At 51.0% G+C, this 57671-nt stretch carries 56 protein-coding genes (2 of these 56 running past the window's edge); 27 read left to right on the top strand and 29 right to left on the bottom strand.

Annotated elements, in window-relative coordinates; genetic code table 11:
- Positions 1-188 carry the 3' portion of an N-formylglutamate amidohydrolase gene (locus BLP47_RS00620; RefSeq protein WP_091849375.1) on the top strand. 100 nt of this gene lie to the left of the window's left edge, so the window shows 188 of its 288 coding nt (coding positions 101-288); its start codon lies beyond the left edge, outside the window; the stop codon is at positions 186-188.
- A gap of 99 nt (positions 189-287) precedes the next feature.
- Here the strand turns inward: BLP47_RS00620 and BLP47_RS08615 are convergent, their stop codons facing one another.
- Positions 288-431 (bottom strand): DNA cytosine methyltransferase, encoded by a 144-nt coding sequence (locus BLP47_RS08615; protein ID WP_371325803.1) that lies wholly within the window; start codon positions 429-431, stop codon positions 288-290.
- A gap of 339 nt (positions 432-770) precedes the next feature.
- Entirely contained in the window at positions 771-917 is a 147-nt protein-coding gene (locus BLP47_RS08365) for a hypothetical protein (protein ID WP_157671268.1), read from the bottom strand.
- A gap of 1268 nt (positions 918-2185) precedes the next feature.
- On the opposite strand from BLP47_RS08365, the gene BLP47_RS00600 reads away from it, so the two are divergent.
- The 8 genes from BLP47_RS00600 (at position 2186) to BLP47_RS00570 (ending at position 11713) form a co-directional block, all read left to right on the top strand.
- On the top strand, positions 2186-5182 hold the full coding sequence (locus BLP47_RS00600) for a hypothetical protein (RefSeq protein ID WP_091849367.1): 2997 nt from the start codon (positions 2186-2188) through the stop codon (positions 5180-5182).
- A 245-nt stretch (positions 5183-5427) separates the two neighbouring features.
- Positions 5428-5796 (top strand): hypothetical protein, encoded by a 369-nt coding sequence (locus BLP47_RS00595; RefSeq protein WP_091849363.1) that lies wholly within the window; start codon positions 5428-5430, stop codon positions 5794-5796.
- Positions 5797-6187: 391 nt separating this feature from the next.
- Entirely contained in the window at positions 6188-6976 is a 789-nt protein-coding gene (locus BLP47_RS00590) for an N-formylglutamate amidohydrolase (protein ID WP_091849362.1), read from the top strand.
- Between the two features lie 145 nt (positions 6977-7121).
- Positions 7122-7265 carry a hypothetical protein gene (locus BLP47_RS08360; RefSeq protein ID WP_157671265.1) on the top strand — a complete coding sequence of 48 codons (144 nt, stop codon included), beginning with the start codon at positions 7122-7124 and terminating at the stop codon, positions 7263-7265.
- Complete coding sequence (locus BLP47_RS00585) at positions 7262-8503, top strand: tetratricopeptide repeat protein (protein WP_091849361.1); 1242 nt, start codon at positions 7262-7264, stop codon at positions 8501-8503. Before BLP47_RS08360 ends, BLP47_RS00585 begins: the two co-directional genes overlap by 4 nt.
- Positions 8500-8838, top strand: coding sequence for a hypothetical protein (locus BLP47_RS00580; protein ID WP_091849360.1), 339 nt, complete (start codon positions 8500-8502; stop codon positions 8836-8838). Before BLP47_RS00585 ends, BLP47_RS00580 begins: the two co-directional genes overlap by 4 nt.
- Before the next feature lie 393 nt (positions 8839-9231).
- The gene (locus tag BLP47_RS00575) at positions 9232-11010 is read left to right on the top strand and encodes a tetratricopeptide repeat protein (RefSeq protein WP_091849359.1); all 1779 of its coding nucleotides are present in this window, start codon (positions 9232-9234) and stop codon (positions 11008-11010) included.
- A 334-nt stretch (positions 11011-11344) separates the two neighbouring features.
- Entirely contained in the window at positions 11345-11713 is a 369-nt protein-coding gene (locus BLP47_RS00570) for a hypothetical protein (protein ID WP_091849358.1), read from the top strand.
- 425 nt (positions 11714-12138) lie between these two features.
- Here BLP47_RS00570 and BLP47_RS00565 read toward each other — a convergent pair whose 3' ends face one another.
- Entirely contained in the window at positions 12139-15702 is a 3564-nt protein-coding gene (locus tag BLP47_RS00565; protein ID WP_172807159.1) for a TM0106 family RecB-like putative nuclease, read from the bottom strand.
- A gap of 134 nt (positions 15703-15836) precedes the next feature.
- Between BLP47_RS00565 and BLP47_RS00560 the strand changes: the two genes are divergently transcribed.
- The 3 genes from BLP47_RS00560 (at position 15837) to BLP47_RS00550 (ending at position 18806) form a co-directional block, all read left to right on the top strand.
- Positions 15837-16313, top strand: a complete 477-nt coding sequence (locus BLP47_RS00560; protein ID WP_157671262.1) for an NYN domain-containing protein — start codon at positions 15837-15839, stop codon at positions 16311-16313.
- Between the two features lie 36 nt (positions 16314-16349).
- Positions 16350-17363, top strand: coding sequence for a GIY-YIG nuclease family protein (locus BLP47_RS00555; protein WP_091849352.1), 1014 nt, complete (start codon positions 16350-16352; stop codon positions 17361-17363).
- Positions 17364-17576: 213 nt separating this feature from the next.
- A complete protein-coding gene (locus BLP47_RS00550) occupies positions 17577-18806 on the top strand; it encodes an MFS transporter (RefSeq protein WP_197672378.1) in 1230 nt (409 codons plus the stop codon).
- A gap of 35 nt (positions 18807-18841) precedes the next feature.
- On the opposite strand, the gene BLP47_RS00545 is transcribed toward BLP47_RS00550, so the two are convergent.
- From BLP47_RS00545 to BLP47_RS00515, 7 genes are all read right to left on the bottom strand, one after another.
- Positions 18842-19747, bottom strand: coding sequence for a carbohydrate ABC transporter permease (locus BLP47_RS00545; RefSeq protein WP_249883349.1), 906 nt, complete (start codon positions 19745-19747; stop codon positions 18842-18844).
- Positions 19717-20601, bottom strand: a complete 885-nt coding sequence (locus BLP47_RS00540) for a carbohydrate ABC transporter permease (RefSeq protein ID WP_091849348.1) — start codon at positions 20599-20601, stop codon at positions 19717-19719. Before BLP47_RS00540 ends, BLP47_RS00545 begins: the two co-directional genes overlap by 31 nt.
- Before the next feature lie 65 nt (positions 20602-20666).
- A complete protein-coding gene (locus BLP47_RS00535; protein WP_091849346.1) occupies positions 20667-21965 on the bottom strand; it encodes an ABC transporter substrate-binding protein in 1299 nt (432 codons plus the stop codon).
- A gap of 2 nt (positions 21966-21967) precedes the next feature.
- The gene (locus tag BLP47_RS00530) at positions 21968-23356 is read right to left on the bottom strand and encodes a protein O-GlcNAcase (RefSeq protein WP_091849344.1); all 1389 of its coding nucleotides are present in this window, start codon (positions 23354-23356) and stop codon (positions 21968-21970) included.
- On the bottom strand, positions 23356-24111 hold the full coding sequence (locus BLP47_RS00525; protein ID WP_157671259.1) for a sugar isomerase domain-containing protein: 756 nt from the start codon (positions 24109-24111) through the stop codon (positions 23356-23358). The genes BLP47_RS00530 and BLP47_RS00525 overlap by 1 nt, the downstream gene beginning before the upstream one ends.
- A gap of 15 nt (positions 24112-24126) precedes the next feature.
- Complete coding sequence (locus BLP47_RS00520) at positions 24127-25053, bottom strand: BadF/BadG/BcrA/BcrD ATPase family protein (protein ID WP_091849340.1); 927 nt, start codon at positions 25051-25053, stop codon at positions 24127-24129.
- Positions 25050-25841 (bottom strand): GntR family transcriptional regulator, encoded by a 792-nt coding sequence (locus BLP47_RS00515; RefSeq protein WP_249883347.1) that lies wholly within the window; start codon positions 25839-25841, stop codon positions 25050-25052. The genes BLP47_RS00520 and BLP47_RS00515 overlap by 4 nt, the downstream gene beginning before the upstream one ends.
- Before the next feature lie 200 nt (positions 25842-26041).
- Here BLP47_RS00515 and BLP47_RS00510 point away from each other — a divergent pair, with 200 nt between their 5' ends.
- Positions 26042-26620: a GNAT family N-acetyltransferase gene (locus tag BLP47_RS00510; RefSeq protein WP_249883345.1), complete on the top strand. Its 579-nt coding sequence runs from the start codon at positions 26042-26044 to the stop codon at positions 26618-26620.
- Positions 26621-26734: 114 nt separating this feature from the next.
- On the opposite strand, the gene BLP47_RS00505 is transcribed toward BLP47_RS00510, so the two are convergent.
- The 3 genes from BLP47_RS00505 to BLP47_RS00495 form a co-directional block, all read right to left on the bottom strand.
- Positions 26735-27769 (bottom strand): NAD(P)-dependent alcohol dehydrogenase, encoded by a 1035-nt coding sequence (locus tag BLP47_RS00505; protein ID WP_091849336.1) that lies wholly within the window; start codon positions 27767-27769, stop codon positions 26735-26737.
- Between the two features lie 158 nt (positions 27770-27927).
- On the bottom strand, positions 27928-28821 hold the full coding sequence (locus tag BLP47_RS00500) for a nucleotidyl transferase AbiEii/AbiGii toxin family protein (RefSeq protein ID WP_091849327.1): 894 nt from the start codon (positions 28819-28821) through the stop codon (positions 27928-27930).
- 105 nt (positions 28822-28926) lie between these two features.
- On the bottom strand, positions 28927-29607 hold the full coding sequence (locus BLP47_RS00495; protein ID WP_091849325.1) for a type IV toxin-antitoxin system AbiEi family antitoxin domain-containing protein: 681 nt from the start codon (positions 29605-29607) through the stop codon (positions 28927-28929).
- A gap of 55 nt (positions 29608-29662) precedes the next feature.
- Here BLP47_RS00495 and BLP47_RS00490 point away from each other — a divergent pair, with 55 nt between their 5' ends.
- Complete coding sequence (locus BLP47_RS00490) at positions 29663-30178, top strand: winged helix-turn-helix domain-containing protein (protein WP_157671256.1); 516 nt, start codon at positions 29663-29665, stop codon at positions 30176-30178.
- A gap of 339 nt (positions 30179-30517) precedes the next feature.
- Entirely contained in the window at positions 30518-31213 is a 696-nt protein-coding gene (locus BLP47_RS00485; RefSeq protein ID WP_091849316.1) for a hypothetical protein, read from the top strand.
- Here BLP47_RS00485 and purL read toward each other — a convergent pair.
- From purL to BLP47_RS00465, 4 genes are all read right to left on the bottom strand, one after another.
- A complete protein-coding gene (purL, locus tag BLP47_RS00480) occupies positions 31161-33464 on the bottom strand; it encodes a phosphoribosylformylglycinamidine synthase subunit PurL (RefSeq protein WP_091849309.1) in 2304 nt (767 codons plus the stop codon). The genes BLP47_RS00485 and purL overlap by 53 nt on opposite strands.
- Positions 33464-34159 (bottom strand): phosphoribosylformylglycinamidine synthase subunit PurQ, encoded by a 696-nt coding sequence (gene purQ / locus BLP47_RS00475; protein WP_091849308.1) that lies wholly within the window; start codon positions 34157-34159, stop codon positions 33464-33466. Before purQ ends, purL begins: the two co-directional genes overlap by 1 nt.
- A 5-nt stretch (positions 34160-34164) precedes the next feature.
- Positions 34165-34413: a phosphoribosylformylglycinamidine synthase subunit PurS gene (gene purS, locus BLP47_RS00470; RefSeq protein ID WP_091852747.1), complete on the bottom strand. Its 249-nt coding sequence runs from the start codon at positions 34411-34413 to the stop codon at positions 34165-34167.
- 125 nt (positions 34414-34538) lie between these two features.
- Positions 34539-34826 carry a hypothetical protein gene (locus BLP47_RS00465; protein WP_091849307.1) on the bottom strand — a complete coding sequence of 96 codons (288 nt, stop codon included), beginning with the start codon at positions 34824-34826 and terminating at the stop codon, positions 34539-34541.
- A 466-nt stretch (positions 34827-35292) separates the two neighbouring features.
- On the opposite strand from BLP47_RS00465, the gene BLP47_RS00455 reads away from it, so the two are divergent.
- A complete protein-coding gene (locus tag BLP47_RS00455) occupies positions 35293-35550 on the top strand; it encodes a type II toxin-antitoxin system Phd/YefM family antitoxin (RefSeq protein WP_091849298.1) in 258 nt (85 codons plus the stop codon).
- Complete coding sequence (locus BLP47_RS00450; RefSeq protein ID WP_091849296.1) at positions 35550-35930, top strand: PIN domain-containing protein; 381 nt, start codon at positions 35550-35552, stop codon at positions 35928-35930. Before BLP47_RS00455 ends, BLP47_RS00450 begins: the two co-directional genes overlap by 1 nt.
- On the opposite strand, the gene BLP47_RS00445 is transcribed toward BLP47_RS00450, so the two are convergent.
- Together BLP47_RS00445 and BLP47_RS00440 are read right to left on the bottom strand one after the other, a co-directional pair.
- Positions 35895-36779 carry an arginase family protein gene (locus BLP47_RS00445; protein ID WP_091849294.1) on the bottom strand — a complete coding sequence of 295 codons (885 nt, stop codon included), beginning with the start codon at positions 36777-36779 and terminating at the stop codon, positions 35895-35897. The genes BLP47_RS00450 and BLP47_RS00445 overlap by 36 nt on opposite strands.
- Entirely contained in the window at positions 36772-37542 is a 771-nt protein-coding gene (locus BLP47_RS00440; RefSeq protein WP_091849292.1) for an IclR family transcriptional regulator, read from the bottom strand. The genes BLP47_RS00445 and BLP47_RS00440 overlap by 8 nt, the downstream gene beginning before the upstream one ends.
- A gap of 81 nt (positions 37543-37623) precedes the next feature.
- On the opposite strand from BLP47_RS00440, the gene hutU reads away from it, so the two are divergent.
- The 5 genes from hutU (at position 37624) to BLP47_RS00415 (ending at position 42667) form a co-directional block, all read left to right on the top strand.
- Positions 37624-39285, top strand: a complete 1662-nt coding sequence (hutU, locus tag BLP47_RS00435; protein WP_091849290.1) for a urocanate hydratase — start codon at positions 37624-37626, stop codon at positions 39283-39285.
- Positions 39286-39287: 2 nt separating this feature from the next.
- Positions 39288-40451, top strand: coding sequence for an imidazolonepropionase (gene hutI / locus BLP47_RS00430; RefSeq protein ID WP_371325786.1), 1164 nt, complete (start codon positions 39288-39290; stop codon positions 40449-40451).
- Positions 40452-41951 carry a histidine ammonia-lyase gene (gene hutH / locus BLP47_RS00425; protein WP_091849288.1) on the top strand — a complete coding sequence of 500 codons (1500 nt, stop codon included), beginning with the start codon at positions 40452-40454 and terminating at the stop codon, positions 41949-41951.
- A gap of 138 nt (positions 41952-42089) precedes the next feature.
- Complete coding sequence (locus BLP47_RS00420) at positions 42090-42290, top strand: hypothetical protein (RefSeq protein WP_157671252.1); 201 nt, start codon at positions 42090-42092, stop codon at positions 42288-42290.
- Positions 42287-42667, top strand: a complete 381-nt coding sequence (locus BLP47_RS00415) for a type II toxin-antitoxin system death-on-curing family toxin (protein WP_091849284.1) — start codon at positions 42287-42289, stop codon at positions 42665-42667. Before BLP47_RS00420 ends, BLP47_RS00415 begins: the two co-directional genes overlap by 4 nt.
- A 34-nt stretch (positions 42668-42701) precedes the next feature.
- Here BLP47_RS00415 and BLP47_RS00410 read toward each other — a convergent pair whose 3' ends face one another.
- From BLP47_RS00410 to BLP47_RS00375, 8 genes are all read right to left on the bottom strand, one after another.
- Positions 42702-44072: an aldehyde dehydrogenase family protein gene (locus BLP47_RS00410; protein ID WP_249883343.1), complete on the bottom strand. Its 1371-nt coding sequence runs from the start codon at positions 44070-44072 to the stop codon at positions 42702-42704.
- 84 nt (positions 44073-44156) lie between these two features.
- Entirely contained in the window at positions 44157-47006 is a 2850-nt protein-coding gene (gcvP, locus tag BLP47_RS00405; protein ID WP_091849282.1) for an aminomethyl-transferring glycine dehydrogenase, read from the bottom strand.
- Positions 47007-47378, bottom strand: a complete 372-nt coding sequence (gene gcvH, locus BLP47_RS00400; protein ID WP_091849281.1) for a glycine cleavage system protein GcvH — start codon at positions 47376-47378, stop codon at positions 47007-47009.
- A 7-nt stretch (positions 47379-47385) separates the two neighbouring features.
- Positions 47386-48477 (bottom strand): glycine cleavage system aminomethyltransferase GcvT, encoded by a 1092-nt coding sequence (gene gcvT, locus BLP47_RS00395; protein WP_091849280.1) that lies wholly within the window; start codon positions 48475-48477, stop codon positions 47386-47388.
- A 28-nt stretch (positions 48478-48505) separates the two neighbouring features.
- Positions 48506-50041 carry a SulP family inorganic anion transporter gene (locus BLP47_RS00390; protein ID WP_091849279.1) on the bottom strand — a complete coding sequence of 512 codons (1536 nt, stop codon included), beginning with the start codon at positions 50039-50041 and terminating at the stop codon, positions 48506-48508.
- A gap of 71 nt (positions 50042-50112) precedes the next feature.
- Positions 50113-50964, bottom strand: a complete 852-nt coding sequence (locus BLP47_RS00385) for a phosphoribosylaminoimidazolesuccinocarboxamide synthase (RefSeq protein ID WP_091849278.1) — start codon at positions 50962-50964, stop codon at positions 50113-50115.
- Complete coding sequence (gene purD, locus BLP47_RS00380; protein WP_091849277.1) at positions 50965-52188, bottom strand: phosphoribosylamine--glycine ligase; 1224 nt, start codon at positions 52186-52188, stop codon at positions 50965-50967.
- A gap of 18 nt (positions 52189-52206) precedes the next feature.
- The gene (locus tag BLP47_RS00375; RefSeq protein WP_157671250.1) at positions 52207-52512 is read right to left on the bottom strand and encodes a type II toxin-antitoxin system prevent-host-death family antitoxin; all 306 of its coding nucleotides are present in this window, start codon (positions 52510-52512) and stop codon (positions 52207-52209) included.
- A gap of 166 nt (positions 52513-52678) precedes the next feature.
- Between BLP47_RS00375 and BLP47_RS00370 the strand changes: the two genes are divergently transcribed.
- Positions 52679-53011 carry a sterol carrier family protein gene (locus BLP47_RS00370; protein ID WP_091849275.1) on the top strand — a complete coding sequence of 111 codons (333 nt, stop codon included), beginning with the start codon at positions 52679-52681 and terminating at the stop codon, positions 53009-53011.
- On the opposite strand, the gene BLP47_RS00365 is transcribed toward BLP47_RS00370, so the two are convergent.
- A complete protein-coding gene (locus tag BLP47_RS00365) occupies positions 53008-54291 on the bottom strand; it encodes a HAMP domain-containing sensor histidine kinase (protein WP_157671247.1) in 1284 nt (427 codons plus the stop codon). The genes BLP47_RS00370 and BLP47_RS00365 overlap by 4 nt on opposite strands.
- Positions 54288-54968 (bottom strand): response regulator transcription factor, encoded by a 681-nt coding sequence (locus BLP47_RS00360; protein WP_172807158.1) that lies wholly within the window; start codon positions 54966-54968, stop codon positions 54288-54290. Before BLP47_RS00360 ends, BLP47_RS00365 begins: the two co-directional genes overlap by 4 nt.
- Positions 54969-55104: 136 nt before the next feature.
- Between BLP47_RS00360 and BLP47_RS00355 the strand changes: the two genes are divergently transcribed.
- The 4 genes from BLP47_RS00355 to purM all read left to right on the top strand — a co-directional run.
- The gene (locus BLP47_RS00355) at positions 55105-55437 is read left to right on the top strand and encodes a hypothetical protein (protein ID WP_091849272.1); all 333 of its coding nucleotides are present in this window, start codon (positions 55105-55107) and stop codon (positions 55435-55437) included.
- Positions 55438-55772: 335 nt separating this feature from the next.
- Positions 55773-56054 (top strand): hypothetical protein, encoded by a 282-nt coding sequence (locus tag BLP47_RS00350; RefSeq protein ID WP_091849270.1) that lies wholly within the window; start codon positions 55773-55775, stop codon positions 56052-56054.
- A gap of 32 nt (positions 56055-56086) precedes the next feature.
- Entirely contained in the window at positions 56087-57553 is a 1467-nt protein-coding gene (gene purF, locus BLP47_RS00345; RefSeq protein WP_249883342.1) for an amidophosphoribosyltransferase, read from the top strand.
- Positions 57546-57671: the beginning of a phosphoribosylformylglycinamidine cyclo-ligase gene (purM, locus tag BLP47_RS00340; RefSeq protein ID WP_091849268.1), read on the top strand. It continues 981 nt past the right edge of the window; the window shows 126 of its 1107 coding nt (coding positions 1-126); it begins with the start codon at positions 57546-57548; its stop codon lies off the right edge, out of view. The genes purF and purM overlap by 8 nt, the downstream gene beginning before the upstream one ends.

Here is a 57671-nt window from a genome sequence, read left to right as displayed (position 1 = left end):
TGCTCTCAGCCAATGAGCTGCAGCAAGAGTTAGATCTGATGACCGATGGGCTAACCGATCAGTTGGCAAGACTCGCTTCTCAAAGAGCCAGGGCGAAGCCTTGGATCTTTGAGAACAAGCTTTCTCGTTTGGTTTTTGACCCGGAACGATTCCCAGATGACACCGAAGTTATGAACCAGGTGAATTGAACCCCGAAGTTCAGACTTTAATTCCTCGTAAAAGGCTCGATGGCTTGAAGTTCGCCACAAGCCCTTCACGTTCTCAAAGAGGAAGAAGTCTGGCCTGGCTCAAATCGTCAGGTCAAGATAAGACTTAGACAGCCTCCCAGTCTCATCCTCACTTCCTGCATTTTTGCCAGCAACGGAGAAATCTGGGCAGGAAGGCCCTCCGATGAACCCAGATAATTCGCCAGTTCTTCTCACATCTTGAATCTGACCCTTTAGCTTGGAAAGTCTTTTAGTCTCGAATTGGTTTCGATTGAGCCAACATCAAGTCCAAAAGGCTGTGGAGAGATTTGCATAGCTTGCCGTGATCTTTCGTATGCATTTGCGAAGGGTTCGTAGATTTCGTTTAGCTGCCACAATGAAGCCTTTGGATTCAAAATCAAGGTCGAGGAATCCTGCCCCTGAAAAAAACGAGAATAGATGAGAAGACATCTTCTAACTGCAACCCCCTTTGGGCGCCGCCTAAATGTGCAGAAAATCTTCTTTCGAATTGACCAGTAGGAGCTGCTCCATTGGCCCCTCCTGCCGATTCAAAGTTTAGGAGTCCTAGGGTGCTTCAGAAACGTAGTACTCAACGAATACAACATCATCGTGCTTCTCGCCGCTCAGGAACTCTGCGACTTTGTCGCACGCCTTGTCAATGTCTTCGGCCTCAACCTCATAGATATCAGCACTCATAACCAAAAACTTCATTCCGCCCCTTTACTTAGTCTGGGCTTCATTATCACACGCAAAACAAGCAGAGAACCAGTGGCTTTTCTAATTTGTCAAGACCCTTTCGCAGCCCTGGAGCTGCGAGATCGCCAGTCAGTTTTTCGCAGTAGAGATGAATGGGAGCAGCAATACAAGTTATTTTGGCGCAGGGCTCAAGCCCCCGAAATGCTTTTATTCGGAATGTCAGCCCCACTCCTAAAAAGTGACTGCGCATTGCGACTTGCTGTCCTCCCGACAGTAGTCAACATCGCGGCCCCATCACAAACCCTTGGATAACTTTAAATAGTCACCTAAAGCTCCTGTCATAGTAAAAGGCATGGATAGAGAAATTTGCTCGCTGTGTGACGCATACTTCACGTATTCACCCTTGGGTATATCTGACAGTCCTTCAAACTGGAAAGTCTGTAAGGTTTGTGCAAGCTCAAGAATTGATCATAAATATTCGAACAATGAGTTTTTCAGATGGCACCTGGCAATTTCTAGGCAAATGGCCAAGGCGCGCTCTTGGCCCGCGTCGATTTTCGTCAAGAGCCGACCACTGCCTCAGCCTCCGCTCAAGTAACCATTCGACCGGCCTACCAGCCTGGATGGGTCAGGCGATGATAATTGATTTGCACTCATACCCAGTTGCGCCAACTGATTACGAGCCTTAGAAGGAATCAGCCAGACCAGCGCATTGTCTGGGGGTTGATAATTTTCGCACCTCAGACAATTTGGTTGATTTGGCAAGAAATGCTTTTTCTGCGCTTGGAGAGGTAGGCATCAACACACTGTTTGTGTGCACCTATGCCCCACTTGCCTTCTATGGAAAAGATCAACGCGTGCAGTCAGCCATGTTGGAAATAAGAAGAGAAACCTTCTTGACCGCTGGTAGACCTGCTCAAGGCTTTGAGCCAAAAACGGCTGCAATTCCGGACCTGCTTGATGCGCTTTCACTCAAATCGGATGAAGGGGGTTCAGAGAGATGATCTCAGTTCAGCCTGGGTCAAACCAAAAATGTCAGCCCCCTCTTCTGCCGTCTAGCTTCAATCGAAATTGGGGGTTCAAATGAATAGCTATCGAGTAAACCCAAAGCCAGCCTAACTACCCTGCCAGGCTTAACTCACACAGCCCCCAACTCACCTAGTCATTTGGAATGCTGATAGCGGGCTCGCAGCTTTTGAGAAAACACAGGGACTAAGTTCATCCAGTCAATCGCGAGGGCGTATAGAATTAAAATTGCGGAACACAACCAACTTGGGGGCATTTTGGAAGACGAATCATTTGCGAGGGAAGAATCAAAAAAGCTTCTCCTTAGCTGGATTGACATTGAGACTGAGTTCAATCCAGCGTCCTCGGATCGTCTATTCGGATACCTCGATGTTTCAATTGACGGCCATGTCTATTCGCGACCTCTCTACTTGACGTTTACAGCGAAGTCTCTTTTTATCGATGCTCCCGTTTGCGAGATGGACCAAGTTGAAAACTTGGCTGCTGAATTGGGTGCAATGGGAATTGGCAAGATGGGAGTTGCCATGACTTACCACAATGTGTTGAATTACAGCCAGATAATTGCGAACCCCGAGGCTTCCAAATTGTTGCTTGAAATGATTGTTTCACAGGCTGGAAAGCGCGAGTTTGAAATTCTTGGTACGCGCCATTTTCTCAAGAAGGAAGAACTTACCCAAGGCTCCGCCTCATCCGTCGAATCTAATCACAGCATCCAAGTTGAGCCAGTGAGCCGAACCTTAGACACAGCATCCAAACAAGGAGAGACAATAACATCGGATGAGCAAGAGCCCAGTGCAGAAAATTCGACGTGGTATCGACAGAACCTAGTGCTTGTTGATGCGAATGCTGATGCGTGGTTTGAGCTTTTTGTCCCAAAGCCAGCATCAGAAGTGCACCAGCATCGCCTCTCAGCCATGGGTGACGTTGCAGGCCGCCTTTCTCATGTGGCAGCTCAAGATCTGAAGATGGTTTCGAAATTTGAGATTGACGAGGCCGAGCAGGGGGACATTCAAAGTATTCCAGAAACTGCCATTGGCAAAGAGTTCCTTCGGGCACTGGAGTCGGAGGAATTGAAGGCCAGCTACAAAACAACCTGGGCAGCCTCTCACGAGAGTCAGATTGAGGTAGACAACAAACACCGCCTTCAGGGTCAGTGGGTGACAGCTGCAGGGACACCGTTTTATCAATCGCTTGAGGTTCACATCAATAAAGAGGGTCAAGAAACCGCCTACTGGTTTGTGGATCTTTTGGCCACCACAGTCCCAATCGATGGGGTGGATTATTTTGAGGTTGAGGACGAAGACGGCAAGATCTCGACCATCAACCTGGATACAAAAGCAGGGGGCTTTAGTCTGGGTCAGCTTTCAACCAAACTCCAGCTGCCAGTATTCATGAAGCAGCTTGCGTTCATGTGCGAGACGCCATTGCCCGGCAGTCAGCTTATGACTTTGAGCAGGGACTTGGCGTTTCCGCAAATCCCACATGAAGCCAGACCGGTGCCGTTTTTCACCATAAAGAACCATGCAGAGGCAAGCGGTTTTTCAAGAATAAATGGTTCTCAAGGTGCAGGCAGTTCAAACGTTTTTGAGAGCACCATATTTCCTCAGGTTGTCCAGTTTGGTTGGAAACTGACGCAAGATTCACTTCCATTTTTGAGCCAGATCCTCCCTTTGCTTGTCAACGGCTGCACCGCAGCGGCAACAACTGTCGAAGACGGTTATGTCAATTTCCGGGATCCGAACTTTACCGCCCCTTGGGACGATGCGCTCGGGAATCCGTGCGCCAAACTTGTAGAGGGGGCATCAAGGAGCAGTCGCGTGGCAGCACCTCAATGGATTCCGGTTACTCAGGTGGGTGGCCTCATGGATCAGACCAGACAGCTTCTCGTTGAGGTGGGGGAGTTTTTAAATGTCGAGAATGATGTAGGTGCGCGTGAAAAGCTAGTCCAGCTAGTTAGAGACGGTGCCGGACCATTTTTGGTGCATGGGATAAACACTTACATATACAGGTTCTTGATTCCTGAGCTGTCTCAAAACCCCGAGTTAATCCGAGAGATTGAATACTTCGCCCACCAGGCTGTCGACCAAAGAATGCTAAATCAGTCAACTAATGCGCTTTCCAACCTCGGGGTGGCCTACTACATTTTGGGTGAGCTTGATTCAAGTTCCAAAGCATTCACGTCTGCCCTCGCGCGCGAAGACAAGTTTTCGGATAGAGAAGCCAGTTTTTTCATGAGCCTCATAGAAAAGGGCCGAGGAAACCTTGAGCTCTCGAAGAGCTTCCAAGAGCGCTGCGTGCTAGCCGGTGGTTATCAGCTCGGCCCGGGACTTCTGGGTACGCCAGCAAATAAAACAACTACGCACCAAACAAACCAATTTCTTGAAGAAAACAATTTAGATGCGGATTTCTTGGCGGGACCCTCCGAAGTGAGCGAAACTCTGAGTTTTGGTCGCGTCTTCCCAGCGATCCCTGAGAATTCCATTCTTAGACAGCTTGTGTCTAACTTTGGGGTCAAGCTAAAACTGGCTCAAAACCTTTCTACAGCCACCTTTGAGGGTGGCAAAGAGAGCACAGACTCTTACTACGTAATGCTTAAAATCTCACTGCTGATCGCGGCGCTCGAAGCTTGGGAGCGACTCTCCGGAAAGGGAACAGTGATTGTGAATGATGGCGATCTGTCGAAATCGCTGGCGTCGGAGCCGTCATGGAAGCACTTCCGAGAAAAACTCATATCCTTGGCAACTAGCCCTCAGTTACGGGGCTCGGTTCAGCGTTTTTATGATGGTGACCATCAAAATCTCGTCCCTCTCCTCACCACAATCCGACACGGGTTTTTCCACCCTGGTCTGACTGCAACCAATAGCACTTTAATTTCAAGACCAAAACTCCGAGAGGCATTGCTTGATTGCTTTACTCGCGTGGAAGCCCACTTGTTGGAAGCTTTTGACCAATGGTCGATAAAGATGCTGCGCTGGCACGAACTTGAGGAAATTGGTGATGATGACCTCATCGAAACCGCCAAGACTCTCGGCATAGCGGCTGGATATCCAAGAGAGGCTATTGAGATCGAATTTCGAAAACATCTGACCGACAACGAATGGGCGATTCTCATTGCTGAGTTATGGTGTGAGGATGAATTTGACGTAGAGGAAACCATTGCGGATGTCATTTCAAACATGGCCTCCTATGCCACTGAACACGAGTGGTGGGATACTAAGGCCAAAAGCATCCGAGGGGATTCCGAAGAGGCTTAGAGGCACATTCCATTCTGGTCTTGTTATTTTCGCTTTAATCGAGAAACCATTGGTCCCATTTAAGGGTGCGAAAAGCATCGCCGACTCTTTAGGTGTCAGAGACTTGACTAGGCGCACATTCCTCAAGACCATCATTTAGCGCTACTTTGGGGACACGAGCCAAAGACGCTACTTTTCTGGACCTTGCTAGGATCTGATTAAGTCTGTCGTTTGGTAGATGTAGAGCTTGATGAAGGGGGTTTTCTGTGGCAACCGAGCAAGAGGTTTATGATTTTATATTTAATAAGTACGCAGTAACAGATGAGGGTAACCGATTTTTCTCTATGGAGATCGAGACAACCAGAGGTAGAACTCATAAGGTTTATGCAGGCGTTCAAGGCAACGCACTTCAATTGACTGCCCCAGTGGTTTGGGCGAATAGGATCGATGCAGACGGGGTTTTATCCGCTAACACATCTATGTTCGGTATCGTTACCGCAGGAGGGGCTTACAGCCTGAAGCACAACGTTTTCGTCGAAGACATCGACGAGAGTGAAATAAGGAATGCCTTTTTAAAGCTTGCGGTTGAGGCAGACGATCTCGAGGCTCAACTCGGCTTCCAAGATGAATTTTAGGAAACTTCAGATCTGAAAGTAAGTTTTATCAGGACCCCCTGGGGACCATCAGGATTCGGTACAATCGAGCCTTCCCACTCTTTCAGGTTGCAATTTTCCTTGGTTCAACTTTCAGTTTCATCGAAGATTGCTGAGACAAGGGCCTCACCCAGCACACAAAATAATGTTCTTGACTTAGTCCTTCTAAGCCACCAAGATTTCATTAATAACTAAATAAAAATCCACTCAAGTCCCAAGGGGCTTTAGAAGATGGCTGAATAAAAAGGCTTCCCGCCTTCAGCGTGCAACCTGCCGACCATCGGCGAAGGTGCAAAGGGAAATGAGTAGGTCAAGAAATTGACAAAAGTAGATGGGCCAGATGGCCCACTGGTAATGAAAGAGGCAAGACCCAATGAACTGGAACCTAATACCCGGAGACTCACTATCTCCCGTGATCATTCACGTCCCACACGCAAGCACTCACATCCCCGATCACATAGCCCAGCAGTTGCTGCTCTCGGCCCAAGAGCTGCAGCAGGAGTTGGACCTAATGACCGATGGGCTAACCGATCAGTTGGCAAGACTCGCTTCTCAAAAAGCCAAGGTGACTCCTTGGATCTTTGAGAACACGCTCTCTAGGTTGGTGTTTGATCCTGAGCGATTCCCAGATGACACCGAGGTTATGAACCAGGTTGGCATGGGGGTTGTTTACTCAAAGACCAGTGACCAGAAGCCTTTGCGTGATATCCCCGAATCTGAATCTCAGGAGGTTATCGACACCTACTTCAAGCCGTATTCATTGGCCTTCCAAGCGCTCGTTGCCGAGCGCCTGGAAGCATTGGGCCATGTTGTGATTATTGACCTGCATTCATATCCTGTTGTGGCATCGGATTATGAGCTCTATAAAGAATCAGCAAGACCGGCAGTTTGTCTCGGGGTTGATGACTTTCACACCCCAGAAGCTCTTGTTGCCCTCGCCACCGGAGAGCTGTCTGGTTTAGGGGACATTGACATAAACACTCCTTTTGTTGGTACTTATGTGCCGCTTGTGTTTTATGGCAAAGAGCCCAGGGTGCAGTCGATCATGTTGGAGCTAAGAAGAGACACCTTTTTGATTGCTGGTGTCCCTGGACCAAGCTTTGAGAAAACGGCGCTCGCCATCGCACAGCTGATTGATGGGCTCAGTAGCGCCAGCCAGTAGTGGCCACTCGGATGGCCCCAGCTTCGGGGTAATCCGAGTCTCTATGTCAGGATGCGGAATCCAAGCGATTCCACTTTGAAAACCAAACCAAAAATGTCAGAGCCCGGGCTTAATCTTTTGGTTTAGGGGAAGAAAAGAGGGGCAAATGAATAGCACTAAAGCCGGGCGTCAGCAGTTCTATAAGCCGATGCAGCGCACCACAACTAATCCCATTGAGCGTTACCTCGAAATCAAGAAGATTTCTGCGAAGGTGAATCCTCGAACCCTTTTGGAAAAGAGGGTTCGATGAGCGTTTATGAGGACCTGTCTGACGAAGAGCTCTGGGATCGATCAAGATCCGATGATCTCTTTGATAGAGCTGACTCCCTTATGGAGCTTGGTGATAGAAAGCTCAAGGCTGAGGACTGGGCTCTAGCCAAGAATCTATTTGGTTCCTCATACGATCTTTATATTCAGCAAGATCGAAATGCCGAGGCGGGTAAAGCCAACTACAGCTTTGGGTACTGCCTTTATTCTCTCAAGGAGTATGTAGATGCTTTGGAAGCCCTAGAGCGCTCATTAGCAATCGGCACAGAAATTAACGACTCGAGAGTCATCGCGTTTTCTGCGGGACCTTTGGGGGACACCCTCGCCGCACTTGAGCGCCCAGACGAAGCAATCGAGATCTATGGACTTGCGATTGATACTTTTGCGGAGCTCGAGGAGTTTTATTCAGCCGGTATTAATTCTCTGAGCCAGGGCGAGCTCTACGGGGTAAAAGGCATGAAAACCAGTTCGCTGGCAAGCTTTCTTCGGGCCTACAACATTTTCCAATCTGCTGGCGACGCCTTTGGCGCCGCCAGGGCTAAAGATCGGATGGCTTCGGCTCTGATTGAGCTTGGTGATTACGAACAAGCTTTGGCTCACATCAAGGATGCGCTAGCTACTTTCGAATTCATGGAGGTGGAAGAGCGAATTGTGCACATGAACTACAGATTGGGTTGGACCCACGTGCTGGCTGGTAATAACGCCAAGGCTAGAAAGCCCTTGAAGTTTGCGATTAGAAAGCTCAAAGAGGCCAAGGAGTTTTCTGGGGCAGCTCTTGCAGAGCTTGAGTTAATTACCGCCCTGCATCGATTAGACGATGACGATCAAGTAGACGAACTCAGCCGAAGGACTGATCGAATTCGGGCCTATTTTGAGCATGCTGGTGAATTACATAATGTTTGTTACGTGGATCTTTTGACCGCCGAGAAGTTCATGGGCCTGAAGCTACACGAAGCCGCTGCCGAAATCTTCCGGGACGTTATCGAGCGGGCAGCGGTGATCGAAAACAGGTCGCTGATTAGGTCCTCAAAAGCCAGTTTGGCAGAAGCGCTATTTCTCATGGGTCGCCACCAGGAAGCCAAGGCTGTGCTCGATGAGATTGATTCCAAGGACTGGGGTGAGAATCAGCCCGAGTTAGACAAGCTTGAAAAGGTGAAGAATCTAATGTTGGAAAAAATGGCTGAGACTTTAAACATCATCGTTCCCGAGTCCGATAAATGACCAAGGACTTTGAACCAGAGCTTGCCGGAACCATTTGGCAGCCAGTTGTTGAAGCCATGACACAGGAGGCAAAAAACTTCACTCCTGGGGAATACGTGTCAGTAGTTTTTACTTCCAGAAAATCCAGACTCGCAGGTAATGACCGACCACACCTTTACCTAATGGGGTCTCCTGAGTCTCACCAAATAGGAGAAGACATAAGGACCTTCCAGGTCTCGGTGGCAACTCAGTACATGGCAGGCAAAGATATCCACTGGGCCCAAGAGCAGTTCTTAGAGGCCGGGCTTTTCCCCAATGAGGGGAATGTCTTGTTTCGGGTGAACAGCCCCAAATGACGGTCAGTGCTGGGCGATGACTTAGGGTCTGGACTTATCGCTGAGTTTCGCATGCGGGCGGAGCGCTTCAGCACTAGAGATCCGAATTCAGTTGGCTTTGAAGATTGGTGAACCCTCCAAGATTTGAATTTCAGTACCGCGGCTGCCCGCGAATACTTGCGCTGGAGGGATGGGCGCAGAACATAGCTAGTAGAACCTCTTGGCACTGGTTATAATCATCGTCACGATGCTAAGTCCAAGGACGGTCAGGCCCGTGCGTTCATCTTTAGCCCTGGTCTAAGTCATTGAATCAGGCCCAGAGGGACGCTTCAACGAATGTCCAAGTCGCTTCTCTAAGCGTTAGGAGCTGACTGTTGCGGGTGAAAGCACGTTGACATCTAGGGGGATTTGAAAGTGTCTTTTTTTTCGAATAGAGGTCCAAAGGGGATGCCTTCTTTTGGCGGTGGTTTTGGCGAAAGGAATGAGCCGCAGATTCCGGATGGATTTGCAGAAGGAAGCCTGACCTGGCAAAACGTGTCCAAAAGAATTGTTGGCCGGTTAGCGGATTCGTGGTTCGCTGAATACAGTCCAGTTCCAATAAGTGCAACTTTGTCACCTGAGGCTCTTGCCTACTCGGAACCGCACCTTGAAACTTTTGCTCCTTACTATTTTGCCGCTGAAGAGCCCAAGGTTCTGCCGGGAATGACCATCAACTTCAGTAACCTTGGGGCCCAGACGGACATTGATCAGACCCAAGTCGGAACTGCTCTGATTGATGTGCTTCAGGAGGCGGGGGTCTCTTGGTTCTACGAAACACGTTTTCCAATCAGCCCTTTGGAGTCGATTGAGATTCCGGAATCCCGCATAGAAGGAGTTGCTGAGTGGACAAACTTCTTCGGGATGCCTGTGCATCAAAAGTTCCGTGTTTATGTTGATGGCAATGGTAGGGAAACTTGCGTTTGGTTCACACCAGCACTAGTCGCCACAAGGCCATTTGAACACTTGACTCAGAACTGGCTGCAGAATGACTCCGGGACATTTGATGGCGTTGAGATACCCCAGTCCGAAATAGACCAAGGGGCTTTAAGTTTCGGCCAATGGTCGACAGAAATATACATACCAGTCCTGGCCAAGAGTCTCTTTTACTTGGCAGAAACCCCATTTCCTTCGAGCTTTCTTTCTTTTCCTAGGCAGTCTGCGTTCGAAGCGGTCCTCACGGAAGACAGACCGAGACCTTTTATCGTCAACGCAAGGTACGAGGAAGCTCGAGGCGTATTTCAAGATACTGGAGCAGAGTTACTAGTTACGTCAACGTTTATGCCAAACGTCATTCACTTTGGTTGGAGTTTCAGCACAACAAACAAATTATCACTTCTGAAAAACTTGAAGACAATGTCAACTGGCCTGGTAAAGATCAGCTCAATACTTGAAGATGGCTATCTAAATGCAAATAGCTCTGGATCCCAGTCCGACTTTGACACTCTCCTGCTTTCGGCCGTGGGGCTGAGCTTTCCTGGTTCGCCAAATGAGGGACTAGGAGGCTTTTCTCGGTGGGTGCCAACCACGCGAATAGGATTCTTGATGCATGAGACCAACACTCAAGCTCAGTTGGCAAGCAGTGCTGACTCGGCAGGAGACCTAGACACTGCACGACGTTTATTCGAATGGGTTTCTTACGATGGTGCCGGGCCTATGGTGCCAGCTTGCGTAAATTCGCTAGTTTTTCGCTGGCTCATTAGGGAACAGAACTGGCAATTGGCTGAGAGCATCCTTGAAGGCGCGTACCTAATGAAGATGGGAAGAGAGTCAATCAACGCGCTGTCCAACTGGGGCATTTCCTTATTTCTTCAAGGCAGACTTGACGATGCAAAAGAGAAGTTCGAACTCGTGCTCCAAAGTGGGGACGTGCATGCGGAAAGCGAAGCGTGTTACTACCTGGCTGAAATTTTTGTGGTGCAAGACGACGAAGTCCTTGCAGGCAAGTATCGAGTCAAGTGCGCTGAGTCTGGCGGCTACGACTCTGCAACAGGTCAAAAAGGGGGATCCGGATTTGACGCGAATATAAGTGAAGAATCCAGCCAGCCAGCGAGTGAAACATCTTCAGTTGCTCCTCGGTATTGCTCAAATTGCGGGACGAAATTCGAGGGATTCGCGGGGCAATTTTGCTCGTACTGTGGAAGACCTAGAGGTTAAAGGTTTCCGATTGAATCCGAGTACGCCTTATTAGTGCTAGTTGGTGGCAGATTCAAACTTGGGTATACGGGTACGTTGAGCTCAAATTCTTCTGCCGTAATCCAGAAGCGGGATCGCTGATGCCACTTGGGTTCTCCCTGGAAGGGTAAGTTCTAGGCCTCGATGTTGATGTGCACGTGCCTGACCGTTTTCCCAGGGCAAAGGCCATAACTCGGATTCAGTTTCCAAATTTACTTGGAGACTTTAGTAACTTCAATAATAAGCAGTGTTGTTGGACTTCTAAGTGCCATAGTCTTAGAAAGATTTTTGCCACATTCAATCGATCGGAGGATCCATGGCAACAAGGATGGAAGTACTGAATTTTGTTTCGAGACACTACAAGTTTGAGCAAAAGAGCGAAACGCTGTATGAGTTCGAATTCGACATCGAGGGCGGAAGGCGTCACAGGCTTTGGGTCTCCATCACAGACGAGCTAATCATGATCGCCGGTCCATTTGCTCGTGAGAGTGATCTAACTCCAGGCATTGCTTTGAAATTAGCAGAAGGCACTATTCTAGGGTTGTCGACGCTGGCCGGCTTCTATGCACTTATTCACGTCGTGCCAATCGCTGATGTAGACGAGTCGGAGATTGCATTCGGCTTGAGGCTTGCAGCTAATGCCGCCGATGAAATCGAGAGGTCAATCGGCGGGGATCAATTTTAGGATTCTATTCATCTTGAGCTAATTACACTTTCGCTCCTGGAGTGCTGTTTCTGGGGTGGCAATGCGCCCATTTGTGCCAACGCGATTGCTTTGCGTGCGTGCACTTCAGTTTGCCAAGACTCGGGACCAGCCCCAGGAATATGATTACCGTCAACTCTTTTGCATCCCCGACCTAAGTAGCGCTTGGGCAGCGCAGAGATTTCCTACCGGAGGCCCCCACCCTTACGCCTCTCCAGCATGCTAACCGACTTCACATCCTCCAGTCAGCCGAAGGCCGCCTGCGGTGGGTACTTTGATACACCTTGGTAGAAGACGCCTTTTTATCTGATGGTATTCCTGGACTGAACTTTGAAGCAGTGGCGCTCGCTATGGCGAGGTTCACTTCTGCTCAGTTTTCATCAGAATAATAAGTCCCGATCTAGCCTTCAGTCCAGCTCTTTCGCCATCCCCAACAGCCCAGCCAACCTACTAATACCCTTCACATCCTCTAATGAGCTGAAGACTGCTTTGGGCAGGTTGGTTGAGTAGACCAAGTAGCAGACGCTCTTGGCTCTACTGATTGCAACGTTCATTCTGTTGCGATCCAATAAGAATCCAAGGCCTCTTGGGGCGTCTTGGGATGAGCTTGATGTGAAGCTGTAGATCACAACCAGGCCTTCTTGGCCTTGGAACTTATCTACCGTGCCAACGGCAACTTCTTGGTGGTTGGCTTTATCCAGGGCTTTGCGAATCGCGTTCACCTGGGCGTTGAATGGAGCGACAATCAGAATCTCTTCTGCGCCAACCTCGTTGATGTGTTTCTCAACCAGTTCTATGACCTTGGTCACTTCTTGAGGGCTAAAGGTTGAGTTGCCGGTGTGGTTGATTGGGGCTTTATAGAGACCAGGGGCTATGCCCTGAATGATGTGCTTATTGGTGTCGGGGTGAGATCTCAGTTTGTTTTCATATGAGAGCCAGGAGACTGGGGCATTAATGTTTGGGTGCAGTCTTCTGGTTACTTCGACAAAGTAACCCATGCCTTTAGGGAGAATTTCGTAATCACCCATGTAGTGGCCCAGGGCCGAGTTCTCCAAGCCACCGGGGTGGGTGGCTTGAACCACCTGTGGAAGCTGTTGAGGGTCACCAAAAAGAATCATGTTGTCGGCAATCCCGGAGACGGCCAATGCATCCACCAGCGAGAACTGGGCTGCCTCGTCGATGATCAAATAGTCAAAGTGGTTGCTGCGTACCTCTTTATTGCTCAGGGCAAATGCGGTGCCGCCGACAAGTACGGCATGGTTTGCCCTGGCAATCTTTTTGCCGATGGTTCCGGCACTTGAGGCCGTTACCCAGGGGTACTCTGCGGTGTCTTTGGTCTTTTTGGCTTTGAATATTTGGGCTGGGTTGACCCCCGCTTCCATTGCCGCTTTTAGAACGTTCTCGACCACGGCGTGTGAGTTGGATCCAACCGCTACTGATTTCCCAGCTGCTAGTAGGTGAGCAATAAGGTGAGATGCCAGGTAGGTCTTGCCACTTCCTGGAGGACCCTGCACCGCTAAGACGGTGTTGTCCATTTTCCCCACGCTCTCAATTAGTGCGGGGAGATAGTTGCTCGGGTCAGCCTGCGCTAACTGGCCATCGCCTATTAGGCGAGGCCGGCGTCTTAGGAGTAGATCCATTGCGGAGTTTTTAGTGGGTGCTGGGTTACTCGGGGAACCCCAAACCTCTGTTATTCGCTCCGCTAGGTTATTGAGCTCATCCTGTTTGGATTTGGCTAGGAACCTTTGAAACTTAATTAGGGCATCTGGTTGATAGAACAAATCATCCGGGTCTTGGGTGTCTCTGGAAAAGGTGATTAGCCCCTGGGCTACTTCGGTCACTTTGCCAAAGTTTCTGTTTTGAAGCCCTGCACCAATTGGGAACCTGATGATTATTTCATCACCGGGTGAAGGGTTGTAGATCGACTCTTTTGGGTAATTGGCCTGGTAGCTGACAACGTGAACTAGGTTGCCCTTTTTATTTAGCTTTTCGCTCCGATTTATCTGGGTCACATCGGATATTAGAAGTGCTTCGCGGTCCTTTTCGAAGGCCTCTTCGTCTTGGTTCATGCGAATCTGTAGGTCTGCCCAAAACATTACGTCTTCGCGTCGGTAGAAAAGTATTGAGTGGGCAAGGGTTTCCCAGACCTTCGCTTTGATGTCTAATTCGATCGATTCTCCCCATGGCCAATTTTTTAGCGGCAGAAAGAATCGAGCGGTTTTGGCTTCGAGCTCTTGGAGCTCTAAGGCCGAAGCGCTTGGGTTTTCCTCGGAGTCGTCCTCTTGGAACTTGCCGTCTTCTCCGAAGCGGCTGGCGGCTCCTGGCATTGTGAGGAGCCAATCGTAGAGCTCCATTGTGGAGATTACGTCTTCTTTGTTGTAGTCGTGCAATGCGTGGTAGAGATTCTGGGCCCTTAGGCCGAGGTCCTCTTGCTCTTGGTCGCCAAGGGTCAGGTCTATTGAGCCAGCAACTAAATCGCGCCACTGGGCGTACTCATCGATGCTGGCGCTGGCATTGGTAACTTCTGATTCTCTTTTGAAGCCGTAGTGGCGCTCAAGGTTTTTGATTGAGTATTTAGGTTCGCCGATTCTTAGGCTCTTGGTGACTATTGGGTAAAGGTCAACCAGTCTTTTATCTTGCTCGAGCCTTCTAACCTCTGGCCCCATCACTCCGTGGCGATTAGCAAGTTTTAGAAGTGCCGTTTTCTCATAGGAGGCGTAGTGAAAGATATGAGCATCGGGATGTTTGTCCATGCGGTCCATCAGCCAGGTCATGAACTGTATGAATGCTTGTTTTTCTTCAGCCCTGTCCACCGCCCAAAAGTCTGTGAAACCTGAGTCTCTGGTCCAGTTGCCAAATAGGTATTCGAGGCCGCCATCAGGGAAATAAGGGAAGCCCTCCATGTCGAAAAAGACATCACCGGCACTTGGCCTTGGGAGGAATTGCAGAAGTGGGTCTTCTAGAAGTTCATGCTCAGGTTGATTTGTTTCCATGCTCAAAAGTTGCAGAGCGGCTTGTTTTTGCATCTTTGAAAAGGTCGCCTTTGTCACATCGGGCACCTTCTCAAGCGGGCTTCGAGCTAGTTCACTGAGGTTCTGAATGCCTGCGGCATTCAGTTTGGCCCTGAGGTTTTTGCCTAGCCCTGCAACTAAGAGAAGGTCTTTTGTTGCTTCGCGATCGTCTTTACACAGTTCTGGGTATTCGCAGATCTCGCAGTCGCGGTTTGAGGCGCAGTGCCAGGTGAAGCTCTCTAATTGAGAATCTTTTGCGGAGCCAGAGACTCTGGCTATTGCCTGCTCCAATTCTTGTCTTGCGATTCTGGTGGCGGGGACTATTTCGCCTTCTTGAAAGCTCATCATGGTGCGGTTGCCAAGAATCAGGCCGTGCCGAGAGTTTGGAGCTTTTAGTCCTTGGGCATCAAGGGCTTCCACATAAATGGCAACTTGGAGAGCGTATTCGGGTTTTGGGTGAGAGGAGTATTTGGCATCCCAAACTATGTATTTAGGCGGGCCAGGTATTTCTTGTTGAAGTCTTGCGGTGAGTAGGCCATCAACAAACTCCAAGAGCCAGCCTTGTTTGACCAAGAAGTCCGGCTTGCCTTTGAACACTGAGTGGGGTGCTCTATGTTCAAGCCCGCCCTGGTAGATGATCGGCACTCCTTGGTGCATGAGCTCCAGGGTCTGAGCTACGTCGCCATCCTTCTCGGGTCTAGCAACTGCACCTTGAGGCAGTGAAGTTGTTAGCTCTTCGGTGAGCTTGAGCTCAAAGGCATCGCCGTATTTTTGGGGCAGTGATTTATCTTCCCCTTTAGCGCGCCGCTCTTTTTGTTTTTTGATTTCGGGAGCGAGCCTTAGCTCAACCTCGGGCACTTGGAGTGCGTGGAATACCGAGAGGGTGGTGCAGTGTTCGCAAGTGGCCGCTCGCATCAGATCGCGAGTATTGAAGAACCATAAATCCCCATTTTTATGCATGGGGAAAGTATCGCAGGAGGGTGTGACCTTTAGATCCTGCCTTGCACCCCGAGCTCGTTGGTTCGATTGCTGCATAGATAAAACGTCAGACCCCCAGTGCAAGATTCATCTAACAACTAGAGATGGAGGGGAACATGAATAAAAAGTCAAAGGCTAGTCTGAGAAGAAACCGCACTATCCACCTGATTGACATCGAGAACCTTTGCATGAACAGCAACCCGACTCTTCAACAGGTCCAGCAGGTAAGAAGCGAGTACTTTGAGTTAGTTAAGCCTGGCCCCAGTGATCTGTTTTATGTCACAGTGAGTTCTAAAAACAACGTGCAATCGGCAGTTTTTGGTTGGCCCAATGCTTGGCACGGTTGCAAAGAGGGTCATGATGGGGCCGATATCTTGTTGGCTAAGGCCATGCTCGAGGATGATCTAGAGAGTCGTTTTGATGGAGTAGTTATTGCCAGCGGTGATGGTGGCTTGGCTCCCTTCGTGCAAAGCCTGGTGAGTAAATTCAAGGCCGTACTAGTTGTTTCTCAGCCGAGTGCAATCGCACTTTTGATGGCACGCTCTGGTAGCTCTGTTCGATATCTTAAGTCCGACTTTGCGCTAGTAATCTAAGAATGGAACTAAATTAGGGCTTATTGAGGGGAAACCATGAGTTATGAAGCCGGAGAAATATATTTTGTGCGTGAGGTGTCTGAAGGGGAGCAGTTAAGTCCATTTGTAAAAATTGGGTTAGTCAAGTCTCCTCGGGTAAGCGCCACAAGACTAAGTGAACATCAAACAGGGAACCCCAGAAGGTTATTAATCCCTGAAGGTCACATTGTTGCCACCGATGCTGTGTCGCTTGTGGAAGCTCAGTTGCATCGCAGGTATGCCTCTAATCGAGTTGGTGGTGAGTGGTTCTCCTTTGAGTCGGACAAACAACTCCTGCAAGTCATTTCGGATACGCGAGCCCTAGCAATTGACGCTGAAAAGCTGGCATTCGTTTTCGTCCAGGCCGATAATTTTCAAAAAAGTGCTTCCAACGGGGAGACTGTAAAGGCGACTGATTCCGATTTGGAAATTGCAACGAGGCTCGCGGACGCAACGGCGAAGATGGCATTTTGTAAGAAGATTGAATCTGACATAAACGAGAAGCTAAAAGAGGCGGTCCGCGAAGGGGAGGACGTCGGCACAGTCCAAAATCGAACCTACAAACCAAAATTCGATGAGGCCGCCTTTGCTGACAAGCACCCTGAGGTCTATTCGAAGTACTTGGAGTTGGAGCCATTTTGGTACAGCAGGTTCCTTTCCAACAAAAAGGTTGAGGCCTCGGAAGGTCTCGGCGCGGAATTCGAGTTAGCTATTACCGAAATTCAAAGTCTCATGTCTGCCATCGGCGGAACCTCAGACGCATACAAGATTTCGGAGCCGACAATGTTAGTGACGCAGCTTAAGGCCCTTGCGGATTGGGATCTGAAGTATGCAACCGCGCAAATGAAAGTTGCATGCGGAGTGAATGAAGCCATTGAAGGCGTTTGTAGCTGGAAGAGGTACCAAGACTCTAAGCAGGAATTTGACCTAAAAAAGTTCACCGGCGAACATCCTGATTTTTACATGGAGTACCTCACGGATGCAGTTACCAAGGAATACGTTCTTCGACCAAGGGGCAATGCCCGCACATAAGATTTTTGCTTTCAAAGAATCAATTCGAGGCCCTGAAAATATATCCTTATTTGCAGTTACCTCACTGTCTTGAACTGACTCAGCGGGTTTTATGGGAAAGGCTGAGAAAACCCCAGCCTGCCGTTGCTCAGTTTGAGAAGGCTACTTACACGCCGACTGTTGATTCGATACTTGCTTATGCTCAGGCTTTGGGTATCAGGGTCAACTTCGGCATTGTCAACAGCTAATCTCTTGTCTGTGATCACAATCCAGGCAACCAAAGCGCGCAATGCGCTCTGGTTGATGTTCTTTGTTATGGGCGTGGTGTCTATGGCATGGATACCTAGGATTCCTGAGATAAAGATGGCTAATGGGTTATCTGATACCCAGTTTGGATTGGTGCTTATTGCCAGCTCAGTTGGGGCAGTGTTTGGAGCCCAGCTCTCTGGCCGGCTAATACACCGTTTTGGTTCAAGGCCGCTGATGTATTTGGCTCAGGTGATTGTGCCACTTGGTGTGATTCTGATGGGCTTGAGTAGCTCACCGCTGGTTTTGGTGATCGGGCTTTTTGTGATGGGGTTTGGGTATGCCGCATTAGATGTTGGGGGTAATGCGCAGGCGGTGGCAATTGAAAAGCACTTAGCCAAGCGCTACATAGCTTCTTTTCACGGCATGTGGAGCGTGGGGACACTTGTTGCCACATTGCTTGGAGCCGGTCTTAGTTTTGTAATGTCACCCGCAGCCAACTTGATCTGGGTGGCAAGTATTGGGCTGGTGGCATTTTCGGTAATTTCAATCAGGTTGTTGCCGCCCGAGTTAGATGAACACCGAGGCGATGGTTCTTCGGTCACTACTAGCTCGGTGGCTTGGTTTGGCAAGGCATCATTGCCGCTTTGGATACTGGGTATTGGTGCCACTGGAACCTTTATCGCCGAGGGTTCTGCGGCCGACTGGGGTGCCTTGCTGCTCAGGGACGAGATGAACGTTTCGGTTGGTTATTACGCTTCGGCTTTTGCCACCTTCGCGTTAGCAATGATCATCTCTAGGTTCTTGGGTGACCGCTGGCTCGAGAAGTTTGGCCCCTATAAGGTCGTTAGGTTCTTGGGTGTTGTTGGGGGAACTAGCTGGGGGATTTTGATGCTGTTGGGTATCTGGTTATCAGGACCCTTCCCGCTATTGGCCATCATTTTGGTGAACACCGGGTTCTTTTTTGCAGGGCTAGCGATTGGCCCGATGTTTCCGGCGTTTATATTGGGCGCTGCCAATTTGCCAGGGGTGGCGCCTTCGGTCGGCATTGCCCGAGTTGGGGTTATTTCAATTGGGGCTTATTTTGTCGGGCCCACTGTGGTTGGGGTGCTCTCTGATCAGGTCACTTTGACCTATGCGATGTTGTATCCGGTTTTGGCGCTTATTCTGTCGGGGTACTTGGCAAGGGCGCTTCGAGGCACACGCGCTGTGAAGTGATGGACGGCCCGGTGCGGCGTCAACTACCTAATTAATTACTTGAGACTGCCTGCAGTTAGGCCTTCCACGATTTGTTTGTTGAACGCTATGTAGATGGCGATCATGGGCAAGGTGATGATTGTGAGGGCGGCGAATAAGAGGCCGTAATCAGTAACGTATCGACTTGAAAACGCCAGCAGACCGGTGGGTATGGTTTTCAGCGCGTCGTCTTGGATATATAAAAGCGCCAACAAAAACTCGTTCCAGGATGCGAGCGCTGAAAAGATCCCTACCGTCGCAAGACCCGGCTTTAGAAGCGGCATGGCAATCAAGCGGTAGATGGTGAAATCGTTTGCTCCCTCCATCCGCGCTGCTTCAAAAAGCTCGTCGGGCAGAGCCTTGAGGTAGACGGTTAGTAGGTAGGTTGCCAATGGAAGGCCCATGGCGATATAGGGGATTATCAGTGCCCACCTGGTGTTGGTTATATAAAGAGCATTAAACATGCTGCTTTGCGCTATGAAATAGGACTGCAATGGCAGCAGCAGGCCGAGTGAGAGCAGACCCATAAGCATTCCTCTGCCGCGAAACTGATAACGGGCAAAAGCAAACGCGGCGGCAGAGCCGGCCAGAAGAATGACTAGAACCGTGACACTGGTTGTGATGGTGCTGTTAAGGGCATATTGCCCGATGTTTCCAACCTGCCAGGCTTCGATCCAAATCGAAAAGTCCCAGGTTTCGGGCAGAGCAAAAGGCTCTCGGAAAATCTGCTGATTGGTTTTGAGCCCCGACACCGTCATCCATACAAGCGGGAAGGCGTAGATGATTGCGATTAGGGTTAAACCCAGCGTTCCTATTAGCTGAGGAACCCTGTTGCGCAATGCCACTTTGGGGCGACGCTGTAATTGAGTCGTAGTCGTTTCCGTTGTCACTGTCATGTGCGCAGCTCCTTCTGGTCGTTCCACTTTCGAATTCTCAAAAACATCCATCCAACGATCAGAATCACCAGCGTCAAAACGACCGCCATAGCCGATCCGTAGCCAACATCTGCGTTTCTAAACACGGTGCGAACCAAAAGAGTGGTTGGAATCTCGGTGGCATTAAAGGGGCCGCCATTGGTGAGCACGAAGAATAAATCGAACCCCTGAAAGGCTCCGGTGATGCAAAGCAGCACTCCTACTTCGATCGCATTGCGGATGAATGGAATCTTGACGCTCCAAAAGATTCTCCACTCGCCGGCGCCATCGATTCTGGCAGCCTCAGAAAGTTCTGTGGGGACCTGCTGTAAGGCGGAGTAAAAAATGACCATAAAGAAACCTGAAAAAACCCAACCCGAAACCAGGCTGATTGCCCATAACGCTGTATCTGGGTCACCCAGCCAGATGCGGGTGAAATCTTCTAGGCCAGCAGCGCTCAAAACACTATTGACTAATCCAAAGTCGGGGTTGTAGATAAAAGACCACAACACGGCCACTACGACCATGGGAAGCATTACCGGGGCGAAGAGAGCAACGCGGAACCATAATGAACCTGATCTTTGAACGCTGATTAGGCCGGCTAGAAAGAGGCCCACCAGTACCTCAAGAACCAAGGTAGCCAGGATATATAAAAAAACGTTTGTGAAAGATTTTGCAAAAATATTATCGGAGGCTAATTCAATGTAGTTGGCAAACCCTACGAAGTTGAACTCACCGAAACCATTCCAATCCGTGAAGCTAAACCCAGCAGTCGCAATCATCGGCACCAACACCGCGAAGACAAAAAATGTCAAAGCAGGCGCGACAAAAAGAAATGGAACCCAGGGTTTCTGCGGTTTCATGTGTTCACCTTCGGATGGTGCAGAGTGTGCTTGGCTGATGCAAGCCCACTCTGCAGTTCAACTTATTATTCGATTGCTGCAGCCAGTTCAGCTGCTGCCTCCTCGGGAGTACTGACTCCACCCATCACAGCAGCAACGGCGCGGTAGAAGAAGTCGGCAACCTTGAGGTCGTAGTCAGTGTCTGGCGGTCCAACGATTGTGTCAGAAGACGCCAGCATGGTGTTCAACCTTGCTGTTCTGTCGTCGAGCTCCGCGTTTGCAGCTGAGATCGCCAATGGCACGGCTTCGGCATCGATGAACTTAGCCACGAATTCAGCATTATTTGCTAGTGCTAAGAACTCAGCAGCCTTGTCTTTCATTGGGCTCTTTTCGTTGATTACGTATCCCGTCACAACTCCAATAACGCTGCCTTGATCGCCGGCGCCATTGGGCATTGCGGGTAGGTTCACGTAGTCGAAGTTGAGATCCGGTGCTTCATCGATTGCCCAGCTAACCAACCATGAACCAATTGGGTGCATAGCCGCTTCACCTTGGAAGAACAGTTGAGCACCCTCGTTGTCTGCAATGGCGTTCGCGCTTTCATTTACGCACCCATTATCGGCAAGCTCTTTGATGTAGCCAAAGGCTTCTACCCACTCAGGTGTGTTGAAAGAGGTGCGCTGCGCCAATGCCGAATCATAGACATCTTCACCAACGACTCGAGAGGTCAGGTGCCCAAGCCAGTTACCTGCGGCCCAGAAGTCCTTATTGCCCGAAGCAATTGGGGTGTAGCCTGCGACAGAAACTACCTTGCAGGTCTCCATTAGATCGCTCCAAGTTTCTGGAGGGGTAATGCCAAGCTCATTGAACATGTCGACGTTGTACCAAAGCACGTTGGTGACATCAGCTTTGTGAGGGGCTAGCAAGAGCTTGCCGTCGATCTCACCTGAGGAGAAGGCGGAATCTTCCCAGATTCCTGAGAGCACCCCATCGGTCATGTAGGAGGTTAGGTCTGCTGCATAGCCGCCCTCATACCTTTCGGCAAGTCTGCTACCAGCCCATTCAAAGTAAATGTCTGGCGCATCACGACCCGAAAGCAGGTTTGGCAAACCAATGGTCTGGTAGAGGTCATCATCGACATAGTTAATTTCTACATTGATACCAGGGTTTGCTATCTCGAACTGAGCCGCAACCTGGTCCCAAACAGCAATCTGAGCCTCCCCAGGGGAGCCCATTGCCAAGCGCAATGTGCCTGCTGTAACGCTTTCGGTATTCGTACCGGCTTCGTTATCTCCGGTTGTGTCAGAACTCGATGCACATGCTCCGAGAACTAGGGCAGACGCTGCCGCTAAGGCAACCACTGCAGTGCTTTTGATCTTTATCATTCCTATCGCTCCTCATTCTGTAGTGGGGTTTTTGCACTGGCCAGCGACTCGCTCATGAGATGCTCAACGAACATGTCTAGAGAGTCGCCGAAAACCCTTTTGCCCGTGGCGCGCAACCGGGTAATGTTCGGTTCAAGCTCCGATGCTTGAACCGAATCCAGCTGACGCGCTTGCGCCAACTTGGCCAAATGACGCAGCATCTCTGCGCCAATTCTGAAAGCGTCCAACCAAGGACGGCACTGGTCGATCAAGGCCTGATTGCCAAAATTCTCCGATAATAAATGAGCTGAGGAGTCCTCAAACTTGTTTGCGAGTGCGGTTATTGCCTCAATGCCAGGCTCTATGACACCGGAGACATTTGAGAATTCGAGTGCTGCAAGTGCTTGGTCAACTTCCCGAGCATCGCTAAGCGAGAGACATGAAGACCTGGAGTTGCTGGCGAAAGCACGGAATGCCTCTGCGTCTTTTGGATTGCTAGTGATTTTGTCAATTGCCCGAACCCAGCTTTCCTCAGACTCGTAACCATAGGGATCAGCAAGAAAATCACCAGCAGTGGCAATCGCAATCTTGGATGCCTCTGCCATCTGCATTGCGTTCACCAGGATGCCACGGCTCGTGTTGTGAAGTGCAGGCTCTCGGCGCTCGTAAGGCCCAAGGTGTAGTTCATGAGACATCGCAACATCATTCACGGGGTAGTTGTCCCAGTAAAGCGGTGGCCGACCGGTGGTTTCGGCGAAAGTTAGTGCGTCAGCCGCTTCTAACGTGGCCGAGCAGATCGACTTTCCGGTCCACATGATATTAATTTCTGAGGGAAGACCCTGACTCAGCTCCGCAAGATACTGCTCCTTCCCCGATCCCCAGTAGGTTTCAGGGCAGACCATTAGGGAGAATTCCTCGATTGCACTCAGCGACTCGTGCACGGCAAGTACTAGTGAGCGATGTGCTTGAGCGAGTGAGCTGTAGGTCTTTTGGTCCTCAGGCCATTGGAGCGCGGACGGAATGTCATCCAAAAACAGGCCAAAATCGCGCACACCCATGTTGGCTAGGAAGTGCAATTTGCCCATCAATTTAGCACGATCATCTTCATTCGAGTATCGAATTGAAAGTCCAGGTGAGACGGCTACTGCAAACCTAATTCCTAGTTCCTCGGAGCGAGTTCTAAGTTCTTGCACGCGCTTGGTCCAAGACTCACTGGGAAGCTTTGCCCACTCATAGCGCAAAAGGGGCTCATCTTTGGGGGAGAAAATAAACATATTCATGTTGTGCTGCGCCATAAAGTTCAAAAAATCAAGTCGCTCTTTATGGGACCAAGGGGGTCCGTAAAATCCCTCGATTACTCCCCGAATGGCGAAGGCTTCTTCGGAGAGATAATTTTTTTGGACTGAGCGCATCACACAACCCCTTGGCCGTTAGTGTGGCGGTACTCAGCGTTTTGAGCATCCCCACCTTCGGTATTACTGCTGGTGTAGACAGCGGGGTGGAATCCTTCGGAAACTAAGTTGGCCACACTCTGCGCGACCATGGCATTGATAATTGCAGCACCAATGACGGTTGATGTGGGTGCGACTTTTTTGTCAAAGCCTTTGATATGCACAGAGGCGTCGCCGAGTACGCCACCGTTATCAATAACCACCTGAGCAATTTCGTGAAGCCGAAGTCGATCACTGGTGCGAGCATCCTTAGATGTAGCGTGGTCGAGGCTTGTGATTGCAATTACCGGCACACCCGCAGCCTGCATTGCCTCTGCCATTTCGCAAACGGCAGCGTTTGCACCAGAGTTGGAGGCGATGATTGCCACGTCGTTACCTTTTAGGTCGTGACTGTCTAAAAGTGCTTTTGCTAGACCCGGGAGCCTTTCGAGCCGGGTACTCAAAAGTGGATCGTGGTGCATCAAGAGGCCATCAAAAATTATCGGGTTCACCGCTACCAGACCGCCGGCTCGATAGAACAGCTCTTCAGCAAGCATGTGGGAGTGTCCGGTTCCAAAGGCGTGGATTGTTCCCCCTGAAGCTACTGTGCTGGCAATTAAAGTGGCACCGAGTTGAATCGATGAATCCTGCTCAATCAGCAGCCTGCCGAGGGCATCTTGCAGACCACGCAGGTATTCCTTGGCGATACTCGCCTCCCCAATGTTTGTGTCGCTCACTTTTTTCCTTTCCACCTAGGCACCCCAGGTCTGAATCGAGTTTTTATATGGACCAAAATCTGCCGTCTGTCCGAGCCAGACACCCCCTTGCAGAGGGTTGCTTTCTTCTTGGCGAATTTTCAGCTCGGGAATTAGTTCGATGAGGGCACGCTCCAGTGACTCGCACGCAAGAGGCGAGTGGGCAAATAATCTCCCAGACCAAACCAGTTCCGCGCTCTCTGGCGCTAGATGAGCAGCCACTATGCCGCGCTGCACGCTTTGGGCAAGCTCACCAGAAGCGTGGTCAATGATTTGCCGGGCCTGCTCGTCACTATCCGCAAGCCTTAGGACCTCCAGGGCAAAATGGGCGATTTCATTGACTGCTCTTGGGCGTGAATGAACTTCGGCGGCAAGATCAACCAAGGGGCCAAAGTGATCTTGTGCAAGCTGAGAAATAGAACTCTTGGAATCTTTGAAGCGTGCATCCAGCACGACTCTTAACGCGTGTCTGCCAATCGAAAAAGCCCCACCGTCATCGCCTAGCAGGTAGCCGTAGCCACTTACCGAGACAATGGCGTCTTGCTTATTACCGACCCCAACACACGCAACGCCCGTGCCAATAGCCAGGACAATTCCTGGCAAGCCCTCAAAGTGTGATGCGTGATGCGTGACCCCGTCATCGGTTACTAGGACACGTCTGGCGCCGAGTGATTCGCCAAGTTTTCTTGCGAGTCTCACTGAATCCTCGCCAGCAGTGGGAGAGGTACTCAGGCCCAAAACCACGGTGTCGAGGTCTTTGGTGAGTTCCTGACTCATCGCTTTAACCACAAGGTCGTGAACTCGGGTCATGACATCACCCTCTAGCCTGCTCGCACCCTGGGTTTCTATCACTTTTTTTGAATCACTCAATCGCATTCGGATGCCGGATTGGCCACCATCCACGGCCAGCACAAGCCCACTCATGCGGGAGGCCTGCGCAAAGATTCCCTGGCAAAGGCAGCCCCGGACACCTCGGCAGTTAGCTGATATTTGTCGCCACGGTAGGTGCAGCGTGCGTACATGATGACCCCGCCCCTGACATCAGAGGAGACCATCTCAACCAATAGGCAACCCTGGGTGCTGCCAATTCCTAGCAGGCTCTGTACTTTTGGCTCAGGAACGATCGGCCCGATAGTCACCGTGGCCGCACCAACTGCGATGCGGTATTTATCGGCGAGAGCTTTGTAGAGCGAGCCCCCCAAGTCGTATTCACTGAGCCCTGGTACGAGTTCTTGCTTTACCCAGACTGTTTCTAAAGCTAATGGCTCACCACTTGCCAGCCTCAGTCGAGTGAACTTATAAACCTGAGTGCCGATTGGAACCTGCAGACGCTTCGCTATCTTGGAATCGGCGACTCCGGTTGAAAAAGAGAGTAATTTGCTTCCTGGAACCAGGCCGCGCTCTCTCATGTCTTCGGAAAACGAGGTTAGGCCGAGGGCGCGAACAAAGGGCCTTGGCGCAACGAAGGTGCCAGACCCGTGCCGTCTTTCGATTGCCCCCTCTTTAAAAAGTTCATCGAGAGCTCGTCGAACTGTCATGCGGGCAATGTTCCATTGCTCACTGAGTTCTCGCTCGCTCGGCAGCCTGTCACCTACGCGCATTTGCGATATCAACCCTTGCAGCTGAGTTCTCACCGCACTGCGATTGCGAGGAAGCGAGCGAGTAATTGTGTCCATTGCAGGAGTACAGCCGACTTGTGGCCACTTAGTCAAGGTGAAAAGTAGACCACTTGGTAACAATTAGGCATCACAATGTAGACCACTTTTTGGTCGCTGAGCCCCGCAAATGTAATGCCTTGAGCTTTTTGATAGATTAATTAGCGGCATGCAGATATTTATTAGAGTGAACCACTTTTGTAAAATTTGTGCTCCACCTAGGTAACCAATTTGTTGAGCGCTCTACTATGTTGCCTGTGGTACAAATCGTAGACTTCAATTTTTCACACCTGCCGGGTGCCTATGCGGTCTGCTTGGAAACCTCAGAACCGGTCGGAGTTGTGCCCAGTTTAGGCATCAATCCCGACCTGCTAGGCCATGTTTACGTGGGGCCTTATCTAGTTCGTCATCCAGAATTAGCCTCAATGGTTGTTGATGAACAAGGGGTGGCGGGATACTTTATGGGGACGAACAATAGCTTGGATTTTTGGCATTGGTGCGAAGCTAATTGGTGGCCCGCTCTTCGAGAACAGTACCCACTTACTGGCCGCAGCGACTGGAATGGCAAGCTGATTGATCTTTTGCACAACCCCTCGACTGCACCAGCCGAAGTAGTTAGAAAATACCCCGCGCACTTCCACATTGATTTTTTGCCCAGGGCTCAAGGTGGTGGTCTGGCCAGACACCTAATCGATAAGTTTGTTGAAGCAGCGCAGGTCGGCGTCCATTTGGACGTCAGCAGAGAAAACACCAATGCCATCTCGGTCTACCATCATCTTGGGTTCGAGATTGTCGGGGAAGCTCCTGAGTCTTTCTATATGGGTAGGAACGGGTAGGGAATCCGGACCTGGCCTATTGGGGCTTGAAGCACTTTCGAGAAAAATTGCCTAAAAACAAAACCTCCCCTAGGTATCGATGACCCTAAGGGGAGGTTTTGTTTTGCTGATTTCTTAGAAGGCGATTACTGCTCGGCCACGGATCTCGCCCTTATGGAGCTTTTGGTAAGCATCGACTGCTTGTTCAATGCTGAATTTCTCAACATGGACCGATAGTGAGCCTGCTTTGGCTAGTTCTAGAACTTCCATGAGCTCGCTGCGAGAGCCCCAGTAGGGGGATCGGACATTGGCTCCAAATGGGGTTGAGAAAAAGCCGGTTGCTAGGGTTCCGCCACCGATTCCTACGATGTGGATAAAGCCGTTGGTGGCTACCATCTGCCTTGCCATATCGGTGGTTGGGTCTGCTCCGACAAAGTCAAAGACTGCTTCAGCCCCTAGCCCATTTGTTAGTTCTCGCACCTTCTCAACTGCACCATCTGAGGAGATGATCGTGTGGTGGGCTCCGACTTCACGGGCCAGGGCGAGCTTATCCTCGGTGATGTCCAGTGCGATGATGGTGGCCTGAGTTAGTGCACGCAATATCTGCACACCAACATGGCCTAGCCCACCCACACCGATTACTACTGCTGTTGAGCCGGGGGTGAGTTTATGCATGGCTGCTGTGATGGCGTGATACGGGGTGAGTCCGGCATCGGTTAGTGAGACAGTTTGTACTGGGTCAAGATCCCCTAGTGGAACTAGGTGACGCTTATCGTCAACGATGACAAACTCCGCCATAGCCCCCGGGGCACCAAGACCCGGAGGGGTAATGCCAAGTTCTGCTGCGTGAGGGCAGTAGTTCTCTTGACCCTGGGCGCAGGTGTGGCAAAGGCCACAGCCCCATGGGCCGTAAATCGCATATGGGTCACCGAGATCAACCCCTTCGACACCTTCGCCAAGTTTGTCGATAACACCGACACCTTCGTGGCCCAGGGTTAGTGGTAAGCCATAGGCATATTGCTCTTTTGGTAGATTCATCAGGAACCAGTCGGAGTGGCAGAGCCCAGCTGCGGTTACCTTCAGGCGAATTTGGCCGGCTTTGGGTTCGGGTTTTTCGATCTCTACTAGCTCGGGGCCTTTTCCTACTTCTCGATATTGAATGGCTTTCATGGCTTCTCCTTCTCGATCTGGTTGTGTTGTTCCCTTTTCACGCTAACAGAGGGCTGCCTAGATAAGTGCCTGAGGGCCAGACTCACCTGGACTGGTCAGGAATCCTAAATGCCAAGTACCGGTGGGTTTAATAAACGTTTGACTTCGAAGCTAGACCTCTAAACCCAACGACTTTGGGCAGGATCCCAGATGGCTGTCATTTTGGTGTCATTGGCGAAATCGACAAAGCGGCTGACAGCATCTAGAGCTGAGTCCCAGTCTCGATGCTCCGAAGACATCTTTGAAGAATTGGACGCCTTGGCATAGGTCGCTTGCCAATGGCCTGGGGGAACATATTGAATCCCCAGTTCTATCGACCTGATTTGGGCTTCCGCCTTGATCTCTGACCACATCCTGCCCCTGGTAATTTGAAAGTTTTCCAAAATAATAACCAAGTCGACAAAGTCCTTAATTCTTGAAGAACTGACACCTCGATAGGTGGCCAATGAAGCACAGACTTTATCTGCGATTTGATTCTCGAGGGGGTATAGCAAATAGTCACATACCTCCAGGCCGGGCAATAAGACCCTGCCGGCCGGAGGGGTTCTTTTTATCTCCCTTGGCAAAACTTGATCAACTGACAAGTCAATCTTGATTGCCTGTTCCGGCCTGCCGCCAAAGCTGACATCAAAAAATATTCGTCTTGCCTCCCTGTCAGGCTGGGAATCCGTTGCGGCAAGGGAGCTGTGAGACCTATATTCAAAGCGAAAATAATCCCTCAAGTCCCTCCTAGCGAGCTCTGTGATCTCAGAGATCACTTTTTCGAAGTCAGAAATTTTCAAACTTAGGTCTAGGTCCTTAGTGAAGCGCGCGTTTGCTGTGCGAGCAAGCATCCCAAAGCCACCCTTGAGTAGATAGGGAGACTCAGGTTCGAAGAATATTCGACATAAAAACCGGTCCAGAGTCAATAAATGCCAGGCTCCAACAAGTTGGCTGGCCGTTATGTTTGAGTTTCTAAGCCTGGCATCGAAGGATTGCTTGAGGGCGGCCGGGGTCGAGTAGTTGGATGCCATAAATAAATCCTTCTCAAATCATGCATTTTGAAATTTAGCTATGAATTGAGAATTCAGTGTTTGGTTTTCCACAGGCATGCGAGTTCCGCCCAGTGGCCCCAGATCCTAGTTGATGTCTATAAGACCGAGACTCTGCAATCGAACAGTTCTCGCTTGTGCCTGGAAGTCCTCAATTTGATCTATAAATCCCTTTTTTTTGAGACCGTAGTGCATCTTCAGGCTCTGAGCGTTGGTTCTCAGGCGCTCGAAGTTGATATGTTCGTAGCCAAATTCGTTGATCACCTGGCCCACCCCACCGAGGTCAAAACCCTCGCGCATTAGATCGATGATTGTGCGGGTCTGGGTTGTGACCGGGAGTCCCTCAACGATTGTGATGTCCATCGGTTCAAGCTTCATCGTGATTGTTTTGACGCCATCGATGTCGCGCTTGACCCGGCTGGTTGAATAAAAAGTGTAGGGACGCTCATCAAAATCCCCAACCCCCCAAACCCAACATGCGCTTCTGGACCCGACTACTAATTCTGTGTGGATTGCCTCTAGCCTTTGAAATGCCAAAGTGTCTGGCTTGAAGCTGAGCCATTGGGCCCTGAGGGGAGTGAGCCATGAATCCGGAGCCGAGCAATCCAAGTAGACGCCCTGCCGGATTCTTTTTAGAAGTCCAGCTGCGCTTAGCCTCGAAAGGTTGAGTCTTGAAACCCCGAGAATCTGAGCTTGCGAAACGGTCACCAACCCCCACTGCCAGGCGGTGACTTCCGACAGTGCTTTAATGGCAGAGACTGATTTCATGGAATAAACGTATCACCAGTGAGATACAAATAATCCCTGATATTGCCTTCAAGCGTTGTTTGCCCATCCTTGGCGTGAGCTCAGCGTAAGTGACCTAGCTAAAAGAGTTGGCACGTCACTTCCGACCGCGTTGAGAGATGTTCGTCGATTGCAAGATGCAGGAATCGTTTTGGTGAGGGCGACTGGGAATCTTAGGTTGGTGAAGGTCAATATCGAACACCCTCTTTATGCCCCGCTTTCAGAAATAGTGCTCTATTCCTTCGGGGCCCTTGAAGTGCTTAGGGGCAAATTCGATTTAGTCGAGGGGCTGAAGGCCGCTTTCATTTATGGATCCTGGGCCGCTAGATACATGGGGGAGTCAGGGGCCGATCCGGGTGATGTGGATGTTTTGCTCATAGGGAGCTTTGTTCGGTCTTTGGCATTCGAAATCGCGCGCGAAGCCTCAACACTAATTGGCAAGCGGGTGAATGTGAATAACTTAGGCGAGGAAGAGTGGGATTCGAAAGAATTGGGTTTTGTAAAAACTGTGCAATCTAGACCCATGATTCAGTTGGTTGGGAATTTGGCTTAGAAATCCGTGTCTCGGGTCAAAAAGGTAAGAACCCCAGGGGTTTGATCGACACTTTCGTGTTATAGGGACCTGTTCCGGGGTTATGGAAGTGAGCCTAATGCGATAAAGCTGGAGCCGTCAAGAGTGTCTAGACCCAAGAACTCGGGCTGCCAGTAAAGAGCCCCTATCCGAGTCTGTTTCCTGAATTGCGAGAGCCTCGACTTCGCTGGTTCTCCACAGGATGACAATCGGGGCTTCTGCTTCTTAAGAGCAGACCTTAAAGTGAAGAACCCCGGGGGTTTGATCGACACTTTCGTGTTACAGGGACCTGTTCCGGAGCTATGAAGAAAGAGTAATGCAATGGATGATTCAAGTCAATCGTTGGAAAATCAGCTGCTTGAAACTTGGCTGGGTGTCTCGCGGAGCCAAGCATTGCAATTGGTCGCGCCGAAAGAACCACTCTGGAAGATTTCTAAGTGGAACCAGGAGCTTGGCGCTTCTATCCTCGAAGACGTTTCGCATGTTGAGCTTGCCCTGAGGAACCTCTTGGACTCAGCCTTAGTTGAAAGACTGGCAAATCAGGGCTTCTGCGGCTCATGGCTGGATGACCCATCTGGTGAGATTAGGAATCTTGGAGGCGCCCACCTATTGGAAAAGATAAAGTCCGCAAAGCTTCAAGTAGTTCGCGACAAGCCACGGGTAACTCATGAGGATGTCTTGGCAGAACTCACCTTGGGCTTTTGGACTGCTTTGCTAGGAAAACGTTTCTTGAGGCTAAATTTAGATCTTCGAGGCATATTTTTGGGCGTTAATGGAAGAAGCATTTCCGCTTTAGGAGACAGGCTGGCCCGAATCAAGGCTCTTAGGAACAGAATTGCCCATCAACATAGAATTCTGCACAGAAATCTTCAAGACGACTTTGACTTGGTCATCATGGTCGCTAACGACATTGACCGCCGATTAGCTGATTTCATAAGGAAGAACTCCAGGACTCCGGAAATACTTATCCGAATAACTCAGGCAAAGTCTTTCTCCAAGCCTCACGAACCTCATTGAGTGAGAAGATGGCTAAGTCTTTGATTTCGATTGAATCTGAAGATTTGTCTGTTACGCCGATTCTTAGGCAAGGAACACCCCTTGCTTCACAAAGCGCCTGGAACTTCACGTCATCCTCGCGGCCAACAGTCACAATGACTCTGGCCTGAGACTCTGAGAATAAGACGGCGGTGGCATCAATGTTGTCGCGCTCCATAACCTCGGTGAACCAAACCCTGGCTCCAACATTAAACCTGAGCGCCGACTCGATAACTGCAATACCGAGGCCTCCTTCGGAGACATCGTGGGCGGATTCGATGATGCCCTGCATGGCTGCGCCATGCAGGAGGTCTCCGAGTTGTTTCTCTTTTTTGAGGTCAACCTTTGGTGGTTGACCACCTAGGTGGTCATAGAGGTCCTTGGCCCAAGCCGAACCGTCTAGTTCGTCGTAGCTTGTGCCAAGCAAATAGATGTTGTTGCCATCGTCTTGCCAACCGGAAGGGATTCTTCTTGCCACGTTGTCGATGACACCGAGGACTCCAACCACCGGGGTTGGGTAGATGGCTTGATCGCCAGATTGGTTATAGAAGCTAACGTTTCCGCCGGTGACTGGGATGCCAAGTTCTAGACATGCATCAGCTAACCCCGCCGTGGCCTCTTTGAATTGCCACATCACCTCTGGGTTTTCAGGGCTTCCGAAGTTCAAACAGTTTGTGACCGCCCTTGGAACCGCTCCGGTAACCGCAACGTTTCGATAGGCCTCGGCCAGTGCCTGGCGTGCGCCTTCGTAGGGGTTTAGGAAGCAGTACTTGCCATTGGCATCGGTAGCTAGCGCGACACCCAAACCGGTGGTCTCAGAAACTCGAACCATGCCGGAATCATCCGGCATTGCTAGGGCCGTGTTACCCATCACGTAGTGGTCGTATTGCGCCGTGATCCAAGACTTATCGGCTTGGTTCGGGCTGGAGATTAGCTTGAGCAATTGCTCTGCGAGCTCGGCTGGGGTCTCGGCTCGCTTGAGGCTCTTTGAGGAGTTGGCATTTAGCGCGTCTTGGTAGCTTGGGTATGAAACTGGGCGCTCATAGACCGGGCCATCGTGAGCCACAGTCCTTGGTGGCACGTTCACGATCTCTTGATCGCCCCAGTTGATATAGAGACGGTCCTCGTCGATTACATCTCCAAGAACCGAGTATTCAACTTCCCACTTATTTACAATCTTTTCGAAAGACTCGAGCTTGTCTACCGGCACAATCGCACACATGCGCTCTTGAGACTCCGACATCAGAATCTCTTCGGGGGTGAGCGATTCATCTCTTAGAAGCACGTTCTGCAATTGCACTCGCATGCCCTTGCCGCCGTTTGATGCAAGCTCCGATGTCGCGCAAGAAATACCTGCACCACCTAGATCTTGAATACCGGCAACTACGCCAGCGTGAAAGAGCTCTAAGCAGCACTCAATCAAAACCTTCTCGGCAAATGGGTCGCCGACCTGAACCGCTGGGCGTTTGGTTGGACCCGAGGCATCAAAAGTCTCTGAGGCTAGGACGGAAACCCCGCCGATTCCATCGGCGCCGGTTCTGGCTCCGAAAAGAATTACTAGGTCGCCGGGGTTTGATGCTTTGGCAAGCTTGATGTCTTCGTGCTTCATCGAACCGATTGATAGGGCATTTACTAGGGGGTTGCCCTGATAGACGCTGTCAAAGACTGTTTCGCCACCGATGTTAGGAAGACCTAGGCAGTTGCCATAGAAGCTGATGCCGTCAACTACCCCGTGAACCACTCTGGCGGTGTCGGGATGTTCTGGAGCTCCAAAGCGAAGCTGATCCATTACTGCAATGGGCCTGGCCCCCATAGTCAGAATGTCCCTAACGATGCCACCGACCCCGGTGGCAGCGCCTTGAAAGGGTTCGATATAGCTTGGGTGGTTGTGGCTCTCAACCTTGAAGGTGACGGCTAGGCCCTCACCGATATCCACCACACCGGCGTTCTCACCCATGCCCACCATGAGGTGTTTTTTCATCTCAGGGGTGACCTTCTCGCCAAATTGACGGAGGTAGATCTTGGAGGACTTATAGCTGCAGTGCTCAGACCACATCACCGAATACATTGCTAGCTCGGATGAGGTTGGGCGTCTGCCCAAAATGTTTTTGATTTCCAGATACTCGTCTTGTTTGAGGCCTAGCTCAGCCCAGGGTTGGGACTTCTCTGGCTCTTGAGAGGCTTGGGTAACGGTGTCTACGTTTATGGGTTTTTTCGAAATCTCGGTCGTCATTATGCGTTCACCAATGCCTTCAAAACACTTTCAAAAAACTTTAGGCCATCTGTTCCGGAGCGCATTGCAATCTCAGTGTCGGGTCCAAAGCCGGGCTCCACCGCGTGCTCGGGGTGGGGCATGAGGCCCAAAACATTGCCACGCTCATTTGTGAGCCCGGCAATGTCATTCATAGAACCATTCGGGTTTAGGTCTAGGTAGCGGAAGACCACTCGGTTCTCGGCTTCGAGCATCTTGAGGGTCTCTTCAGATGCGATGTAGCCACCCTCACCGTTTTTCAAGGGAATGGTGATTTCTTGGTCCTTTTCAAAAAGGTTGGTCCACGCGGTTTGGTTATTCTCAACGCGCAGCTTTTGGTCGCGGCAGATAAAGTGCTGCTTCTCGTTTCTGATTAGCCCGCCGGGCAATAAGTGCGCCTCGACTAGCACCTGGAAGCCGTTGCAAATGCCAAGCACTGGCAGCCCCTGGGCTGCCAGTTTTACTACTTCCTGGGTTGCGGGAGCTTGGGCGGCGATAGCGCCACAGCGTAAATAGTCTCCGTAGCTAAACCCACCTGGCAACACAACAGCGTCAACTTTTTTTAGATCGCTATCGGCATGCCAGAGCGGAACCGGCGTTCCGCCCGCTAGCCGAATGGCTCTTTGGGCATCGCGGTCATCGAGGGTTCCCGGGTATGTGATTACGCCAATTTTCATAAGGGTTAAACCTCTTTGAAGACGTTCACAACGTCTTCAATCACATCGTTGGACAGAAAGCTTTGGGCTAACTCCTTAGCGTTTTCTAGGTCCGCGTCTGTTATTTCGTTTTCGAAGTGAAGTTCGATTCGTTTGCCGATGCGAACGTTTGAGATGCTCTTATTTCCGGCTCGGTGCAGTGCGTTAGAGACTGCTTTTCCCTGAGGGTCTAAAATATCCTGCTTGGGCATGATCTCAACGATTATCTTTGGCACTGTTCCCCTTCGGTTTGCTGGTCTAACCAGTTTCGGGATGGATGGGTTTTGTCGCAGCACTGCGCTAAATCATTAGTTTAGGCGATTGCTGGCCCGCATCTATTTCGAAGCTTGACTAGGGACGCTCAGGCCACTGCCAAAAATGAGGATGTCTTAACAAGTTCGAACTTTGGAGAAACCTCGGAAATGAGAAGCACCAACGCCGCTCTAATTCTTAGGTCGGTGGAACCGAAATCGGCACCAGAAGATTCTGCCGAAATATGAATTAGGCGCATGTCCCTGGAAAGTCCAGCATCCAGGTCCAGAAGTTCTTTGCCATCAAATTCCTCCAGCAGGTCGGATAGCTGGTCAAATGCAGTCTCGAGATCCAGGTCAGCTGGAGCAAGAAAATCTAAACTCACTCGAACGCTCATCTTGAGCCTCCATTCTCATAGCAGGTGCGGTTCCTCAAAAATTGCCTCAACTGATTTACATAATAAGCGCTGGAAGGGGTCATGTGAATCATCTTGGCGTGCTGCCCGCATGGGCATTCCGCCCGATAGTATTTTTTTCTCTTGACGACAATCCAATTAGCCAGATCTAATTCCCTCATGAGTTTTTCGAGGTCCTTATTCGGGTGCTTGGGCCAATTGTTGAGGCGAGACATGAAGTGATGCTAGGGCTTGACAGTTTTGGAATTCTTACCACTTTAGACATCTGTTGAAAACCAGTGTCTCGAAAAGCTTGGGGGTAAGGCCTGATTTTCGTCGTTGTCGCCAGCAACTAAGAATAAGGAGTGATCCGGATCCGTCATCTCCTAAAGCACACAGTCAAATTTGGCACACTTCTGATCACAGAGTATTTATAGTCAAACTAGTCAAACTTATTTATAATTGCAGAATGAGAAAGCTAGTGAGCGTATATCAGGCTAAAACCGAGTTATCAAAATTACTTGATGAGGCATTGGAGGGAAATCAGATAGTGATCACAAGACACGGAATACCCATCGCAGAGATTAAGGGCCTGGAAAAGCCCAGACTTGAACTTGGAGCGTTGGCAACTGAAGCAAAAAACTGGCCTGAGCTCACTCCAGAGTTTTTTGACATGGGCGATGAATTTGACGCCTGGCAGCAAAACCTGGACCAGATTGAACTCTGATGCTTCTCGATACGCACGTGCTGGCATGGTTCTTGTTTCAGCCAAAAAATATTGGTAAAGACCTTGCCAGAAGGTTTGACCGAATTGGGCAGGCATTTTTTTCGCCACTGAGCATCTTTGAACTTTCTCAAGTAGAACGAAAGCTGGGCTACCAGCTTCCAGAAGATCTAATAAAAGTCATTGAGTCTTTTGGGCTCAGCGAACTTCCGCTCTACGGTTCGCATTCAATGCAGGCCAAGCGGTTTGGGACCCTTCTAAACACGGATTCAATTGATCGACTGCTTATTTCGCAGGCCGGCTCGGAGGGCATGAATTTTTATACCGCTGACCGCCGCCTGTTGAGTCTAGATTTTGCCTGGATCAAGGACGCCACGATTTAGGTAGCCTGCTAACGCCTCCAAAACTACAAGCGCCCCTAAGCGGATTGTTCTTTGGTCCTCGGTGTCCCGTGATGCATCGATTTCGGTGATGTCCATCCCGCGAACTTTAGAGCTTTTTAAAAGAGTGCGAACCGCTTGGCGAAGTTCGAGGGCGCTAATTCCCCCCGGGGCTGCTGCTGGGCAGCCAGGGGCAACGCTCAAATCGCAAACATCGACATCGACATCTATAAATATTGGGCCCTTGGCGTTCGCTAGGGCTAGTTCGCAGGCTTGTTCGATGCCCATCTGGGCCAAGCTGGTGCGCGAGATGACTCGGATGCCAAGATCCTTGGCTAGTTGGGCATATTCGTTGGAATTAGAAAAGTCATTTATGCCAATTTGAATAATATTTTTGGGATTAAGCCCGGCCTCGATGAGCCTTCTCACTGGGCTGCCGTTTGAGAGGCCATCTCTTAGATCGTGGTGGGCATCCAAAGTGATGAGCGTGGCACTTGGTAAATCAGTCCCGAAAACTCCAAGCGCTGCGGCAAAAGTTATGGAGTTATCTCCGCCCAGTGCAATCAGCAGCTCCTTGTTTTGAGACCGAATAGTTTCAATTGTGATTTGCTCGTTTTGATCCGGGTCCTGAATCCGACCCAAATCTTGAATCGAGATGGTGGCTAAATCGGTTCCAGTCGAATAGCTAAAGGTGGAGTATCTCTTGAGCGCTTCTCTAATTGCAGTTGGGGTGAGGTGAGCGTTGGTTGGACTGATTGAGGTTTTATGAGCCGGGATATCTAGTAAACCGATTGGCGAGGCTGCAGTTGAAATCAGTGAGCTAGCTCTTTGCCATTTGATGTCCTCAGCCATGATGACCAAACTTTCTCGATGTTTCTGCTGCCGCACCAGATAGCCGCTTTGCTATTTCAGCTAACTCTAGCTTTCCGAGTTCAATTGACTGAAGCGTAAGGGCGATGCCAGCAATGGGGTGACCGAGACCGTCTCTGATCGCCACACCAACCGAGGCGTAACCCAAGCTCACCTCATCAACTTCTAAGGCAAAGCCCTGATTGCGCTCAACTTCAAGGGCCCCCAGGAGCTCTTTGATATTCTTCGGACCGAGTTGTGTTCTTGTGGCCAGTTGTTTATTAGAAAAGGATGCATTGAGTTGTTTGGTTTCCAAAAAGGCAAGCATTGATCTACCGGAGGCGGTTAGGTGTGCCGGCAGCCTGACTCCAATATCTGTTACTAGCTTGAGAGATTTTGCTGGGCGCTCCTCTAATAGATAAAGCACATCTGAACCATCCAGCACCCCCAGGTGCCCAACCACTGCGGTTTTGGGCTGATAGCTGGCGACCAGTTCTCTAAGTGCCGGTCTTGCCAGCCTTTCTAGCGGCTCGTGGCGGCGATAAGCGCTGCCTAATTCCCAAGCGGAAAGCCCTAGGCCCCAGCGCTTTTCTTTTTCATAGTGGATTGCAAATCCCGCTTCTTCCAACACCTCCAGAAGCTGGTAACAAGAGGAACGTGGGATGTTTAATCGTTTTGCTAAGCGGTCGGCTGAAGCGGGCTGGCCAATTTGGGCAAGGGTCTGCAGGAGCGCGAGTGTTCTTGCGGCCGCAGGCACTCTAGTCATGCCTAGATTATGTCTGAGATTTCAGACACTTGAGGCTAAATTGCGATTGTTTCTGAGGGTATTTTCAAGTGAAATTTGATTATGAACGCAAGGACGCGCATCCTCCACGCCGCAACCGGCAGTAACCTCACCGCCCAAGGCTGGCAGCAAGAAGCAGCGATTCGAATGCTGCATAATAATTTGGACCCGGCGGTTGCCGAACACCCAGACCAGCTAATTGTTTATGGCGGCAACGGTAAGGCTGCCAGAAATTGGGAGAGCTTTGACGCCATCGTTAAGACCCTCACAAATCTAAAAAACGACGAGACGATGCTGGTTCAATCCGGCAAGCCGGTCGGTGTCTTTCAGACCCATGAGTGGGCCCCGAGAGTGCTAATCGCCAACTCAAATCTTGTGGGGGACTGGGCCACTTGGCCGGAATTTAGAAGACTCGAGCAGCTTGGCCTAACAATGTATGGGCAGATGACCGCGGGTTCCTGGATATACATCGGCACCCAGGGAATTCTGCAGGGCACCTATGAGACTTTTGCTCAAGTTGCGGAAAAGAAGTTTGGTGGAACCCTAAAAGGCACGCTGACCCTCACCGGCGGCTGCGGTGGCATGGGTGGTGCCCAACCGCTTGCTGTCACGATGAATGAGGGTACCTGTTTGATAGTGGATATTGATGAGTCCAGGCTCCGTCGTCGCATCGAGACTCGCTACCTGGATGAGATTGCAGACAATATCGATGATGCCATCGAGCGAGTCGTGAGGTATAAAGCTCAAAATAAAGCCATCTCAGTTGGTCTTGTCGGCAATGCTGCAACAGTGTTCCCCGAGCTACTAAAAAGAGAAGTTCCTTTTGATATCGTGACTGATCAAACCTCGGCCCACGATCCGATGTATTACATCCCCGAAGGTGTTGAGCTCGATCAGGCCCGAGAGTATGCGGAATCTAACCCAGAAGACTTCACCAAAAGAGCGCAGGCCTCTATGGCCAAGCACGTTGAGGCGATGGTTGGCTTTATGGAAATGGGAGCCGAGGTTTTTGATTATGGAAACTCGATCAGAGACGAAGCCCGACAGGGTGGGTATTCAAACGCCTTTAAGTTCCCCGGCTTCATACCGGCTTATATTCGGCCATTATTTTGTGAGGGCAAGGGGCCTTTCAGGTGGGTAGCACTTTCGGGAGATCCGAAAGACATTTATCGCACCGACCAAGCAGTGCTCGAACTATTTCCAGAAAATAAGCACCTGAGACGTTGGATTAATCTCGCGCAAGACCGAGTCGCCTTTCAAGGCTTGCCGGCGAGAATCTGCTGGTTGGGATATGGGGAGCGCGATAAGGCTGGCCTCGCTTTCAACGAGTTGGTTCGAAAGGGCGAGGTTTCGGCACCGATAGTTATCGGTAGAGATCACTTGGACTGCGGTTCGGTGGCATCGCCATATAGAGAGACCGAATCGATGCTGGATGGTTCCGATGCAATTGCAGACTGGCCGCTTCTCAACGCGATGCTGAACACCGCCTCCGGCGCCTCCTGGGTTTCGATTCACCATGGCGGCGGGGTTGGCATGGGTAGATCGATTCACGCCGGCCAGGTTTCAGTGGCTGACGGAACCGAGTTGGCAGCTCAGAAACTCGCGCGAGTGCTAACCAATGACCCCGGCATGGGTGTCATTAGACACGCTGATGCTGGATACGATCTGGCAAAAGATGTTGCAAGACAAAAGCACGTTCACGTTCCAATGCTAGATACCGAGTAATAGTGGCTTATCTTGTGGGCAACATCGGGTCATTGATCATCAATGACTCGATGTGGGGAGTTGTCCACCAAAAGAAAAAGCATGCCTTCGCAGTTGAGGGTGACAAAATTATTTGGGTCGGTGAGGAGTCAAAGGCTCCGGCTTGCGATGCTCGGCTTGATGTTGAAGGCGGTTGTGTAATACCCGGCTTTGTTGATTCTCACGCTCATCCTGTTTTTGCAGGCTCGAGAGAACTCGAGTTCGCCGCGCGAATGGCGGGAGAAACCTATCAGGCCGGCGGCATCAACTCGACCGTGACGGCTACTCGTGCGGCATCCAAAAACGAACTTCGAGCCAACCTGCAAAGACTCCAGAGCGAACTATTCGCCGGTGGAATAACGCATTTTGAGGCAAAAAGCGGCTACGGTCTCGATGTTGAAACCGAGCGGATCTCGCTGGAGGTGGCTCGCGAATTCACCGAGGACACAACTTTTTTGGGCGCTCACTTGGTTCCTCTAGGGGCAAACCCCGATAGTTATGTTGATTTGGTGACCGGTGAGATGTTAGAGGCGGCTGCACCCTTGGCAAAGTGGATTGATGTTTTTTGCGATGAAGGTGCCTTTGATCTTGAGCAAAGCCGTCGGGTGTTATTGGCTGGAATTGCCAGGGGCCTCAAACCAAGAATCCACGCCAACCAGATTCGCAACATTGGGGCGATTGATTTGGCTATCGAGTTGGACTGCGCTTCAGCTGATCATTGCACTCATTTAAGCGATCACGACGTTGACCTTTTGGCGGGGGGCAATACGGTTGCGACCTTTCTGCCCGGCGCCGAGTTTTCTACTAGGTCTGCGTATCCAAACGCAGGGCGCTTGCTGAATGCCGGGGCTCGGATAGCGATTGCTACCGATTGCAACCCGGGATCGAGTTTCACCACATCGATGGGTTTTTGCATAGCGGTTGCAGTTAGAGAGATGGGCTTGAGCGTGGACCAGGCTTTTTATGCCGCCACAATAGGCGGTGCGAATGCTCTTAGGGATGACACTCTGGGCAATATAACTGAGGGCAACCGGGCTGATTTTGCCGTGCTCGATGCCCCGAACCACTTCTATTTTGCCTATCGCCCGGGAGTCCAGCTTGTGACTCAAACATTTGTTGCTGGTAAAAAAGTTTTTGAAAGGAAATAAATGAATCAGGTAGTTCTCTCGCTTAGGCCACCCACTCTCGAAGAGACCGTGGCAGTGGCTCGAAACTTGGCGAAAGTAGAGATTAGCCAAGAGTCGCTGGATGCCATGGCCAAAACCAGGGCGCACATCGAAAACCTAGCCGCTTCCGAAACCCCGGTTTATGGGATATCAACTGGGTTCGGTGCTTTAGCTCAAAAGCATATTTCACCAAATGACCGCTCTCAGCTGCAGAAGTCATTGATTCGTTCTCATGCCGCCGGCATGGGCGATCCCATTGAAGTTGAGGTCGTCCGAGCGCTGATGTTCCTCAGGCTCAAAACAATGTGCTCTGGTCAAACCGGGGTGCGGCCAATCATTGCCCAGAACTATGCCGCTTTATTGAACGCGGGGATCACTCCAAGGGTTTTGGAGTATGGCTCTTTAGGGTGTTCGGGAGACTTGGCGCCACTGGCCCACTGCGCCATGGTGCTAATGGGTGAAGGAAGAGCTTTTGGGCCAGATGGCCTAGAGCGCCCGGTGCTTGAACTATTGCGAACTGCCGGCATTGATCCGGTTGAGCTCAAAGAAAAAGAAGGCCTTGCATTGATCAATGGCACCGACGGCATGCTGGGGATGTTGGCTTTGGCACTGAGTGACTTAGACCTTTTGCTCGACCAGGGCGATGTTATTGCTGCAATGAGTGTTGAGGGGCAGCTCGGCACCGATCAGACCCTGAGGCCCGAACTACACGAGCCACTTCGGCCACACCCTGGCCAAGCAGTTAGTGCTGCAAATATGTATGCAGCACTGCAAGGCAGTGAGATCGTAGCCTCCCATCGCCATGGCGATGGGGTCGTGCAGGACTCCTACTCACTACGCTGCGCCCCCCAGGTCTCCGGGGCGGTTAGAGACACCATCAGCCACGCACGCCTAGTCGCCGAGCGCGAGATCAGGGCAATCATCGATAATCCGGTAGTCCTGGCTTCCGGAGAAATCACCTCAAACGGTAACTTCCACGGAGCCCCAGTGGGTTATGTGCTGGACTTTCTAGCGATCGCGATTGCCGACCTCGGTTCCATTTCTGAACGAAGAACCGATAGGTTCTTGGATGTTTCAAGAAACCGTGGATTGCCGCACTTTTTGGCTCAAGATGCCGGCGTGGATTCCGGGCTCATGATTGCCCAATACACCCAGGCGGCCATGGTCTCGGAGAATAAGAGGCTGGCAGTTCCAGCGAGCGTTGACTCAATTCCATCCTCTGCAATGCAAGAGGACCACGTTTCAATGGGTTGGCATGCCGCTAGAAAACTGCGCAAGGCAATCGATAACCTCAGGCGCATTTTTGCAATCGAGTTGGTAGCGGCCGCCAGGGCGGTAGAGCTCAGGGCACCGCTTCGGCCAGCCCCAGTAACCGGAGCATTAATTCAGATACTTCGTGAAAAGGTGCCAGGAAGTGGACCGGACCGTGATCTGAGTCAAGAGCTAACAGACGCCGAGGAGCTCTTGAAGCCGCAACGCTGAAGTGCTTTGGTAAGACGTTTTGAGCCGCCAGGCTTTTGCTAACTCATAGAGTTCTCCACAGCAATCCAAATCCTAAAGTTATCCACAGATGTGATATTTGCGAAGTGGTGTCATCTTGATACCATTACCCTCATGGCCATGACAATACGACTAACCCCGGACGAAGAGATAATCCTAGAGAGGTTGGCGAAACAGCTAAACCTTTCCAAGCAGAAAGCGCTTATCGAGGCCATGCTAATGGCCGAGAATCACTCTAGGAAAAAGCGTGATCTTGAATTTGCTCGCAAATATGTAATGACTCACGATAAAGACCTAATGGAGAGGCTTGCTGACGCGTGACCGTCTACCTCGATCTTGAGGACGCACTAGAACAAATCGCGTTTCTAGGCTTTCGAGTCAAAGATATCGGCCTTTTAGATTCTGCTTTGGCAAGGCCAAAGACCTCTTTATTTGGAGAAGACGCCTATCCGGACCTGTCCACCAAGGCCGCCGCCATGATGCACTCACTCATAAAAAATCGTCCATTGATGGACGGGAACAAGAGAACTGGCTGGTTGCTGTTTGTCTCTTTTATCGCAGCTAATGGCTACCTGCACGATATGACGAGCGACGAAGCCTTCGACATGACAATTGGCCTAGCCACGGATGCCCTGACCTTGGAAATGGCCGCGAAAATAATTAAAAGTCACTTGGTGCCGCGACCAGGTGCATTTTGATAATGCAAAAAGGCCCAAACAGCCCATGCTTTAGCTAAGCCTTCCAAACCGTCTTCAGGTTGCAGAACTCCTTTATCCCGGCATCCGATAACTCTCGCCCAAAGCCTGAATCCTTGATACCACCAAAAGCTAATTCGGGGTACGAGACGGTCATTCCGTTCACAAATACCGCTCCAGCTGCAAGGTGCTCAATAAAGTAATCCTGCTCTGAAGCATCCTGGCTCCAGATTGCAGAGGAGAGTCCAAAGGTGGTTTGGTTGGCAATCTTGATTGCCTCCTCTTTATTTGCGACTCGATAAACGCTTGCCACTGGACCAAAAGCCTCTTCCATGACCAACTTCATGTCATCGGTGAGCTGATCAATAACTGTTGCGGGGTAGAAGTAACCGGGACCCTCGGGAGTCTCACCTCCGCACAATATCCTGGCACCCTTGGACTTGGCGTCCTCCACTAGCTCGATGATGTCTCTCTTGCCATTTTTGGTAGCAAGGGGTCCAAGCTGAGTGGTTTCATCAAGGGGGTCGCCCATCTTTAGGGCCTTCATCTTCGCCACAAAACTCTCGAGAAACTGGTCGTAAACATCTGCAAATACTAAAAAGCGTTTTCCGGCTACGCAAGACTGCCCATTGTTATTGATTCGAGCCGTCACGGCGATGGCAGCAGCCGCTTCCACGTCCGCATTCGATGTCACAATAAAAGCGTCCGAGCCCCCAAGTTCCATAACCGATGGCTTTATTTGACCGCCGGCTTGGGCCGCAACCGCGCGTCCCGCAGGCTCTGACCCGGTGAGGGTTACGGCTCTAATTCTCCAGTCATCAATTACTGCGGCAACCGAAGAAGCCGAAATCATTAGGGTTGAAAAAGCACCCTTTGGAAAACCGGCGCGGGTGAACAGGTCATCTAGGTAAAGGGCAGTTTGGGGCACGTTAGAAGCGTGCTTCAAAACCCCCGAGTTACCCGCCATTAGGGCGGGAGCAGCAAACCTGATCACTTGCCAGAGCGGAAAGTTCCAGGGCATTACGGCCAACACGACTCCCAGTGGCTGCCAAATTCCCATGGCTGAACTTGCTCCGACTTGGGAAGGATCTGCTAATTTCTGGGGCGCCAAAAATTCTTCAGATTTCGCAGCATAGAAGCGCATGTTTTTCGCACACTTCAAGACCTCACCCCTGGATTGAGATATGGGCTTACCCATTTCACGAGTCAGGATGATTGCGGTTGCTTCAACCTCAGCTTCGATTATGTCTGCAGCCGCCATCATCAAAACCGCACGCTCGGAGAAGCTCATGGCACGAAGTGTTTCGTGAGCCTCTTGGGCCAATTTCAAGCGGGCCTCAACCTCTTGAGGTGTGTGCAGATCAACCTCGAACTCTGTTTCTTCGGTGGCAGGGTTTACAGTCTTCATGGTCATTGGGGCCTCAATCTGGTCAAATTACTCAACTCAAAACCGAAATTTATGTTTTTGAGCTCAGTTGGGCGGACATTGGCTTTAGCTACTAGAGATACGGCTGGGAGTGGTTATGAAGCTCTCAATCGGTGGGCAGGTGCAGGTGAGGTTTCTATCCCCGAATGCCCCATCAATTCTTCGGACCGGCGGCCAATACTTGCCCTTGGGTTCGGCACCTGCAGGGTAAACAGCCTCTTGTCTTGTGTATGGGTGATCCCATTCACCAGCCATTTGACTAGCGGTGTGTGGGGCATTTACCAAGGGGTTGTTGTCCTTTGGCCAATCGCCATCCTGGACCTTTTGAGCCTCGGCCCTAATCGCGAGCATGGCATCGATAAAACGATCAATCTCCTGCTTCGGTTCGGACTCGGTTGGCTCAATCATTAGGGTTCCAGAAACTGGGAAGCTCATGGTTGGTGCGTGGAAGCCGTAATCAATCAGTCTCTTTGCAACATCATCATTACCAACCCCGGCCTCATTCTGAAGCGGGCGAATGTCAATGATGGCTTCGTGGGCGATGAGGCCGTTCTTGCCGGTGTATAAGAGCGGGAAGGCGTCGGCCAGCTTCTTTGCCACATAGTTTGCGCTCAGAACGGCGACCGCGGTTGCATTCATCAGTCCCTCATTCCCCATCATCTGGACATAGGCCCAGGAGATCGGGAGGATGCTTGCAGAACCAAAGGGAGCACCAGAGACCGGGCCGTATTTCGGTAATTCGGCTTGGGCCATTGAATGGCCGGGAAGGAATTCTTGCAGGTGACTTCTTGCAACTACCGGACCAACACCGGGTCCACCACCGCCGTGCGGGATGCAGAAGGTTTTGTGGAGATTTAGGTGCGAAACATCTCCACCAAAATCGCCAAACTTCGCATAGCCGACCACCGCGTTGGTATTAGCGCCGTCGATGTAGACCTGGCCCCCTGCGGAGTGAACCAAATCGCAGATCTCAACTACTGCCTCTTCGTAAACGCCGTGGGTTGATGGGTAGGTGATCATTAGCGCTGCGAGTCTGTCGCCAGCCTCGGCAATGTTTCTTGTGAGGTCATGAAAGTCCACGTTGCCGTCTTCATCACACTGCACAACCACAACGTCCATTCCAGCCAATACGGCGCTCGCGGCATTGGTGCCGTGGGCGCTGGAAGGAATTAGGCAGATGCTTCTTTGGAAATCACCACGTGAGCGGTGGTAGCCGCGGATTGCCAGTAGGCCGGCAAGCTCACCCTGACTTCCAGCGTTTGGCTGAAGTGACACTGCCTCGTAGCCGGTGATGTCGCTGAGCCAGCTCGAGAGCTCGGTGATGAGTTCCATGTAGCCTTGGGTGTCTTCGGCCGGAGCAAACGGGTGAAGGTTGGCGAATTCTGGCCAGGTAACTGCTTCCATCTCGGTGACCGAGTTGAGCTTCATGGTGCAGGAGCCAAGCGGAATCATTCCGCGATCAAGTGCGTAGTCGAAGTCGGCTAAGCGCTTGAGGTAGCGCATCATGCCGGTTTCAGAATGGTGAGTGTTGAATACTGGGTGCTCGAGATAGGCCGACTGACGGTGGCTCTTTAGCTGGTCGGTGGCATCTTCTCCCCTTGGAGCGCGAGCACCAAATGCGGCGGCGAGTTCGGCTAGGTGATGCCAAGAAGTTGATTCGTCTACCGAAATGCCCAGGATCTCATCATCAACCAAGAGCATGGTCAAATCTTTTTGTCTGGCGGCCTCATAGAACTCGTTGGCATTTGGGGTGAGAACTCGAATCGTGTCGAAGAAATGGCTGTGTTCAAGCTCAAGCCCGACTTCTACTAGGACCTTGGCCAGGGCGCTGGTTTTATGGTGAATTTCAAGCGCGATTGCTTTTAGGTTTTTTGGGCCGTGATAAACCGCATACATGCCAGCCATTACGGCCAGCAGGACTTGCGCCGTGCAAATGTTTGAAGTGGCCTTTTCGCGCCTGATGTGTTGTTCTCTAGTTTGCAAGGTTAGGCGGTATGCCGGGGCTCCTTCAGCATCCACCGATACCCCGACTAGGCGACCGGGCATGGTGCGCTCTAGTTTCTCGCGAACCGCCAGGTAGCCGGCGTGCGGCCCTCCGAAGCCCATTGGAATTCCGAATCTCTGGGTGGTTCCGCAAACCACATCGGCACCCTTTTCTCCCGGGGGAGTAATCAGGGTCAGCGCCATTAGGTCGGCGGTGGCGATTGCCAGCCCGCCAAATTCGTGGACTTTGGCAAAGAGGTTTTCAAATTCAACGATTCGACCAGAGGCTCCCGGATACTGCACAACCGCCCCAAAGCACTCTTCATCGAGCTCTTGGTTATTGGCCGCATCAAAGTAGCGAATTACGATGCCAAGTGGTTCAGCACGGTGCTCCAAAAGCGCCTTGGTTTGAGGGAAAAGATCTGAGTCTGCAAAAAACACGTTGGATTCCGAGGCCGCTGAGCGCTTTGCAATCATCATGGCCTCAACCACTGCGGTTGACTCATCAAGCATCGAAGCGTTCGAGGTCTTCATGCCGGTGAGTTCGGTGACCATGGTTTGATAGTTGATTAGCGCCTCTAGTCGACCCTGACTAATTTCTGGCTGGTAGGGGGTGTAGGCGGTGTACCAACTCGGGTTCTCTAAGACGTTGCGCTTAATCACCCCGGGGGTTCTGGTGCCGTAATAACCCAAGCCCATAAAACTCTGTGTGATGCGGTTTTTGCTGGCAATTTCGTGCAGACGGCCTAAAGCATCGTCCTCACTTATGGCCTCCGGTAGCAAACTTGCACCGCGATAGTGAATCGCTTCGGGCAGGGCCTTCTCCATTAGCTCCGCGAGTGAAGCCATGCCCAGATAATCGAGCATTTCTTGCTGCTCTGACGCATTTGGACCGATGTGGCGAAACTGGAATTGGTGATGCTGCTGAGTCACTTAGTCTCCAACCAATGCGTCGTAGTCACTCGCGGTCATTAGCTCAGGTAGGGCCGTGAATTTTATCTTCACCAACCAACCCTCGCCATAAGGGTCGCTATTAACCAAATCGGGAGCATTCGAAAGTGCAGTATTGGCACCAACCACTTCGCCATCCATCGGGGCGTAGAGCTCTCCAACAGATTTGGTGGATTCGATTTCGCCACAAATTTTCATATGGGTTGTGCTAGAGCCGAGTTTCGGAAGGTCTACATAAACAATCTCACCGAGGGCATCTGCGGCATATTTAGTAATGCCGATGGTTGCCACATCGCCTTCGACCAGAACCCACTCGTGCTCTTTGGTGTAACTGAGGTGTGTCGGATTTCCCAATTCTTATCTACTTTCCGCGCTTATAAAAAGGTAGCTCAACAACTTCGTAGCCCACCCGTGTGCCGCGCACATCTGCCTCTATTTTGCTACCAATTTCAAGATTTAATTGCCCATCTAGAAAAGCCATAGCAATTGGATATCCAAGAGTGGGTGACAGGGCCCCCGAGGTAACAATTCCAATCGGTTCAGTGCCCTCGGGAAGGTATAACTGGTAATCGGCCCGAGCTGCTCTTTTACCCTGACCCTTGAGGCCATAAAGCTTGGTTTTGGGGGTTTGAGTGGATGCAATAAACAGTGCCCCCCGACCTAGGAAGTCTTCTTTATCCAACCGCACAGCCCTGCCCAATCCGGCTTGGTAGGGGTTGGTCTCAATGTTGAGCTCGTGACCATAAAGCGGCATACCTGCTTCGAGGCGCAGCGTGTCTCTGCAGGCCAGCCCGCAAGCACATAACTCTTGCCCACCTTGACTCATTAGTAGATCCCAAAGCGCTTCTGCCGCCTCGCTTTTTATAAAGACCTCAAAGCCGTCCTCGCCGGTGTATCCGGTTCGGGCCAAAAGCACTTCGTGGTTTGCGAGTTTGGCCTTATCGATCGAGTAGTACTTGATGGCGCTTAGATCTGTGGCGGTGAGTGCTTGCAAAATATATGCCGCCTTTGGACCCTGTATCGCTAGCAGCGCCCAGTCCTCAGATTCGTCTCTAATATCGACATCAAAATTCTCGGCGCGATCCATCAGCGCCAAAAGCACCGCATGCCGGTTTGAGGCATTTGCGACTATGAGGAAATCCTCATCGGCCATTCGATAAACGATTAGATCGTCGATCACATTGCCTTGACCATCGGTAATAAAGGTGTATTTAGCTTTGCCATTTTTTAGTTCGGAGAGCTTCCCCGTGAGTGCGTAATCGAGAAAGCTTGCGGCATCGCCTATTACACGGAGTTCGCCCATGTGGCTGATGTCAAAAAGACCTGCCGAGTTTCGCACCGCGTGGTGCTCATCCAGGTCAGATCCGTATCGGATTGGCATACTCCAGCCACCGAAATCGGTGAAGCTTGCTCCAAGGGATTGGTGCTTTGCATATAGCGGTGTAGTTAGCATGTAAAAAGCCTAACCAAAGTCCCTGACACTATTCGTTCATGAACGTTCCTGCAAGTCGTGTGTGGAGTTTTTTGCTGGCTTCGTTCATGCCTCTGATGTAGACGCTCTTGCCCAAGCCTTCGTACTTTTCTGTTATCGAATCAATAGCCGCAATCGTTGAAGCATCCCAGAAGTGGGAGTTGGTGACATCAATCACAATGTTCTTGGGGTCCTCGGAATATTCAAACATCGTGGTCAAATCATTGCTTGATGCGAAAAATAGCTCGCCTTCTACGGTGTATAAAGCTGCAGCAGTTTGCCCCGAGCCGCCAACGGTTCTTGTGACACTGGCGAAGTGGGCAACCCTTCTGGCAAAGGCAACCATTGCAAACACCACACCCACTATTACGCCAATAGCTAGGTTGTGGCTATAAACCACAACCGCGACGGTGGCCAGCATGACCGCAGTCTCCGACTTTGGCATTCTCGCCAGAGTCTTAGGCAAAATGCTGTGCCAATTGAAGGTTCCGACCGAAACCATCACCATCACGGCAACAAGTGCCGCCATTGGAACCTGGGCAACTAAGTCGCCGAGCCCCACCACCAGCAAGAGTAAAAACACACCCGCTAGGAAAGTCGAGATTCTGGTTCGGGCGCCGGAGGCCTTGACGTTAATCATGGTCTGGCCAATCATTGCGCAGCCACCCATTCCCCCAAAGATGCCCGAAAGTACGTTTCCTACTCCTTGAGCAAATGACTCCCTGGTCTTGTGCGAGTGGGTATCGGTTATTTCATCAACCAACTTTGCGGTCATCAGCGACTCCAGTAGCCCAACCAAGGCCATGGCCAGGGCATACGGGGCGATGATGTTGAAGGTTTCCAGGTTTATTGGCACATCTGGAATCAGTAATTCAGGGAGGGTCTGGGGTAGCTCTCCCTCATCGCCCACTCTCGGAACCTGAATCGCAGTCAGAAGCACGATGGCCGTGACCAAAACAATGGCCACCAGGGGAGCTGGAATCACCCTGGTCAGTTTTGGCATGAACACCATCACCAAGATTCCAAGTGCGACCAAGAAATAGACCGCTAGCGGAACCCCTAAAAGGTGCGGTAATTGCGCCAAGAAAATCAAAATGGCTAGCGAATTAACAAAGCCGATCATCACGCTGCGCGGGATAAAGCGCATGAGCTTTGCCGCACCCATTGCCGCGAGTAATAACTGAAAAATACCGGCCAGAACTACGGTGGCCAAAAAATAATCTAGGCCGTAATCTCTTGCCACCGGGGCAATCACCAGCGCAACCGCTCCAGTGGCAGCCGAAATCATAGCCGGCCGGCCACCCAAAATTGAAGTTGTGATTGCCATTACAAACGAAGAGAAGAGCCCCACCCTTGGGTCAACCCCAGCCAAGATGCTGAATGAGATTGCCTCTGGTATCAAGGCAAGGGCCACGACGAGCCCTGCGAGCACCTCCCTGAGCAAGATCTTTGGGTTTCTAAGGGCCTCTTTAACACTGGGCCTTGGCCGGTACCTGGGATCGGTTGCTTTAAATAGCAGAGCGAACTGAGTTTTAAGATTCTTCATAGGGGCCTTTGATTGCCGAGTAAATTATGCGGCACCACACTGCGCCTAGATGTCTCTAACCTAGCAAGGCATTAGGAAACTGAGGTTATTAATTTTTTGAGAAGCTCATACTGACTGGCAGTTTCTTGCACAATCTCACTTGGTAATGCCGGTGGAGTGCCGGATTTATCCCAATTCGCCGACAGCCAGTTTCTAATGATTTGCTTATCGAAGCTCTGGTTTCTAATGCCCTGATCAAAGAGCTCCTTGGACCAGTATCTTGATGAGTCGGGGGTAAGCACCTCATCTCCCAGGGTCAATAAGTTGGTCTTCGGGTCATTTCCAAACTCAAACTTGGTATCGGCCAAAATTATCCCGGCGCGTGCCGCTTTTTGGCTGGCTTTGATAAATATCGAGATGCTGGCGTCTCTTAGCTGCTCTGCAATCGCGGCACCTACCAGCTCAATGGTTTTCTCAAACGATATATTCTCATCGTGATCGCCCTGGGCTGCCTTGAAGGCGGGGGTGAAGATTGGGTGCGGGAGCCGGTCGCCAAACTGCAGGCCCGCGGGTAGCTCAATGCCACAAACCCCTCCTGATTCTTGGTATTCCAACCAACCGGAACCCGATAGGTAGCCGCGCACCACGCACTCAATCGGATACATCTGCAGGCGCTTAGCGATCATGCCGCGGCCCGCCAGATACTCGGGCACCTCGAGCTCACTCGAGCGGTGATTTTTATCTTCTAAATAATCGAACCAGAAGTTTGTGAGGGCGGTTAGGTTTTCTCCTTTGCCAGGAATTTCTGGCTCCAAAATGTGGTCGAATGCGCTGACTCGGTCGGTTGCAATAATCAAAACCAAGTGCGAAAAATCTGGGTTTATTGGCTCGTATAGTTCCCTAACCTTGCCTGAATATATATGTCTAAAGCCGGGAATCTCCAATTAGTGACTCACCTTCAGACCTATGTCGTTCCGGAAGTGACCGCCTGCTAAATGGATTCTCGCCATGCCCTCATAGGCCAGCGTGCGAGCCTCTTGGAAGCCTTGTGCATATCCCACCACCGAGAGCACTCGGCCGATTGGGCCAGCCTTGCAGACCTCAACATCATCAATTGCTTCCGCTTGGGCAATCCCTGTGACCTCACGAACTTCGGCAACTGAATTGGGATACCCTTCCGACGCCAGCACCACCGTCACCGCGCAATAATCTGAAAACTCGGCAACCGGGCCGACGTCTAATTTGCCAGTGGCGGCTCGCATTAAAAGATCGGCCAGGTTGGTTTGCAATCTGCGCAATACGACCTGAGTCTCTGGGTCACCAAATCTTGCATTGAATTCAATAACCTTGGTGCCGCGTTCGGTGAGAATTAGCCCACAGTAAAGCAATCCCACAAACGGGGTGCCCCTTTTGGCCATTTCGATAATTGTGGGCTCCGCCACTCTTTTCGTTATCTCTTCGACGAAGCCTTCGGGAAGCCAGGGGACGGGAGAGTATGCCCCCATGCCTCCGGTGTTCGGTCCTTCATCATTATCAAACGCTCGTTTATAGTCCTGGGCTGGAGATAGCGGCATCACTGTTTTGCCATCAGACAAAAAGAACAGGCTCACCTCTTGGCCATCCAAAAACTCTTCAACCAAAATGCCATCGTGGATGAATTTGGCTGCGTGCTCGAGAGCCAGCTCCCTATCCTGTGTGACAATAACTCCCTTGCCCGCAGCTAACCCGTCGGCCTTCACAACATACGGCGCGCCAAAGTCATCCAGTGCCGCGGCGACCTCTTCCAGAGTGCTGCACTTATTGGCCATTCCGGTTGGGATATCGGCCTGGGCCATGATTTCTTTAGCAAAGTTTTTGCTGCCCTCAAGTGCAGCCGCCGCCTGATCGGGTCCAAAGACCGCGATGCCCTGGGACCTAAGGGCATCGGCAACCCCTAATACCAGGGGTGCCTCCGGGCCAATTACAACTAAATCCACTGCTTCCTCAAGGGCGAGGGAGGCCACTTCGAAGGTGTTATTTGGGTCAATCCCCGCCTTGATCTCCACCTCTAAAGCAATCAAATCGTTGCCTGGAGCACAAATAATGCTTCCGGCCTCACTGCCAGTTCTGATAAGCGCCTTGATGATGGCGTGCTCTCTAGCTCCTGAGCCAAGGAGGAGGATTTTCATTTATGTGAGTTTAGTCTTTTAGGCCTCGCCTGAGTCACTCGACTGGTTTTCCAACGTGACCCAATAACTTGAATCAACAAGCTCTGCACGCCTTGCGGCAATTACAGTTTCGGCGTAGTCAATTATCGAGGCCCAGTCCGATTCGTCCAGTTTTGTGTGCCGAACATCCGATAGTTCTTCGATGGCCTTATAGAGCTCGATGCTCATCAGTACTGAGACAACTTGATTGTTTTTCACCACGAATTGAGTGGCACCCGCTTGGGTCTTTCTGAGCGTCGCAGAGGGGTTTTTTGATAAATCTGTAACCGAGACCCTGTTTTCCAAAATCCTTCTATTTATTCCACCCCCTTAAATTAGTAGTTTTCTACGTATAAAAACACTAATAAGAAGAGCGCGTGTAAATAGCTCGGCAAGCTTCAGTCTTGGCTTTTCAGGCTTCTCGGGATTTGTTGGGAACCGGCGCCGGATTTGTTAGGTGGATAATTACGGCATGGGTACTAGGCGCATTCCACCAGAAGCGGGCAATGCTGCAATTGCCGACCTAGCAAACCAGCTGCCAACAGCGGTTAGGTTTTTGCTTCAGAGAATCGAAGATCGTCACCGCGGTGGCAGCGTGGAGTTGCGGGTTCCGCCCTATGGCGCCATTCAATGCATCCAGGGTCAAGAGCACCGCCGCGGCACGCCGCCGAACGTCGTGGAAATGGGCCCCGAGGTCTTTATAGCGTTGTGTCTGAAAGAAACGAATTTCCCCCAAGAGCTGCAGGCTGGTCGAATATCACTTTCAGGGGTGATGGCTCTAGAGGTGGCGGCGGTATTTGACTAGGGCCTCGCATTAAGTTTCAGCACAAAGCGAGCGCCACCGAGGTCCGATTCCTCGCACCACAACTCGGCACCATTTGCATGGGCCAAAGCCTTTGAAATTGCCAGCCCTAATCCAGACCCGCCTTTATTTCGAGACCGAGAGTAGTCCAACCTTACGAACCGATCGAAGATCCGAGTTCTATCAGCTTCAATGACTCCTGGGCCATCATCTGAAACGCGAACCGTTACGGTTTCTGCTGACCCGGTTAGCTCCAAAACAACCCTCTTTGTTTTGTGGATTAGTGCGTTCTCCAAAAGGTTTCGAAGAATCTGACCGACCTGGTGTTCGTCAGCAAAGGCCATGATTTCCTTTTTCCCCAGCTCTAACTCCACTTCGGGTAAATCTGAGGCGAGCTCCCGTAGGAGTCTTGAGATGTCGAAGGTGACGGGGAAGGTTTCCGCCCGCCCGCCTTCTTCAATTGCCTGAAGCTGGGTGAGGGTGCCAATAATTCTCCCGGCTCGCCTTGCCTCTCGAATGACAGTCACAAGTTGTTTTTGATTTTCTTCGCTGGCGCTGCGCATCGAATTCTCAGCGCTTGAAACAATCGTCGCCAATGGTGTTTTTAGTTCGTGAGCAACATCCAAGGACATTTGGCGAATCGATTGACGGGCATCCTCGGCCATATTTAGGGCTCCTTCAAGATTGTCCAACATCTTGTTCAAAGCTATTCCGGTTACCCCAAGATCATTCTCAGGCTCAGATATTTCCAACCTCACACCTCGTTGACCACTGGCAATATCCACAGCCAAAGCGGTCATTTCGCCAAGCGGACGCATCGCCCGACGCATCGCAAATCCAAGCACGAGCCAGATTAATAGGGCTAAAACCACGATCGAAGGCAGCCCGATACCAAGCACCAGCATCGAAACGCTACTGGCCTGTTGATTGGATGCAGTGAGCACCAGGCTTGCCTCTGATTTTGGGAGGAAGACTTCGACCGTGGCCACATCGGTCTCGCTATCAACAGAAACAAAGAGCGCCTCTGCGCTTTCGTGGACCTCATTCTCAGTTATCGTCACGGCCGTTCCAGGCCTGGCTATCGTCTCAGCTATTTGTTCGACGCTAAGTTGGCCGTCAAGGTTTAGAGCGGTTTCGGCTTGGGTCTTCATTTGCTCCACCAGAGCCCGCTGGCTGGCTGGGCCAATCGAGAGTGCCAGGATGGTTATCAGCACCAGGCCAATCGTTATTACCGCGGCGAAGGCGGTGAGCGACACTCGCCTAGTAAGAGACTTAGTTTTCACGCCTTGACCAAATAACCAAGGCCACGCCGAGTCTGAATTAGATCTGTGAGCCCAAGTTTGGCGAGTTTTCTTCTCAATGAACTGAGGTGCACTTCCACCAGATTGGGGTCGAACGCGTCATAACCCCAGACCTGAGCCAATAGGAAGGTTTTCGACAGCACTTTTCCTTTTGACCGAACCAGTTCGACCAACAGTCGGTATTCGGTGGCAGTTAGTTCCAGCTCATTACCTGAGACCGTCACTGATTGTTCGTTGGGGTTGATTACCAGAGAGGAAATTTCGAGGGGCGCTTCTGCTAAACCGACTCTTCGCAGCACCGCTTTAATTCTCAGCAGGAGCTCAGCCAGCAGAAAAGGTTTAGAGATGTAGTCGTCGGCACCAATTTGCAACCCTGAAATGCGATCCAAGGCGCTATCCCTCGCTGTCATAAATATCACCGGGATCCCGAATTTCTTGATCGTTCCCTCTGCAATTTTGAGCCCGTCTAGCGAAGGAAGCATTATGTCAAGAAGCACCAGGTCGGGTCGAAATTGTGTGATGAAATCCATCGCCTGTTGCCCATCGTGGAGCGTCTTGACGAGATATTTTTCATGGGTGAGCGCGGTATGAATTTCTGTGGCTAAGTCGACCTCATCTTCAACTAGAAGAATTCTTGCTCGGGAAGGTGCTTGACTCATATGTTCACTTTCTAACAGATTACTGAAGACTCCCTGAAGATATTCTGCAGCATTGGCCCACTTCAGTTTCGCTTCAGCATTCAGGCGCATCTTTGTGTAACCAGTTCAGAAGAACTCGGTTCGAGAAAGAGGAATCATGGAAAAGAACAAGAAGGTCCTATCCACAACTATCGCCGCCGCAATTTTGGGCACCGTCGCTCTAGTTACGGTCGCTGGTGGTGCCAACGCTGCATCTCAGGTCGAGGTGGCACCAGTATCTGTCGTAGCTCCTGCAGCAGCGACCCCCACAGAAGCTCCTGGCACCGAAACTGCCGATGACGCTAACGAGGCCACAGAAGCTCCTGGCACCGAAACTGCCGATGACGCTAACGAAGCCAACGAGGCTCCTGGCACCGAAACTGCCGATGACGCTAACGAAGCCACAGAAGCTCCTGGCACCGAAACTGCTGATGATGCAGGTGTCAACTAGTCGCTAGGCAATTTCTAAGAGAACTTAGCGCCTCCAGAATTGGGGGCGCTAAGTTTTTTTAATCCTGGGATTGAAAATAAGGCTTTTCGAATAGATCCCGATTCAATCTTGCGGTGAGCTGAGCTTTTTTATAAGAGCCTCAAGTCGCAACCCACTGTGTGTCTAGGAATGAAGCCCTTCAAGGTATCTGGGCTTGAATCTAATAACGCTGTCAAGCTGGGCCAAACTTTGGTGCAATGGGCGTCAGATTCCTAAATGCTTATGTTTATCTATGAGACAAGTGAGCTCAGCAATCGAAGTTGGTCAATACCAACTTTCTACGCTTTAATACACGTGTGACCGAATCAGAAAATCAAAAGCCCGAAGAGGTTGAGATACGCCGTGCACCAAAGGTTTTGCCAATGGCCCTCACGGGAGCTGCGATTGGCGCCGCATTTGCAGTTGTGTTGTTTCTGCTAATTCCAGAAGCGAATCGTTCAAGCGCGAATATTTTTGGTCTTTTACTGCTCGCACTTGGCAGTCTGGGTCTGGGCTTAGGCGTGGCCTTCTCTATTATTTTTGACCTCACAACTTCTCGCAGAGCCAAGCGAGCCCTCGCGAATAAGGTAACCGAGTAGTGGGCGGGGACGGCAGACTCAACCATGATTTGATGCCCGGCGAGAAAGGCCCGCAGGATGCCTGCGGAGTCTTTGGAGTTTGGGCCCCCGGTGAAGAAGTTTCCAAGCTGACGTATTTCGGTCTTTACGCACTTCAGCACCGCGGTCAGGAATCTGCCGGCATCGCAACATCAACTGGCGAAAAAATCATGGTTTATAAAGACATGGGCCTGGTTTCGCAGGTGTTCAATGAAGCCACCCTCGAGTCTCTCAAGGGTCACATCGCGGTGGGACACACTCGCTACTCCACAACGGGAGCATCGGCCTGGAGAAACGCCCAGCCAACTTTAGGTAGAACCGCTTACGGCACCGTCGCACTTGGTCACAACGGGAATCTGACCAACACTGCTGAATTGATTGAATTATTAGAGAAGCGTTATCCGAATCACGAGTCGGAACTGCGCGGTGGAAACACCACCGACACTGCGGTGCTCTCGGCGCTTTTGACCGGCAACCCCGACTCCTCTTTGGAGGCGACAGCTCTCGAGCTGCTGCCGCTTGTTAAGGGCGCCTACTGCTTGGTGTTTATGGATGAGGGCACACTGTATGCAGCCAGAGACCCCCAGGGGGTCAGGCCACTGGTTCTGGGCCGACTGGAGCGCGGCTGGGTGGTTGCCTCGGAGTCCGCGGCACTTGATATTGTCGGCGCTTCTTATGTTCGCGAGATCGAGCCTGGCGAGCTAATCGCCATTGATGAAAATGGCCTTCGCTCAACCAGTTTTGCGACTCCCAAAAGAGCCGGTTGTATTTTTGAATATGTTTATTTGGCTCGGCCTGACACTTCGATTGCAGGACGAGTGGTTTATGAGGCAAGGGTTGAGATGGGTAGAACCCTGGCTAAGGAGTATCCGGTCGAGGCGGATCTGGTCATTCCAACCCCGGAGTCTGGCACTCCGGCAGCAATTGGCTTTAGCGAACAATCCGGCATTCCATTTGGTCACGGCCTAGTTAAAAACGCATATGTGGGCAGAACATTCATTCAGCCCTCACAAACCATTCGGCAACTCGGCATCAGGCTCAAGCTCAACCCGCTTCGCGAGGTAATTGCGGGAAAACGTTTGATCGTGGTGGATGACTCGATTGTTCGTGGCAATACCCAGCGGGCACTCGTGAAGATGCTCAAAGAGGCCGGTGCCGCCGAGGTCCACGTTCGCATCTCAAGCCCGCCAATCACCTGGCCCTGTTTCTATGGCATCGACTTTGCTTCAAGGGCAGAGCTAATCGCCGCAGGTATCGGGGTTGAAGAGGTGAGGCAATCTTTAGGGGCCGATTCACTTGGCTATCTTTCAAAAGACGGCATGGTTGCTGCAACCAACCAAAAGGAAAGCAACATGTGCACCGCGTGCTTCACCGGCAACTACCCGATTGAGCTTCCAGCAGCAGATCGAATGGGCAAGAATCTTTTGGAGCGTGGGGTAGCAACCATCCACGAGGAAAAGCACGTGCACGTAGATGACTAACCCCTACGCGGATTCCGGGGTTGACACTCAGGCTGGGGATAAAGCCGTAGAGCTCATGAAAAAAGCCGTTTCCGCCACTCACAACGATCTGGTGCTTGGGGGATTTGGGGGCTTTGCC

This window comes from Candidatus Aquiluna sp. UB-MaderosW2red, assembly GCF_900100865.1.
Lineage (GTDB): Bacteria > Actinomycetota > Actinomycetes > Actinomycetales > Microbacteriaceae > Aquiluna.
The sequence above is the reverse complement of the archived record's forward strand: the minus strand, read 5'-3'. Positions and strand labels throughout refer to the sequence as shown.

Excerpts from the sequence above, each read along its gene's own strand:
- BLP47_RS00590 (WP_091849362.1), top strand. The coding sequence starts at position 6,188 with ATGAACTGGAACCTAATACCCGGAGACTCACTATCTCCCGTGATCATT.
- purF (WP_249883342.1), top strand. The coding sequence starts at position 56,087 with ATGCCCGGCGAGAAAGGCCCGCAGGATGCCTGCGGAGTCTTTGGAGTT.
- BLP47_RS08365 (WP_157671268.1), bottom strand. The coding sequence starts at position 917 with ATGAAGTTTTTGGTTATGAGTGCTGATATCTATGAGGTTGAGGCCGAA.
- BLP47_RS00540 (WP_091849348.1), bottom strand. The coding sequence starts at position 20,601 with ATGAAACCGCAGAAACCCTGGGTTCCATTTCTTTTTGTCGCGCCTGCT.
- purD (WP_091849277.1), bottom strand. The coding sequence starts at position 52,188 with ATGAAAATCCTCCTCCTTGGCTCAGGAGCTAGAGAGCACGCCATCATC.
- BLP47_RS00355 (WP_091849272.1), top strand. The coding sequence starts at position 55,105 with ATGGAAAAGAACAAGAAGGTCCTATCCACAACTATCGCCGCCGCAATT.
- BLP47_RS08360 (WP_157671265.1), top strand. The coding sequence starts at position 7,122 with ATGAATAGCACTAAAGCCGGGCGTCAGCAGTTCTATAAGCCGATGCAG.
- BLP47_RS00455 (WP_091849298.1), top strand. The coding sequence starts at position 35,293 with ATGAGAAAGCTAGTGAGCGTATATCAGGCTAAAACCGAGTTATCAAAA.
- BLP47_RS00565 (WP_172807159.1), bottom strand. The coding sequence starts at position 15,702 with ATGCATAAAAATGGGGATTTATGGTTCTTCAATACTCGCGATCTGATG.
- BLP47_RS00485 (WP_091849316.1), top strand. The coding sequence starts at position 30,518 with ATGGATGATTCAAGTCAATCGTTGGAAAATCAGCTGCTTGAAACTTGG.
- hutU (WP_091849290.1), top strand. The coding sequence starts at position 37,624 with ATGAACGCAAGGACGCGCATCCTCCACGCCGCAACCGGCAGTAACCTC.
- BLP47_RS00410 (WP_249883343.1), bottom strand. The coding sequence starts at position 44,072 with ATGAAGACTGTAAACCCTGCCACCGAAGAAACAGAGTTCGAGGTTGAT.
- BLP47_RS00530 (WP_091849344.1), bottom strand. The coding sequence starts at position 23,356 with ATGCGCTCAGTCCAAAAAAATTATCTCTCCGAAGAAGCCTTCGCCATT.
- purL (WP_091849309.1), bottom strand. The coding sequence starts at position 33,464 with ATGACGACCGAGATTTCGAAAAAACCCATAAACGTAGACACCGTTACC.
- BLP47_RS00450 (WP_091849296.1), top strand. The coding sequence starts at position 35,550 with ATGCTTCTCGATACGCACGTGCTGGCATGGTTCTTGTTTCAGCCAAAA.
- BLP47_RS00440 (WP_091849292.1), bottom strand. The coding sequence starts at position 37,542 with ATGACTAGAGTGCCTGCGGCCGCAAGAACACTCGCGCTCCTGCAGACC.
- BLP47_RS00570 (WP_091849358.1), top strand. The coding sequence starts at position 11,345 with ATGGCAACAAGGATGGAAGTACTGAATTTTGTTTCGAGACACTACAAG.
- BLP47_RS00495 (WP_091849325.1), bottom strand. The coding sequence starts at position 29,607 with ATGAAATCAGTCTCTGCCATTAAAGCACTGTCGGAAGTCACCGCCTGG.
- hutH (WP_091849288.1), top strand. The coding sequence starts at position 40,452 with ATGAATCAGGTAGTTCTCTCGCTTAGGCCACCCACTCTCGAAGAGACC.
- BLP47_RS00445 (WP_091849294.1), bottom strand. The coding sequence starts at position 36,779 with ATGGCTGAGGACATCAAATGGCAAAGAGCTAGCTCACTGATTTCAACT.
- purQ (WP_091849308.1), bottom strand. The coding sequence starts at position 34,159 with ATGAAAATTGGCGTAATCACATACCCGGGAACCCTCGATGACCGCGAT.
- BLP47_RS00520 (WP_091849340.1), bottom strand. The coding sequence starts at position 25,053 with ATGAGTGGGCTTGTGCTGGCCGTGGATGGTGGCCAATCCGGCATCCGA.
- BLP47_RS00535 (WP_091849346.1), bottom strand. The coding sequence starts at position 21,965 with ATGATAAAGATCAAAAGCACTGCAGTGGTTGCCTTAGCGGCAGCGTCT.
- BLP47_RS00390 (WP_091849279.1), bottom strand. The coding sequence starts at position 50,041 with ATGAAGAATCTTAAAACTCAGTTCGCTCTGCTATTTAAAGCAACCGAT.
- BLP47_RS00420 (WP_157671252.1), top strand. The coding sequence starts at position 42,090 with ATGACAATACGACTAACCCCGGACGAAGAGATAATCCTAGAGAGGTTG.
- BLP47_RS00360 (WP_172807158.1), bottom strand. The coding sequence starts at position 54,968 with ATGAGTCAAGCACCTTCCCGAGCAAGAATTCTTCTAGTTGAAGATGAG.
- BLP47_RS00560 (WP_157671262.1), top strand. The coding sequence starts at position 15,837 with ATGAATAAAAAGTCAAAGGCTAGTCTGAGAAGAAACCGCACTATCCAC.
- BLP47_RS00500 (WP_091849327.1), bottom strand. The coding sequence starts at position 28,821 with ATGGCATCCAACTACTCGACCCCGGCCGCCCTCAAGCAATCCTTCGAT.
- BLP47_RS00505 (WP_091849336.1), bottom strand. The coding sequence starts at position 27,769 with ATGAAAGCCATTCAATATCGAGAAGTAGGAAAAGGCCCCGAGCTAGTA.
- BLP47_RS00555 (WP_091849352.1), top strand. The coding sequence starts at position 16,350 with ATGAGTTATGAAGCCGGAGAAATATATTTTGTGCGTGAGGTGTCTGAA.
- BLP47_RS00580 (WP_091849360.1), top strand. The coding sequence starts at position 8,500 with ATGACCAAGGACTTTGAACCAGAGCTTGCCGGAACCATTTGGCAGCCA.
- gcvT (WP_091849280.1), bottom strand. The coding sequence starts at position 48,477 with ATGCTAACTACACCGCTATATGCAAAGCACCAATCCCTTGGAGCAAGC.
- BLP47_RS00370 (WP_091849275.1), top strand. The coding sequence starts at position 52,679 with ATGGGTACTAGGCGCATTCCACCAGAAGCGGGCAATGCTGCAATTGCC.
- BLP47_RS00585 (WP_091849361.1), top strand. The coding sequence starts at position 7,262 with ATGAGCGTTTATGAGGACCTGTCTGACGAAGAGCTCTGGGATCGATCA.
- BLP47_RS00465 (WP_091849307.1), bottom strand. The coding sequence starts at position 34,826 with ATGAGCGTTCGAGTGAGTTTAGATTTTCTTGCTCCAGCTGACCTGGAT.